This window comes from Lacrimispora sinapis (assembly GCF_043633585.1).
Classification (GTDB): Bacteria; Bacillota; Clostridia; order Lachnospirales; family Lachnospiraceae; genus Lacrimispora; species Lacrimispora sinapis.
In genome coordinates, this window is sequence record NZ_CP141832.1 from 864,288 (window position 1) to 921,314 (window position 57,027).

Annotated in this window: 60 protein-coding genes and 1 tRNA gene (2 of these 61 running past the window's edge); 36 read left to right on the plus strand and 25 right to left on the minus strand. The window is 43.7% G+C overall.

The window, feature by feature from the left end; translation table 11 throughout:
* From VIG27_RS03970 to VIG27_RS04030, 13 genes are all read left to right on the plus strand, one after another.
* Window positions 1-460, plus strand: the 3' portion of a protein-coding gene (locus VIG27_RS03970) for an NAD(+)/NADH kinase (RefSeq protein ID WP_394525385.1). The gene continues 398 nt to the left of window position 1, outside the view; the window shows 460 of its 858 coding nt (coding positions 399-858); its start codon lies off the left edge, out of view; its stop codon occupies window positions 458-460.
* Between the two features lie 12 nt (window positions 461-472).
* Window positions 473-922 carry an arginine repressor gene (argR, locus tag VIG27_RS03975; RefSeq protein WP_394525389.1) on the plus strand — a complete coding sequence of 150 codons (450 nt, stop codon included), beginning with the start codon at window positions 473-475 and terminating at the stop codon, window positions 920-922.
* A 12-nt stretch (window positions 923-934) separates the two neighbouring features.
* Window positions 935-2,593, plus strand: a complete 1,659-nt coding sequence (gene recN / locus VIG27_RS03980; protein ID WP_394525391.1) for a DNA repair protein RecN — start codon at window positions 935-937, stop codon at window positions 2,591-2,593.
* A 116-nt stretch (window positions 2,594-2,709) separates the two neighbouring features.
* Window positions 2,710-3,984, plus strand: a complete 1,275-nt coding sequence (gene spoIVB / locus VIG27_RS03985; protein ID WP_394525392.1) for a SpoIVB peptidase — start codon at window positions 2,710-2,712, stop codon at window positions 3,982-3,984.
* Between the two features lie 424 nt (window positions 3,985-4,408).
* The gene (spo0A, locus tag VIG27_RS03990) at window positions 4,409-5,215 is read left to right on the plus strand and encodes a sporulation transcription factor Spo0A (RefSeq protein ID WP_394525393.1); all 807 of its coding nucleotides are present in this window, start codon (window positions 4,409-4,411) and stop codon (window positions 5,213-5,215) included.
* A gap of 109 nt (window positions 5,216-5,324) precedes the next feature.
* Window positions 5,325-6,770 carry a glycogen synthase GlgA gene (glgA, locus tag VIG27_RS03995; RefSeq protein ID WP_394525394.1) on the plus strand — a complete coding sequence of 482 codons (1,446 nt, stop codon included), beginning with the start codon at window positions 5,325-5,327 and terminating at the stop codon, window positions 6,768-6,770.
* Window positions 6,771-6,807: 37 nt separating this feature from the next.
* The gene (locus VIG27_RS04000) at window positions 6,808-7,350 is read left to right on the plus strand and encodes an HD domain-containing protein (protein WP_394525395.1); all 543 of its coding nucleotides are present in this window, start codon (window positions 6,808-6,810) and stop codon (window positions 7,348-7,350) included.
* 13 nt (window positions 7,351-7,363) lie between these two features.
* On the plus strand, window positions 7,364-7,822 hold the full coding sequence (locus VIG27_RS04005) for a divergent PAP2 family protein (RefSeq protein ID WP_394525396.1): 459 nt from the start codon (window positions 7,364-7,366) through the stop codon (window positions 7,820-7,822).
* 111 nt (window positions 7,823-7,933) lie between these two features.
* Window positions 7,934-8,491, plus strand: a complete 558-nt coding sequence (locus tag VIG27_RS04010) for a putative ABC transporter permease (RefSeq protein WP_394525397.1) — start codon at window positions 7,934-7,936, stop codon at window positions 8,489-8,491.
* 62 nt (window positions 8,492-8,553) lie between these two features.
* Window positions 8,554-9,153, plus strand: coding sequence for a Maf family protein (locus VIG27_RS04015; protein ID WP_394525398.1), 600 nt, complete (start codon window positions 8,554-8,556; stop codon window positions 9,151-9,153).
* Window positions 9,146-9,931, plus strand: a complete 786-nt coding sequence (locus tag VIG27_RS04020; protein ID WP_394525400.1) for a Cof-type HAD-IIB family hydrolase — start codon at window positions 9,146-9,148, stop codon at window positions 9,929-9,931. The genes VIG27_RS04015 and VIG27_RS04020 overlap by 8 nt, the downstream gene beginning before the upstream one ends.
* Window positions 9,932-9,950: 19 nt before the next feature.
* Window positions 9,951-10,922, plus strand: a complete 972-nt coding sequence (locus VIG27_RS04025; RefSeq protein ID WP_394525402.1) for a peptidylprolyl isomerase — start codon at window positions 9,951-9,953, stop codon at window positions 10,920-10,922.
* Between the two features lie 28 nt (window positions 10,923-10,950).
* Window positions 10,951-11,199 (plus strand): hypothetical protein, encoded by a 249-nt coding sequence (locus tag VIG27_RS04030; protein WP_394525405.1) that lies wholly within the window; start codon window positions 10,951-10,953, stop codon window positions 11,197-11,199.
* A 110-nt stretch (window positions 11,200-11,309) separates the two neighbouring features.
* Here the strand turns inward: VIG27_RS04030 and VIG27_RS04035 are convergent, their stop codons facing one another.
* Complete coding sequence (locus VIG27_RS04035) at window positions 11,310-12,596, minus strand: M18 family aminopeptidase (protein ID WP_394525407.1); 1,287 nt, start codon at window positions 12,594-12,596, stop codon at window positions 11,310-11,312.
* A 156-nt stretch (window positions 12,597-12,752) separates the two neighbouring features.
* Between VIG27_RS04035 and VIG27_RS04040 the strand changes: the two genes are divergently transcribed.
* The 4 genes from VIG27_RS04040 (at window position 12,753) to VIG27_RS04055 (ending at window position 18,087) form a co-directional block, all read left to right on the plus strand.
* On the plus strand, window positions 12,753-13,250 hold the full coding sequence (locus tag VIG27_RS04040) for a DUF5721 family protein (RefSeq protein WP_394525409.1): 498 nt from the start codon (window positions 12,753-12,755) through the stop codon (window positions 13,248-13,250).
* A gap of 154 nt (window positions 13,251-13,404) precedes the next feature.
* The gene (htpG, locus tag VIG27_RS04045) at window positions 13,405-15,402 is read left to right on the plus strand and encodes a molecular chaperone HtpG (RefSeq protein WP_394525412.1); all 1,998 of its coding nucleotides are present in this window, start codon (window positions 13,405-13,407) and stop codon (window positions 15,400-15,402) included.
* 153 nt (window positions 15,403-15,555) lie between these two features.
* The gene (locus VIG27_RS04050; RefSeq protein ID WP_394525415.1) at window positions 15,556-16,398 is read left to right on the plus strand and encodes a DegV family protein; all 843 of its coding nucleotides are present in this window, start codon (window positions 15,556-15,558) and stop codon (window positions 16,396-16,398) included.
* A 480-nt stretch (window positions 16,399-16,878) separates the two neighbouring features.
* Window positions 16,879-18,087 (plus strand): CapA family protein, encoded by a 1,209-nt coding sequence (locus VIG27_RS04055; RefSeq protein ID WP_394525417.1) that lies wholly within the window; start codon window positions 16,879-16,881, stop codon window positions 18,085-18,087.
* Between the two features lies 1 nt (window position 18,088).
* Here VIG27_RS04055 and VIG27_RS04060 read toward each other — a convergent pair whose 3' ends face one another.
* Complete coding sequence (locus VIG27_RS04060; protein WP_394525419.1) at window positions 18,089-19,033, minus strand: TIGR01212 family radical SAM protein; 945 nt, start codon at window positions 19,031-19,033, stop codon at window positions 18,089-18,091.
* Window positions 19,034-19,213: 180 nt separating this feature from the next.
* Here VIG27_RS04060 and VIG27_RS04065 point away from each other — a divergent pair, with 180 nt between their 5' ends.
* Complete coding sequence (locus VIG27_RS04065; protein ID WP_394525421.1) at window positions 19,214-20,512, plus strand: galactokinase; 1,299 nt, start codon at window positions 19,214-19,216, stop codon at window positions 20,510-20,512.
* Between the two features lie 83 nt (window positions 20,513-20,595).
* The gene (locus tag VIG27_RS04070; RefSeq protein WP_394525425.1) at window positions 20,596-21,243 is read left to right on the plus strand and encodes an AAA family ATPase; all 648 of its coding nucleotides are present in this window, start codon (window positions 20,596-20,598) and stop codon (window positions 21,241-21,243) included.
* An 82-nt stretch (window positions 21,244-21,325) separates the two neighbouring features.
* Here the strand turns inward: VIG27_RS04070 and VIG27_RS04075 are convergent, their stop codons facing one another.
* The 3 genes from VIG27_RS04075 to VIG27_RS04085 are packed head-to-tail and all read right to left on the minus strand — an operon-like array spanning window position 21,326 to window position 22,608.
* A complete protein-coding gene (locus VIG27_RS04075) occupies window positions 21,326-21,616 on the minus strand; it encodes a putative quinol monooxygenase (protein WP_394525428.1) in 291 nt (96 codons plus the stop codon).
* 20 nt (window positions 21,617-21,636) lie between these two features.
* A complete protein-coding gene (locus VIG27_RS04080; protein ID WP_394525430.1) occupies window positions 21,637-22,146 on the minus strand; it encodes a nitroreductase family protein in 510 nt (169 codons plus the stop codon).
* 12 nt (window positions 22,147-22,158) lie between these two features.
* Window positions 22,159-22,608, minus strand: coding sequence for a MarR family winged helix-turn-helix transcriptional regulator (locus VIG27_RS04085; protein WP_394525432.1), 450 nt, complete (start codon window positions 22,606-22,608; stop codon window positions 22,159-22,161).
* Window positions 22,609-22,805: 197 nt separating this feature from the next.
* Between VIG27_RS04085 and VIG27_RS04090 the strand changes: the two genes are divergently transcribed.
* Both VIG27_RS04090 and VIG27_RS04095 read left to right on the plus strand, forming a co-directional pair.
* The gene (locus VIG27_RS04090) at window positions 22,806-23,351 is read left to right on the plus strand and encodes a glutathione peroxidase (protein WP_394525436.1); all 546 of its coding nucleotides are present in this window, start codon (window positions 22,806-22,808) and stop codon (window positions 23,349-23,351) included.
* A 40-nt stretch (window positions 23,352-23,391) separates the two neighbouring features.
* Window positions 23,392-23,835, plus strand: a complete 444-nt coding sequence (locus VIG27_RS04095) for a MarR family winged helix-turn-helix transcriptional regulator (RefSeq protein WP_394525439.1) — start codon at window positions 23,392-23,394, stop codon at window positions 23,833-23,835.
* Between the two features lie 105 nt (window positions 23,836-23,940).
* Here VIG27_RS04095 and VIG27_RS04100 read toward each other — a convergent pair whose 3' ends face one another.
* Window positions 23,941-25,296, minus strand: a complete 1,356-nt coding sequence (locus VIG27_RS04100) for an FAD-binding oxidoreductase (protein ID WP_394525441.1) — start codon at window positions 25,294-25,296, stop codon at window positions 23,941-23,943.
* Between the two features lie 105 nt (window positions 25,297-25,401).
* The gene (locus VIG27_RS04105; RefSeq protein WP_394525445.1) at window positions 25,402-26,013 is read right to left on the minus strand and encodes a Type 1 glutamine amidotransferase-like domain-containing protein; all 612 of its coding nucleotides are present in this window, start codon (window positions 26,011-26,013) and stop codon (window positions 25,402-25,404) included.
* Window positions 26,014-26,109: 96 nt separating this feature from the next.
* On the opposite strand from VIG27_RS04105, the gene VIG27_RS04110 reads away from it, so the two are divergent.
* Window positions 26,110-27,042 carry a helix-turn-helix transcriptional regulator gene (locus VIG27_RS04110; protein WP_394525447.1) on the plus strand — a complete coding sequence of 311 codons (933 nt, stop codon included), beginning with the start codon at window positions 26,110-26,112 and terminating at the stop codon, window positions 27,040-27,042.
* 90 nt (window positions 27,043-27,132) lie between these two features.
* Here the strand turns inward: VIG27_RS04110 and VIG27_RS04115 are convergent, their stop codons facing one another.
* Complete coding sequence (locus VIG27_RS04115) at window positions 27,133-27,882, minus strand: MBL fold metallo-hydrolase (protein WP_394525452.1); 750 nt, start codon at window positions 27,880-27,882, stop codon at window positions 27,133-27,135.
* A gap of 46 nt (window positions 27,883-27,928) precedes the next feature.
* A complete protein-coding gene (locus VIG27_RS04120) occupies window positions 27,929-28,402 on the minus strand; it encodes a glutathione peroxidase (RefSeq protein ID WP_394525455.1) in 474 nt (157 codons plus the stop codon).
* A 257-nt stretch (window positions 28,403-28,659) separates the two neighbouring features.
* Here VIG27_RS04120 and VIG27_RS04125 point away from each other — a divergent pair, with 257 nt between their 5' ends.
* On the plus strand, window positions 28,660-30,291 hold the full coding sequence (locus VIG27_RS04125; RefSeq protein ID WP_394525459.1) for a LysM peptidoglycan-binding domain-containing protein: 1,632 nt from the start codon (window positions 28,660-28,662) through the stop codon (window positions 30,289-30,291).
* A gap of 101 nt (window positions 30,292-30,392) precedes the next feature.
* Here the strand turns inward: VIG27_RS04125 and VIG27_RS04130 are convergent, their stop codons facing one another.
* The 13 genes from VIG27_RS04130 to VIG27_RS04190 form a co-directional block, all read right to left on the minus strand.
* Window positions 30,393-31,997 carry a recombinase family protein gene (locus VIG27_RS04130; protein ID WP_394525462.1) on the minus strand — a complete coding sequence of 535 codons (1,605 nt, stop codon included), beginning with the start codon at window positions 31,995-31,997 and terminating at the stop codon, window positions 30,393-30,395.
* 91 nt (window positions 31,998-32,088) lie between these two features.
* Window positions 32,089-32,322, minus strand: coding sequence for a transposon-encoded TnpW family protein (locus VIG27_RS04135; RefSeq protein WP_394525465.1), 234 nt, complete (start codon window positions 32,320-32,322; stop codon window positions 32,089-32,091).
* Complete coding sequence (locus tag VIG27_RS04140) at window positions 32,312-33,451, minus strand: relaxase/mobilization nuclease domain-containing protein (RefSeq protein ID WP_394525468.1); 1,140 nt, start codon at window positions 33,449-33,451, stop codon at window positions 32,312-32,314. Before VIG27_RS04140 ends, VIG27_RS04135 begins: the two co-directional genes overlap by 11 nt.
* Entirely contained in the window at window positions 33,423-33,752 is a 330-nt protein-coding gene (locus tag VIG27_RS04145) for a plasmid mobilization protein (RefSeq protein WP_394525471.1), read from the minus strand. The genes VIG27_RS04140 and VIG27_RS04145 overlap by 29 nt, the downstream gene beginning before the upstream one ends.
* Window positions 33,753-34,493: 741 nt before the next feature.
* Complete coding sequence (locus VIG27_RS04150; protein WP_394525473.1) at window positions 34,494-34,715, minus strand: heavy-metal-associated domain-containing protein; 222 nt, start codon at window positions 34,713-34,715, stop codon at window positions 34,494-34,496.
* A 9-nt stretch (window positions 34,716-34,724) separates the two neighbouring features.
* Window positions 34,725-34,958, minus strand: a complete 234-nt coding sequence (locus VIG27_RS04155; RefSeq protein WP_394525475.1) for an acyl carrier protein — start codon at window positions 34,956-34,958, stop codon at window positions 34,725-34,727.
* Window positions 34,955-37,201 carry a HelD family protein gene (locus tag VIG27_RS04160; RefSeq protein ID WP_394525479.1) on the minus strand — a complete coding sequence of 749 codons (2,247 nt, stop codon included), beginning with the start codon at window positions 37,199-37,201 and terminating at the stop codon, window positions 34,955-34,957. The genes VIG27_RS04155 and VIG27_RS04160 overlap by 4 nt, the downstream gene beginning before the upstream one ends.
* 127 nt (window positions 37,202-37,328) lie before the next feature.
* Window positions 37,329-37,931 carry a TetR/AcrR family transcriptional regulator gene (locus VIG27_RS04165; protein ID WP_394525482.1) on the minus strand — a complete coding sequence of 201 codons (603 nt, stop codon included), beginning with the start codon at window positions 37,929-37,931 and terminating at the stop codon, window positions 37,329-37,331.
* A gap of 151 nt (window positions 37,932-38,082) precedes the next feature.
* On the minus strand, window positions 38,083-38,433 hold the full coding sequence (locus VIG27_RS04170; RefSeq protein ID WP_394525485.1) for a TnpV protein: 351 nt from the start codon (window positions 38,431-38,433) through the stop codon (window positions 38,083-38,085).
* Window positions 38,434-38,972: 539 nt separating this feature from the next.
* The gene (locus tag VIG27_RS04175) at window positions 38,973-39,248 is read right to left on the minus strand and encodes a hypothetical protein (RefSeq protein ID WP_394525487.1); all 276 of its coding nucleotides are present in this window, start codon (window positions 39,246-39,248) and stop codon (window positions 38,973-38,975) included.
* Window positions 39,232-40,392 (minus strand): M56 family metallopeptidase, encoded by a 1,161-nt coding sequence (locus VIG27_RS04180; protein WP_394525489.1) that lies wholly within the window; start codon window positions 40,390-40,392, stop codon window positions 39,232-39,234. Before VIG27_RS04180 ends, VIG27_RS04175 begins: the two co-directional genes overlap by 17 nt.
* 1 nt (window position 40,393) lies before the next feature.
* Complete coding sequence (locus VIG27_RS04185) at window positions 40,394-40,825, minus strand: BlaI/MecI/CopY family transcriptional regulator (protein ID WP_394525493.1); 432 nt, start codon at window positions 40,823-40,825, stop codon at window positions 40,394-40,396.
* Between the two features lie 711 nt (window positions 40,826-41,536).
* Window positions 41,537-41,622, minus strand: a tRNA-Ser gene (locus VIG27_RS04190).
* Between the two features lie 252 nt (window positions 41,623-41,874).
* Between VIG27_RS04190 and VIG27_RS04195 the strand changes: the two genes are divergently transcribed.
* The 3 genes from VIG27_RS04195 (at window position 41,875) to VIG27_RS04205 (ending at window position 44,665) form a co-directional block, all read left to right on the plus strand.
* The gene (locus VIG27_RS04195; RefSeq protein WP_394525495.1) at window positions 41,875-42,096 is read left to right on the plus strand and encodes an HPr family phosphocarrier protein; all 222 of its coding nucleotides are present in this window, start codon (window positions 41,875-41,877) and stop codon (window positions 42,094-42,096) included.
* A 173-nt stretch (window positions 42,097-42,269) separates the two neighbouring features.
* Window positions 42,270-43,853, plus strand: coding sequence for a ClC family H(+)/Cl(-) exchange transporter (locus VIG27_RS04200; protein ID WP_394525497.1), 1,584 nt, complete (start codon window positions 42,270-42,272; stop codon window positions 43,851-43,853).
* A gap of 83 nt (window positions 43,854-43,936) precedes the next feature.
* Window positions 43,937-44,665, plus strand: a complete 729-nt coding sequence (locus VIG27_RS04205) for an N-acetylmuramoyl-L-alanine amidase family protein (protein WP_394525499.1) — start codon at window positions 43,937-43,939, stop codon at window positions 44,663-44,665.
* A gap of 116 nt (window positions 44,666-44,781) precedes the next feature.
* Here VIG27_RS04205 and VIG27_RS04210 read toward each other — a convergent pair whose 3' ends face one another.
* Window positions 44,782-45,216, minus strand: a complete 435-nt coding sequence (locus VIG27_RS04210; RefSeq protein WP_394525501.1) for a C-GCAxxG-C-C family protein — start codon at window positions 45,214-45,216, stop codon at window positions 44,782-44,784.
* A gap of 40 nt (window positions 45,217-45,256) precedes the next feature.
* The gene (locus tag VIG27_RS04215; protein ID WP_394527396.1) at window positions 45,257-46,033 is read right to left on the minus strand and encodes a hypothetical protein; all 777 of its coding nucleotides are present in this window, start codon (window positions 46,031-46,033) and stop codon (window positions 45,257-45,259) included.
* A gap of 207 nt (window positions 46,034-46,240) precedes the next feature.
* Here VIG27_RS04215 and VIG27_RS04220 point away from each other — a divergent pair, with 207 nt between their 5' ends.
* The 3 genes from VIG27_RS04220 to VIG27_RS04230 are packed head-to-tail and all read left to right on the plus strand — an operon-like array spanning window position 46,241 to window position 48,493.
* A complete protein-coding gene (locus tag VIG27_RS04220; protein ID WP_394525503.1) occupies window positions 46,241-47,044 on the plus strand; it encodes a basic amino acid ABC transporter substrate-binding protein in 804 nt (267 codons plus the stop codon).
* 17 nt (window positions 47,045-47,061) lie between these two features.
* Window positions 47,062-47,754, plus strand: a complete 693-nt coding sequence (locus VIG27_RS04225) for an amino acid ABC transporter permease (RefSeq protein WP_394525506.1) — start codon at window positions 47,062-47,064, stop codon at window positions 47,752-47,754.
* Window positions 47,744-48,493 (plus strand): amino acid ABC transporter ATP-binding protein, encoded by a 750-nt coding sequence (locus VIG27_RS04230; protein ID WP_394525508.1) that lies wholly within the window; start codon window positions 47,744-47,746, stop codon window positions 48,491-48,493. Before VIG27_RS04225 ends, VIG27_RS04230 begins: the two co-directional genes overlap by 11 nt.
* Before the next feature lie 39 nt (window positions 48,494-48,532).
* Here VIG27_RS04230 and VIG27_RS04235 read toward each other — a convergent pair whose 3' ends face one another.
* Window positions 48,533-49,027, minus strand: a complete 495-nt coding sequence (locus tag VIG27_RS04235) for a GNAT family N-acetyltransferase (protein ID WP_394525512.1) — start codon at window positions 49,025-49,027, stop codon at window positions 48,533-48,535.
* A gap of 165 nt (window positions 49,028-49,192) precedes the next feature.
* Between VIG27_RS04235 and hemA the strand changes: the two genes are divergently transcribed.
* The 7 genes from hemA to ftsH form a co-directional block, all read left to right on the plus strand.
* Window positions 49,193-50,356, plus strand: coding sequence for a glutamyl-tRNA reductase (hemA, locus tag VIG27_RS04240; protein WP_394525516.1), 1,164 nt, complete (start codon window positions 49,193-49,195; stop codon window positions 50,354-50,356).
* Between the two features lie 2 nt (window positions 50,357-50,358).
* On the plus strand, window positions 50,359-51,030 hold the full coding sequence (locus tag VIG27_RS04245) for a precorrin-2 dehydrogenase/sirohydrochlorin ferrochelatase family protein (RefSeq protein WP_394525518.1): 672 nt from the start codon (window positions 50,359-50,361) through the stop codon (window positions 51,028-51,030).
* Window positions 50,990-51,892 carry a hydroxymethylbilane synthase gene (hemC, locus tag VIG27_RS04250; protein WP_394525521.1) on the plus strand — a complete coding sequence of 301 codons (903 nt, stop codon included), beginning with the start codon at window positions 50,990-50,992 and terminating at the stop codon, window positions 51,890-51,892. Before VIG27_RS04245 ends, hemC begins: the two co-directional genes overlap by 41 nt.
* 12 nt (window positions 51,893-51,904) lie before the next feature.
* The gene (cobA, locus tag VIG27_RS04255) at window positions 51,905-53,410 is read left to right on the plus strand and encodes a uroporphyrinogen-III C-methyltransferase (protein ID WP_394525524.1); all 1,506 of its coding nucleotides are present in this window, start codon (window positions 51,905-51,907) and stop codon (window positions 53,408-53,410) included.
* A gap of 12 nt (window positions 53,411-53,422) precedes the next feature.
* On the plus strand, window positions 53,423-54,700 hold the full coding sequence (hemL, locus tag VIG27_RS04260; protein WP_394525527.1) for a glutamate-1-semialdehyde 2,1-aminomutase: 1,278 nt from the start codon (window positions 53,423-53,425) through the stop codon (window positions 54,698-54,700).
* Window positions 54,701-54,885: 185 nt separating this feature from the next.
* A complete protein-coding gene (gene bilS, locus VIG27_RS04265) occupies window positions 54,886-55,410 on the plus strand; it encodes a flavodoxin family protein BilS (protein WP_394525529.1) in 525 nt (174 codons plus the stop codon).
* A 1-nt stretch (window position 55,411) separates the two neighbouring features.
* Window positions 55,412-57,027, plus strand: partial view of an ATP-dependent zinc metalloprotease FtsH gene (gene ftsH / locus VIG27_RS04270; RefSeq protein WP_394525531.1) — the 5' portion only. Its footprint extends 247 nt past the window's final position; 1,616 of the gene's 1,863 nt are visible here — the first part of the coding sequence; the start codon lies at window positions 55,412-55,414; its stop codon lies beyond the right edge, outside the window.

Genomic DNA, 57,027 nt, shown 5'->3' on the forward strand with positions numbered 1-57,027 from the left:
AGAACCTATCTTTTGTGACATTGCTTTAAATGAAATCGTCATCATCCGAAACGAGCATTTAAAAGTACTTAAATTCAAAGTTTATGTAAACGGAGAATACTTTAATGAGTATCGCGCAGACGGACTCATCGCTGCAACACCTACCGGTTCTACCGCATACAATCTCTCTGCCGGAGGTCCTATTCTTGTGCCGGATTCAAAGATGGTGGCACTGACTCCCATCTGCTCCCACGTATTAGGAACCAGAAGCATTGTGCTGTCCTCCGATGACTGCATACAGGTGGAGATGTTGGGGCAGGATGAGATATGCCAGGCAGCGGTGTTTGACGGAGATACACAAATCAGGTTATATCCAGGCGATATCATTGAGATCGGACGGTCCGAGATAAAAACCATTTTGGTGAAGCTGAAAAACATATCATTTTTGGATAACCTGCGCAATAAAATGACCGGTATATAAGGAGGAATCATAATGAAACTGGAACGACACAGCAAAATTGTGGAACTCATCGGAAAATTTGAGATCGAAACCCAGGAAGAGCTGGCAGATTATTTGAATAAGGCCGGTTTTGCAGTCACCCAGGCTACCGTATCCAGAGACATCAGGGAACTGAAATTGACTAAGGTTCCGGCTGAATCGGGAAAACAGCGCTACATGGTGCTTCAAAGCCAAGGCTCTTTCAGTGATAAATACATACGGATTTTAAAGGATGGCTATTTATCAATGGATATGGCTCAAAACATTCTGGTCATTAAGACTGTTTCCGGCATGGCTATGGCGGTGGCTGCAGCTCTGGATGCCCTTCATTTTAATGAGATGGTGGGCTGTATTGCAGGAGATGATACCATTATGTGTGCCATACGGACTACAGATGATACCATACTTATGATGGAAAAACTAAAAAAACTCATTACGGGATAAAGGAGGCGCACCATGCTTTCAGAATTACACGTAAAAAATTTAGCCCTGATCGAAAAAGCCGATGTGGAGTTTAAAGAAGGATTGAATGTCCTGACCGGAGAAACAGGAGCCGGAAAGTCCATAATCATCGGCTCGGTCACCATTGCCCTTGGCGGCAAGGTACCCAAAGATATCATCAGAAAAGGGGCAGATTATGCCTATATTGAGCTGATCTTTACGGTCAGCGACCCGGAGAAGCTCCGTCTGTTAAAGGAATATGATGTCCAGCCGGACGGGGACGGAACGGTAATCATTTCAAAAAAAATCATGCCCTCAAGAAGTCTCAGCAAAATTAACGATGAAACGGTGACTGCAGGAAAGCTGCGGGATATCACCGGCCTTCTCATTGATATCCATGGACAGCATGAACACCAGTCTTTACTCTACAAATCAAAACATCTTGAAATCCTGGACCGCTATCAGGAAAAAAAGTCCCATGACCTAAAAGAGAATATTGCGAGCACTTACCGGGAATATAACCAGTTAAAGGAACGTCTTTCATCCTTCGCTCTTGATGAAGAGACCAGACTCAGGGAAATGGACTTTATCCGCTACGAGATTGAAGAAATCGAGAATGCCCAGTTAAAAGAAGGCGAGGAGGAAGAACTTTCCTCCAGATACCGCCGTTATCTTCATGGAAAAAAAATAACTGAAAGTTTGTCCTCTGCCTACACTGCGGTCAATACGGACCTGATCGGACGAGCGTTAAAGGAAATTGAATCCGTTGCTTCCTATGATGAAAGGATCTCTGTAATAAGAGACCAGCTTTTTGATGCGGATTCTATTTTAAATGATATCAACCATGAGATCGCTTCTTATATGGATGATATGTCATTTGATGAAGAAGAATACAGGCAGCTGGAGGAAAGACTTGATCTGATCCATAACCTGGAAGCCAAGTACGGCAAGAGCTTGGAACAGATTTTTGCAAATCTGGAAGAAAAACGGAACCGGCTCAGTGAACTGGAGGATTATGATACATTAAAACAGAAGACAGAGAAGGAAATCCAGGAAATCGAGGATAAACTGGACGGATTATGCGGACAATTATCTTATATGAGAAAAGAAACCGCAAAAGAGCTGACGAAAAAAATCAAAGACGGTTTAAAAGATTTGAATTTTATTGATGTAGAATTTTCTATGGAATTTAAAAAGCTGGATCATTACACGGCTGCCGGGTATGATGAAGCGGAGTTTGTCATCTCCACCAATCCTGGGGAAGCACCAAAGCCGTTAGGCGCAGTCGCTTCCGGCGGTGAGATGTCCAGGATCATGCTGGCCATCAAAACGGTCCTTGCAGATTCCGACGACATCCCTACTCTGATTTTCGATGAAATTGATACGGGAATCAGCGGACGGACGGCTCAGAAGGTTTCTGAAAAACTTTCCTATATAGCGAAAAACCATCAGGTCATTTTGATCACCCATCTGCCCCAGATCGCAGCCATGGCAGATGCCCATTATGAAATTTTAAAAAAATCAGACGGCGGCAAAACCACCACCACCATACGCACGCTTTCCGATGGGGAGATGGTGGAAGAACTGGCAAGGCTTCTCGGCGGCGCAGAGATCACGGAAGCCGTCAGAGAGAACGCCAGAGAGATGAAACGGCTGGCCGGCACAAAAAAATAATGCCCATAATTAAATGAATTCAACTAAAATATGACAGAGTGTTTTTACCGATTCCTCACATACTATGAAAGGAGCCAAAAAGTTGTCTCCTTTATTCTTCTAAGGAGGTATGTGAGATGGGTAAAAACAAAATTCATAAGCTTATCGTGAGGGTGTTCTGGATCAGCCTGATCTTTTGCATCGGATTTTCCTGGTTCTATATGAAACGGGTGATTCCCGACAAATTAAATATCGTCGCAGAGGAAGAAGAACAGTTTCATTTCTCCATGCCTTTTGATGTGACCCTTCATTCGGACAGTGAGGAAGTGGTGTTAAACAATGGGTCCAACATCCCTTCCGACCAGATCCACCTGCAATTAAACCAGCCCTTCTCTGTTTATTCCAAAAACCAGGGAAGCTATAAGCTGGGCCTAAAACTGTTTGGTTTCATTCAGTTAAAAGATATTCAGGTGAATGTAGTAGATACCAAATATGCCGTTCCCTGCGGTTCACCCATTGGAATCTACTTAAAATCCGACGGCGTGATGGTCATCGGTACCGGTGATGTAACAAAAAAGGACGGCATGACCGCAGAACCGGCATTTGGCATCCTGCAGTCCGGAGATTACATCGAAGCCATCAACGGCACTCCTCTGAAAGATAAGGAGACCCTGATGGATGAGCTGAACAAGATCGGAGGCTCCGAAGCGGTATTGAAAGTCAGAAGAAACGGAGAAACCATTGATGTGAAGATGAACCCCATTGAAACAGAAGATGGTACGTATAAGCTTGGTGTATGGGTACGCGATGATACCCAGGGAATCGGTACCATGACTTATGTGGATATGAATGGCCAGTTTGGTGCTCTGGGCCATGGCATCAGCGACAGTGATACCGGCAACGTGGTACAGATCACAGAGGGTGCTTTGTATGAAACTGCCATTATGGGAATAGAAAAAGGTACCTTTGGCAAACCGGGCGTGATGAGCGGGATCATTTATTACGGACCAGGCTCTACTCTTGGAACCATTACAGCCAATACGGAAGAAGGAATATTCGGAACGGTGAATGACCGTTTTAAACAAGGTGTGAAGCAGGATGCCATACCCATCGGATACCGCCAGGATGTAAAAAAAGGCGTGGCATATATAAGAAGTGATGTATCCGGAAAAATCCGGGATTATGAAATCGAAATACAGCGTGTGGATTATTCCACCACCCACAAAAGCAAGGGTATGGTTATAAAGGTCACAGACCCGGATTTACTGGCACTGACCGGAGGAATCGTACAGGGAATGTCCGGAAGCCCCATTATCCAGGATGGGAAGCTCATCGGAGCAGTAACACATGTATTTATTCAGGATTCAACAAGAGGTTACGGGATCTTCATCGAAAATATGCTGAATCACTAAATGGAATATGGAAAGAAAAGGACAGGATTGTAAGTGAGTTTACAATTCCGTCCTTTTCTTTCTAAGGCTTTTATGGAATGCATGTGATTTTATCCATGATTCTTTTGACGGATACTTTTCTTTGCAAGTGGAATATGGTAGTATAGAAATCAGAGGTTAAAAAAGGATCGAATGTTTTTGCCGACAAGGAACATCAAATTTCAACATGTCAAAAATTGGAGGAATGAAAACGAAGCTATATACAAAAAGGTTTTATCTTAGTTCGACATAGAAAGAAAATAGAAAAATTCAGAAATTCGGTGGCGTTCAGCCTTATTTGTCGAAATATGCGATAGAATAACATTGCGGCAAAAGCTGAGGCAAGATTATAATGGCTATACACTAGTTTTTATTTATATCTAAGAATCAGGAGGAGAGTATCAATATGTCAGAAATCAGTATTGCGATTGCGGATGATAACCTGCAGACATTAAATCTGCTGAATGATATACTGGAAGGAGAGGAGGATTTTCATGTTGTAGGAAGAGCAGATAATGGCGAAGATGCTTATAACATGATTCTCAAAACAAATCCCGATGTTGTCTTATTGGATGTAATTATGCCGAGGATGGACGGAATAACGGTAATGGAACGGGTTCGGGGGAATGGTTCTGTTGCAAAGATTCCGTCGTTTATTATGGTAACTGCGGCAGGAAGCGAGAATATTACCGAAGATGCGTTCCGTATGGGAGCAAATTATTACATAATGAAACCATTCAACAAAGAAATTATCGTCGATAAGGTCCGAAGAGTGGGACAGAGAAAGACAAAGGCCCCTAATCTGCAGGGAATGAAAAAGGTGAAGCCTTATGTCAATAAAACTGAATATATGGAGCAGAACTTAGAAAATGATGTCACCCAGATGCTCCATGAAATTGGTATTCCTGCCCATATCAAAGGATACCAGTACCTTCGGGATGCCATTGTTATATCCGTGCAGGATCAGGAGATGCTCACCTCCGTGACCAAGATACTCTACCCCTCTATTGCGAAAAAACATCAGACCACACCAAGCCGTGTAGAACGTGCCATCCGCCACGCCATAGAAGTAGCATGGAGCAGAGGAAAGATGGATACCATCAATGATTTGTTCGGCTATACGGTTAGCACCGGCAAAGGAAAACCGACAAATTCTGAATTTATAGCTTTGATTGCTGATAAAATAAGACTGGATTACAAAAAACTTTCCTAAACATTCCTAAATATAAAGGAAAGAGTCTTCCTTATTTTCTTAAAATGAAGTATACTATAGAATAACAGATACCGCCTTAAAAGGCGTAAAGGATAAGGGAGGTTTTTGGATGAAGAAGATACTTTTCGTTGCATCAGAGGCAGTCCCCTTTGCCAAAACCGGAGGTCTTGCAGATGTGGTGGGTTCCCTTCCCAAGTACTTCAATAAGGAGTTTATTGATGTAAGAGTCATGATTCCCAAATATTTGTGTATTGATGAACCACTGAGAAACCAGATGACTTATAAAAACCACTTCTATATGGATTATCTGGACCAGAGCAGGTATGTGGGGATTCTTCAGTATGTTTACGAGGGTATCACCTTTTACTTCATTGATAATGAAGGCTATTTTAACGGCTCCAGGCCATATGGAGACGGTTTCTATGATCTGGAAAAGTTCTGCTTTTTTTCCAGAGCAGCTTTATCCTCACTTCCGGTCATCGGATTCCAGCCGGATGTGATACACTGCCATGACTGGCAGACTGCTCTTATTCCTGTTCTGTTAAAGGACCGGTTTCATGAAGGCGAATTTTTTCGCAGCATAAAGTCGGTGCTTACAATCCACAACTTAAAATTTCAGGGCGTATGGGATTTAAAAACCATACAGAGACTGACTTGTCTGCCGGATTATTATTTTACGCCGGACAAATTAGAAGCTTATAAGGACGGAAATTTATTAAAAGGCGGCATTGTCTATGGAGACGCCATTACCACCGTAAGTGATACCTATGCCCAGGAGATCAAGCTGCCGTTTTACGGAGAAGGGCTTGACGGCCTGATGCGTGCCAGAGAAGGCAGCTTACGGGGCATATTGAACGGGATTGATTATGAGGAATTTAACCCGGAGACGGACACATACATCGTACAGAATTATCACGCCGGCAACTTTGCGGATAAAAAAGGTGAGAATAAGCTGGCTCTTCAAAAAGAGCTGGGCTTGTGCCAGGATGAGAAGATGTTTATGGTGGGTGTGGTTTCCCGGCTTACGGATCAAAAGGGACTTGATTTGATCCAGTGCGTGATTGATGAATTATGTCAGGATCATATCCAGTTAGTAATACTGGGCACCGGGGAAGAGCGCTACGAGAACATGTTCCGTCATTATGCATGGAAGTATCCGGATAAGGTTTCAGCGAATATATATTATTCTGAGGCCATGTCCCATAAGGTCTATGCAGCCTGTGATGCGTTCCTTATGCCGTCCTTATTTGAACCATGCGGATTGAGCCAGCTGATGGCACTCCGTTATGGTGCCGTACCCATTGTACGTGAGACCGGTGGTTTAAAAGACACGGTGGAACCGTATAATGAGTATGAGAACAGTGGAACCGGCTTCTCTTTCTCTAATTATAATGCCCATGAGATGCTGGACATGATACGGTATGCACAGCGTGTATACTATGATAAAAAGAAGGAGTGGAATATGCTTACACACCGGGCCATGAAAAAGGACTACTCATGGAAGGCCTCAGCCAGAAAGTATGAGGAGCTTTATGATTGGATCACCGGCTGCTAGACTGCTGACATTACAGAAAAGAGACGAGTGAATAAGAATGAAAAGCATGCATTTCACCCAGGAGAAAGATCTTTCCTGGGCAGAGTGGGAGGATTACAGTGAGGATCAGTTGTATATGGATTGTGTAGCGGGGATCATTGATCACCCCGTATTCCTGTCCATGGATAACTTTATGCAGCATGGAGATACTACCTGCAAGGTCCATTGTATTAAAGTATCTTATATGAGCTACTGCATCTGCAGAAGGCTGGGCTGGGACTATCGTGAAGTTGCCAGAGCCGGTCTTCTTCATGATTTATTTTTGTATGACTGGCATACCCATGCCAAAGAAACCGGGGAGCGTTTCCATGGTTTTACTCATCCGAGAACTGCGCTTAATAACGCAGTAAAACACTTTGAATTAACAGAAAAAGAAAAAGATATGATCCTGCGCCATATGTGGCCGCTGACCCCGGTTCCCCCGAAAAGCAGAGAGGGAATGGTGATTGTTTATTCGGATAAAGTCTGCGGTATGGCTGAAACCGTGGCCAGGTTCAAACGATGGATTTTATTTTGCTTTGGCTGGAAAAGCGCTGCATAAGATGGAGGAAACCATGAAATATTGGGATGATATACTAGGAAATCAGGTTTTAATGAGTGCGGTTGCCGGGTGGATGGTAGCCCAGGTATTAAAAACCCTCATTGACCTGGCCCTTAACAGAAGCTTTAATCCGGAGAGGCTTGTAGGATCGGGAGGAATGCCCAGTTCCCACTCCTCAACGGTTTGTGCACTGACAACCGCCGCCAGTTACCGCTATGGTGCCGGTTCTTTTGAATTTGCGGTATGTTTTGTTCTTTCCATGATCGTTATGTATGATGCCATGGGAGTCCGGAGAGAAACCGGAAGACAGGCAAAATTGTTAAATAGCATCTTGCTGGAAAATCCTTTAAAGCTTAAAGGAGAGTTGATTCAGGAAACGTTAAAAGAATATGTGGGACACACTCCGCTTCAGGTAGCGGCGGGAGCGCTTCTCGGCATATTACTTGCAATTTTCATGGGACAATTTTATTAATGAAACAAAAATATTTCCACGAATCGTAAGAAATTAATCCTTGATTTCTTAAGATATCCATATTATACTTTAACAAGTTCAAAAATTGTCAAATTTGGAGGTAAAATGGATATGTCGATTTATCAAAGGATCATATGCTTTTTCCTGTTCAGCTTTCTTGGATACCTTCTTGAATGTGTTGTACTTAGTTATGAGAATAAGAAGCTTGTGATCAATCGAGGATTCGGACACGGACCATTCTGTATTATATATGGATTTGGAGCTATGGGAGCCATGTTTTTGTTGAAACCTCTTTCGGATAATCTGGTTTTCCTTTATTTTGCATCAGCCGCCATGGCTACTCTTATGGAACTGGTTACTGCGCGTATGATGATCAAGCTGTTTGGTTCGTTCTGGTGGGATTACAGCCGGAAGGCATTTAACTATCAAGGGATTATCTGTCTGGAAAGCACTGTTGCATGGGGGTTTTTAGGAATTTTTTATTTCCGGTTCCTCAATGGGTTTGTGGAACAGCTTGCAGGAATTGTTCCGGAGCAGCTGGTGCGTACCGTAGCATTAAGCCTTTTGGGATTTTATATAGCTGATTTTGTCTATACCATGAGGCTGCAGCTTAAGTCTGCTTGTGAAGAGGACGATACTACATTAGTAGGACGTCTGAAAGTATATTGATGAATGGCGGGATTCGATTCGGGTCCCGCTTATTTGTTCGTTTAAAAACAGGAAGGATGCATATGGACAAAAGGATAAAACTTGTACTGGCTTCGGCTTCTCCAAGAAGAAAAGAACTTTTATCTCAGATCGGGATCGTTCCAGAGATCGTTCCCAGCACCATAGAAGAAGTCATAACCTCAAGTGTTCCGGAGGAGGTTGTAAGAGAACTTTCCCTTCAGAAGGCCCGGGACGTGGCTGGCAGGCAGGGATGCAAAACCTGCGTCATCGGTGCAGATACCGTAGTCGCTGCAGATGGGAAGATTCTTGGAAAACCGGCCAGCCATGAAGATGCTTACCGGATGATTTCCATGCTGGAGGGCAGGACACATCAGGTATATACAGGAGTTACCCTGATTTATTGTGGACAAAATGGCAGTACGGTCAGGACTTTTGTGGAAAAGACGGATGTTTCCGTTTATCCCATGTCGGAACAAGAGATCAAACGCTATGCCGACGATGAGGAGCCAATGGACAAAGCAGGAGCATACGGAATCCAGGGAAAATTCGCGGCTTTTATCAAAGGGATTGACGGCGATTATAATAATGTAGTAGGATTGCCGGTAGGAAGAGTATACCAGGAGCTGAAGCAGATGTTTGAACAGGAGGAGAACAATGATTAAACTGATTGCATCGGATATTGACGGAACTCTGGTACCGGATGGAAGCAATAAAGTGAATCCGGAGCTTTTTGATGTGATTTTAAAGCTTCGGGCCAAGGGGATCCAGTTTGCAGCAGCAAGCGGACGCCAGTGGGCCAGCATTGAATCCATATTCGACCCGATCAAAGAAAAGATATTTTATCTGTCTGACAATGGGGCTTATGTTGGCTGTCACGGAAGAAATCTGTTTATCAATCCCATTGAACGTCATATCGTCATGGATATGGTTGAGAAAGTGCGCAAAACAGAAGGACTTGACGTTATGGTCAGCGGTCCGGATGTTGTATATCTGGAGACCAAAAATGAGAAGTTTTTGGACTGGCTCATCAACGGCTACAAGTTCCGGGTCCAGTGTGTGGAGGATTTAACTAAGGTAGAATCGGAATTTATAAAAGTTTCCGTGTACCGCAAATCAGAGGTAGAGTCCCATACCAGAAATCTTCGTGAGGAATTTTCCGATCGTTTGAAGATAACTATCGCAGGCGACATGTGGATGGACTGTATGAAGCCGGGAATCAATAAGGGCCAGGCGGTAAAACTTCTCCAGGACAGTCTGGGAATGAAACCGGAGGAGACCATGGTCTTTGGAGATCAGCTCAATGACATTGAAATGCTCCATCAGGCTTATTACAGCTATGCGGTGGGAAATGCCAGAAAAGAAGTGAAGGATGCGGCAAGATTCCAGGCAGATTTAAATGTCAATGACGGAGTTTTAAAAATACTGAAGCTGCTTTTGTAGCATGGAAAGAGGGGAGTTCGTGAAAGTTCAAATAAGACATGGGAGAAATCTCTTATTGGTGGCTGCAGCTGTAATGGCGCTGCTGACCGGCTGTAAGTCTGAAATCCCCATTGTTTCTGAGATTACGGAAACCAAAGCATATACCCTGCCTCAGTCCATGATTATCGTTGCTACGGAACGGAACCGGTATCAGAAGATATATACCAACCAGATCTGGGGCGTGGAGCTGCCGGGAGGCCGGAATTTTGAAAGCTATCTGCTGGATCAGGTGAAAGAATTTCTCAAGGAAATGAAAATGATGAATCTTTTGGCGAAAGAAAAGGGTGTGACTTTGACCAGCGGCGAAAAGGAAAAAGTACGGAAAGCATCGGATGAATACTTCGCCTCTTTGACAAAAGATGATATTGCTTATATGGGGGTGACAAAGGAGGATGTCAAAACCATGTATGAAGAATATTTTCTGTCTAATAAGGTAGTAACGGAGCTGACAAAGGATATGAATCTGGAGATCAGCGACAGTGAAGCAAAGGTGATCACCGTGGACCAGATCGTTCTGGCAGATCCGGCAGAGGCAGAAGAGGTACGTTTAAAGGCAACCGAAGAGGGAGCCGATTTTAAAGCCCTGGCAAGAGAGTATTCAAAAGAGACTGTGATAGAACGCCATATCGGCAGGGGAGAGGCACCAGGCCCCTATGAAGATGCGGCTTTTGCCCTTCTGGCAGAAGAGATCAGCCCGGTTGTGGAAGAAAATGGAACGTATTACATTATCAAATGTGTCAATGATTATGATGAAAAAGCCACCCAGGAAAGAAAGGCCGGATTATATAAAAAACGGAAAAAGGAAGCCTTTGACCAGATCTATTCCAAGTTTAAGCAAGAAAATCCGGTTACGTTCAGCAATGAAATCTGGAAGAATGTGAAATTCTCAAAAGAGGATAAAACCACCACCACCAACTTTTTTGAAATTTATAAAAAGTATTTTAATGAATGATAAAAGGAAAGGACAGGGCAGAATGCAAATGAGACAGAGAGATACGAGCCGGATCAAAACCCGAAGCCGGAGCCGAAGGCGCAGAGAAAGCCGTGGACATGAAAGGTTCATGGGATTTTTGACGTTTGTATTTATACTGATTCTGTTTGTTTCTGTGACCACCGGGGGAGTGTACGGATACCGGTACTGGGAAGGGAGTAAACCTTCCGGCCAGCCTCTGGAATCCAGCCGGGAAGTGGTGCCGGAAACCATGCAGGAACAGAATCAGGATTCATAAAAAGGTGCCGCAAAGTGATTTCGTAAAATCACGCTGCGGCATCTTTTATAATTCTTATCAATAGTATAGGGGCAGACTTATAATTATAAAACCTTACGTTTGTAAAATGCTTACGCCTGGAAAAATGCTTCTGCCAGTTTTACAAGGGCTTCCTGATCGGCTGCTCCCATTACCTCTCTTGCGGAGTGCATGGCAAGAATAGGCACGCCTACGTCAACGGTGCGCATGGTCAAAAAGGCAGAGGAAATACTACCAAGGGTGGAACCGCCTCTTACATCGGAACGGTTTGAAAACTTTCTGTAAGGAATCCTGCTGTCCCTGCAGATGCCTTCAATGACTGCGGTACTGGCGGCATCGGTGGCATAAGCCTGACTGGAGGCAAGCTTTATGGCGACGCCGTCTCCCATAAGGATCTGATTTTTAATGTCGCATTTTTCCCCATGGTTTGGGTGAATGGCATGAGCCACGTCCATGGACAGGAGGAAACCGCTTAAAAGGCCGTTTAAAAATGCTTCTCTGGTATAACCGAGAGATAGAAAGGCTTTTTCAAAAATATGCTCTGTCAGCGCGGACGCTGCTCCCTGCTTGGTATGGCTTCCGATTTCTTCGTTGTCGTAAAGGGCTATGGCATGAATGCCTGTTTGGCAGGTACTGTTTATAATACCGCTCAAACAAGCCTGTACAGAGGTAATGTTATCCAGCCTGGGCGCGGAATAAAATTCCTCCTGCAAGCCCAGCAGACTGCCGGATTCACAGTTGTAAATATAGATTTCATAGTCCAGGATGTCTTCTTTTTTTACACCCGCTTCCCTGGCAAGTGCATCTAAGAAAAAGTCTTCGCGGCTTAATTTTTCTGTGATTCTGGTAATGAGAGGAAGCATATCCACCTGGGCATTGATGGCGAACCCGTCATTGGCAGTCCGGTTCATGTGAATGGCCAGGTTTGGAATGGTAAGGAGCGGACGGGCAAAATCAACGAATACGGTCTTTGGTTCCATCAGAGAGGGACCCAAAACAGATACTTTTCCAGCCATGGACAGAGGGCGGTCAAACCATGTGCCAAGGAGCGGCCCTCCGTAAACCTCCACGTTTAGCTTTCCATAGTCAAGGGAGGTGACTTCCGGGTAAGGCTTTACCTTTAAGCATGGCCAGTCGGTGTGGGAGGCGGCCAGACGAAGGGCTGGTGCGTCGCCCAGTTCTTCTCCGACGCGGAACGCGATCAGGGTGGAATCAAATACGTTTATATAATAGGATTCTCCTTTTTGCAGCTTCCAGGGGGCTGCCAGCGGCAGTTTTTGAAAACCGGCGGATGACAGCTGTTTAGAGGCTGCCATGATGCAGTGGTAAGGAGAAACGGATGCTGCGATCAGTGAATCTAACTGCTTGATGTAATTCATATGTTTTCCTCTTTTCTTAACTTCCATTTTGCTTCCATAGGGAAACCAGTCCTTTTATTATACCATAGAAAAAAGCCTCTGGGAATCCTTCGTTGACAGCAGAGAACAAATCGTTGTATAGTAAACGGAGAACAATGACGGATGGGAGAAGTTGCAATGATTTCAGTAAAAATTGAGGATATGAAATCCTTTACCTCCAAATTATTTGTAGGGGAAGTATTTGACCAGTTTCTTGTAAAGGAAGCTTCCATTTCTACGTATAATACATTTACCATAGATGGGACCATAAAAGACGGCTATTACTCCCGCAATGAGCGGGAAGAACGAAATATAGGAGCATTATCTGCCTGGTCCGCCATAAAACCTTTTTGCTTTTCTCTGATTAAGGGGAAACGGCTTCCTGTGAGCTTCCGCATTATATTACTGATGCCAAAGGAAGGGACCGAGCGGTTTCTTGCCTCCAGGAACATAGGTCTTTCAAAAGAACAGGTAAAGGGATTGTACGTAAATATCCGTTATGAAGAGGAAAAACTCACCTGCGTGACAGGAACCTCGGTTTCTGTATTTACTCTGGACAAGACGCTGGAGGAAGAGTGGGACCAGGGGTTTAAAGGCTTTTTAAAACACAATCAAATTTCTTTTATGGAAGAATGATATTATTAGCACTCGATGAAAATGAGTGCTGATTTTCTATTGACATTTTTAGAGCTGCGTATTAAAATACTGATTGCAGGTGAATTGTGAGAATTCCATGGGAAACATGGAACCGATATAGAGAAATAATAGAATGAGTGAGGAGTGTTCTGATATGGCAAAAAGAGGAAGTTTGACAATCAACAGCGAAAATATTTTCCCGATCATTAAAAAGTGGTTGTATTCGGATCATGACATTTTCTACCGTGAGCTGATTTCCAATGGCTGTGATGCCATCACCAAGCTTAAAAAGCTGGAGATCATGGGAGAATGGGAGAAGCCGGAGGATTTAAAATTCAAGATCGAGGTCACCATTGATTCCAATGAAAAGACCATCACATTCCAGGATAATGGAATCGGTATGACCATGGAAGAGGTTGACGAATACATCAATCAGATCGCGTTTTCGGGTGCCCGGGATTTCCTGGAAAAGTATAAGGACAAGGCCAACGAAGAGCAGATCATCGGTCACTTCGGACTTGGTTTTTATTCTGCTTTCATGGTAGCGGATAAAGTTACCATTGACACTTTATCCTATAAGGAAGGTGCAGAACCGGTACACTGGGAATCAGAAGGCGGTACAGAATTTGAGATGGAACCGGGAGATAAGAAAGAATCCGGAACCACCATCAAGCTCTATTTAAATGAGGACAGTCTGGAATTCTGCAACGAATACCGTGCGAAAGAGGTTCTTGCCAAATACTGTTCCTTCATGCCCGTAGAAATTTATTTAACCAATGCCTCTGCAGAGCCTCAATATGAGACCATTGAAAAGGACGAACTGAAGGAAACAGATACTATTATTGAAACCATCGTAGAGGAAGCAAAGACCGAGGAAAAAGAAAATGAAAAGGGCGAAAAGGAAGTTGTGGAGATTTCTCCGGCGAAAGAAAAATATAAGATCGCTAAGCGTCCGGTTCCGGTCAATGATGTAAATCCCCTTTGGAATAAGCATCCAAATGAATGTACCGAGGAAGAATATAAGGCCTTCTACCGCAAGGTATTTAATGATTATAAAGAACCATTGTTCTGGATTCATTTGAACATGGATTATCCGTTTAACTTAAAGGGAATTCTCTATTTCCCGAAACTGAATTTAAACTATGACAGTTTGGAAGGAACCATCAAGCTTTACAACAGCCAGGTATTTATTGCAGATAACATCAAGGAAGTGATTCCGGAATTCTTAATGCTGTTAAAAGGCGTCATCGACTGCCCGGATCTTCCTTTGAATGTATCCCGAAGCGCGTTGCAAAACGATGGCTTTGTGAAGAAGATTTCTGATTATATTTCTAAGAAGGTTGCTGATAAGTTAAACGGGATGTTTAAAACAGACCGCGAAAATTATGAAAAATACTGGGATGACATCAATCCATTTATTAAGTTCGGCTGCCTGAAAGACGAAAAATTTGCTGAAAAGATCAACGACTCCATTCTCTTTAAGAACCTGAAAGGAAAGTATTTGACGATTTCCGATTGTCTGGAGGAGAACAAGGAAAAACACGAAAACAGGATTTTCTACATCACAGATGAGAAGGAACAGAGTCAGTATATCAACATGTTTAAAGAGGCTGGCCTTGATGCGATCTACATGACTGAGAATATCGACAATCCGTTTATGAACTATTTGGAGCAGAAGAATGAGAACGTGAAGTTCCTGTGCATCAATTCTGACTTATCCGATATTTTCAAGGAGGAAGTGAGTGAAGAGGATAAAGAAGCCATAAAAGCCGATGCAGAGGCTCTGACCGAGCTGTTCCGCAAGGCTTTGGGAAAAGAAAATCTGGATGTAAAGGTTGAGAAATTAAAGAATGAAAATGTTTCCTCCATGATCACTGTTTCCGAGGAATCACGCCGTATGCAGGAGATGATGAAGATGTATACCATGCCTGGTATGGATAACTCCATGTTTGGCGGCAATGAGACATTGGTTCTCAACTACAATAACAAACTGGTTCAGTATGTTCTGGGACATAAAGAAGGAACTCATACCAATGCCATCTGTGAACAGCTTTATGATCTGGCGGCATTAAGCCATGGTTCCTTAACACCGGAACGAATGACAAAATTTATTGCCAGAAGCAATGATTTGATGCTTGCAATGGCGGAATAATACTGGTAGAATATACAAAGGATCTGTACGCAGGAAAACACTTGGTACAGGTCCTTTTCTTGATTCTCCTATTGACATCAATGGCGGGTTTCTCTATAATATATGGTAATGAATACTACATGATAAGTTTCGTGTTAGGAGGAAGATAGAATTATGAGCTATAAAATTATTGGGGACAGCTGCACGGATTTAACTGCAGATTTAAAGAAAGATCCCCACTTTCAAATAATTCCCCTGGTATTGCAGGTGGGAAACACTCAAATTGTTGATGATGACACCTTTGATCAGAAAAAGTTTCTGGAATTGGTGAAGAACAGCAGTGAATGTCCTAAGACGGCCTGTCCTTCTCCGGAACTTTACAAAGAAGCATTTGAATGCGAAGAGGATCAGATTTTTGTAATTACGTTATCGGAACATTTGAGCGGCAGCTATAACAGTGCGGTTCTGGGCAAAAAGCTGTACGAAGAAGAGCATGGGGAAGATGGAAAAAAGATCGCAGTATTAGGTTCGGATTCTGCTTCTTCCGGGCAGTTAAACATTGCTTTATTGGTTCAGTCTCTCTGTCAGGCGTCTCTGCCCTTTGAAGAAATTGAGCAAAGAGCAAGGAATTTTATAAAGAATATGAAAACCTACTTTGTTTTGGAAAGCCTTGATACCCTGAGAAAAAACGGGCGGCTCACAGGACTTCAGGCATTCTTTGCAACGGCTCTTAACATCAAACCGGTTATGGGTTCCACCTCCGGTGTTATTATAAAGCTGGACCAGGCAAGAGGGATTAATAAGGCCCTCATACGCATGGTGGAGATTGCGGTCAAGGAAGCCGGTGATACCAGGGATAAGGTCCTTGCCATCGCTCACTGCAATAACCCGGAACGGGCCGAGTTTGTAAAGCAGGAGATGAGAAAGCGGGCAGACTTTAAAGATGTGATTATTACCGAGACAGCAGGTGTTGCGACGGTATATGCCAGTGATGGCGGAATCGTCATGTCTTTATAAGCATATATTTGTATGAAAATATGCAGGATAAGAATATAGCAGGATAAGAGAACAGAAGAATAAGAATCTTGCAGAATAGGAAACGGGCAATATAAGAATTTTACAGGATAGGAATTTTGAATTAAAAAAAAGAAATAAGAATTCAGTTTATGAACATTTGTATGTCAGGAAATTACAGAAAGAATCATAAATTAAGGAGCCGGTTGCAGCAAAGAGAAAAGATTTTTTTCCTTTTTGACGAACCCTGGCTCCTTTTTCAGCCATTTGACAAACCCTTGAAATTTGTGTAAGATAAAAAAATGGGAATTAATTCCAAACTATTATAAAAGAAAAGTTATGGAAAATAAATGTTATAATCTTATGAACCATGTGGATAACTTGTATTTTGGGGCGAAAATAAGCTTTTTTAATTGAAAAATGTGGAAAACGTAATGAAAAAAGTAAAATCATGTGGAAATTATTAACAATCAGGAGGCGTCGATGAAGAAAACAGGTGGATGGATGAAAATTCTGGTTTTCCTTCCCGTATTGCTGTTTGTATTGCTGGCCGGCTGGATCGGGTTAAACGAATGGAAAGAAATAAAGGGGGGAACCGGCTCCTCCGTGGGCACTGGCAGCGATCAGAGTCTGGCATCTCAGAGCTTAGAACCATCAACAGAGAGTAAAGAAGAAACACAGGCCCTGACTCTGATTTCTTCTGATGGGGAAACGGAATCTCAAGCTCAGGAAGAAACACCGGAAAGTCCGTTGGTTCGCCTGCTATTTGGGGGTGACATATTACTTTCTAATCATGTAACTACAGCTTATGATAATGCAAAAGGCATTACTGGAGTCCTGGATGAAGGATTTCGGACTGAAATCAACCAGTCGGATATTTTTATGGCCAATGAAGAGTTCCCGTTCAGTGACCGTGGAACTGCGGCACCGGACAAGCAGTTTACCTTCCGGCTGACACCTTCCAGAGTCTCCATGATGAAAGAGATCGGAGTGGACATTGTAGCACTTGCCAATAACCACACGCTGGATTATGGAACCGAAGCGCTCCTTGACACCTGCACCACACTGGAAGGAGCCGGCATTAAATATGTAGGGGCAGGTCCCGACATGAACCGGGCAAAACAGTTGGAGACCATTAAGGTGCAGGGGAAAACTGTGGGATTTTTAGCGGCATCCAGAGTCTACCCTGATCCTGGCTGGGTGGCAAACAGCAAGAAACCCGGTATGGTGAGCGGTTACGATCCTGCCATACTTTTAAAAGAAATCAAAAAAGCGGATGCGGTTTGTGATTATCTGGTGGTTTATATCCATTGGGGAATCGAAAGAGATGAAACGCCTCAGGAATATCAGAGGACACTGGGAAAGAAGATTGTGGATGCCGGTGCAGATATCGTGATCGGAAGCCATCCCCATGTGCTGCAGGGGGTAGAATATTATAATGGAAAGCCGATCTGTTACAGCCTTGGTAATTTTATATTCGGAAGTTCCATTCCTAAAACAGCTCTTTTGCGGGTAAATGTGAATTTCGATCAGGGAACCACGGAAATTTCTCTGGTACCGGGAACTTCAAAAGCCGGATACACCAGGTCATTGACAGACGAAGGAGAAAAACAGAAATTTTACCAGTATTATCAGGGGATCTCCTTTGGAGTGACGGTGGATGAACATGGAGGGATTCATAACAATCAATAAATCATTGGAGGTATCTGTCACCCTGGCAGATGCCTTTTTCTTTCAGCCGTTTTGCCAGTGTATTGAGTACCAGCCGTTTGTTGCCGCTCCAGAGAGGGGCCAGCAGCAGTTTTTTCGGTCCATCACCGCTGATCCGGTGGATAATAACCTCCGGCGGAAGAAGAGCCAGGCAGTCAATGACTAAATCTGTATATTCCTCCAGAGTATAGACGGGAACAAGACCTTTCTCATACTCTTTGGCCAAATCCGTTCCTTTTAGTATGTGAAGCAGCTGAAGCTTGATGCCGTCTATGCCTCGTTCACCCAGATGAGCCAGATAATGAATGGTCTCAAAGATCATTTCCCTGCTTTCTCCCGGAAGTCCTAAGATCACATGGGCAATGACCGTAATTCCGGCTTTCTTTAACCGCTTGTAAGCGTCTGAAAAAATGGGGAGAGAATACCCTCTCCGAATGTAGGCAGCGGTGGATTCATGTATGGTCTGAAGTCCCAGCTCCACCCATACGGGTTTAATCTGATTCAGCTCTTTTAATAAAAGAAGGACTTCCGGAGAAAGACAGTCAGGTCTGGTGGCAATGGAAAGAATGACCACATCCGGATGAAGGATGGCCTGGGTAAACAGCTCTTTTAAATAAGAAACAGGGGCATAAGTATTGGTATAGGATTGAAAATAGGCAATATAACGGCCGGAACCTGCTTTTATCTTATTACTCACAGTTTGCTTGGCAGCCTCGATCTGTTGGGGGATGGAAGCGTGGGCCGAGAAAGATTCTGCAAATTCACCGGAACCGCCGCCGCTGCAAAAGATACAGCCTCTTTGGTCTAAGGTACCATCCCGGTTTGGACAGGTCATGCCTCCGTCAAGGGCCAGCTTATAAATCTTTTGTCCGTATTGCTGTTTCATTTCATAATCAAGGGAATGGTATGGTTTTTCGTTCCAGTACATGGGTGCCTCCAATGTATTTTTTCTGTTATTTCTTTATTATAGAGGGGGACAGAAAGGACTGTCAAATTATTTTATAGGTTTTTGTAGAATATTGTATTGAAGAAAATTTGAATGGTATGTTATACTTCTAACAAAAAGTATTTTTTTCTGAAACTGAATGGGGAAAAGGAGAGTAAAAACATGAAAATAACCGATACCTTAAAGCTTCTTGAGTCTGATAAATCCAGAAAACTTATGGCAGCTTTATACGGAGAGAATGGAATTGATGAGAATATTGAACGTTACCAGAATCTGCTGTTGAGTTTTGAAAAGAAGTTTCCGGAAGATGATGAGGTACTTTTGTTTTCGGCTCCGGGGCGGACGGAAATCAGCGGAAACCATACGGATCATAACCATGGAAAGGTTTTGGCCGGCAGCATCAATTTAGACTGTGTGGGAGCGGCGGCCAAGAATAACAGCAGAATCGTAAACATTGTCAGTGAAACTTATAATCAGAACTTTACCATAGATCTGGATGATCTTTCTCCAAGCGATATAAAATCCGGAACCATTGATTTAACGAAAGGAATTTTAAAAGGTTTTCTGGAAGAAGGCTATGAGATCGGCGGATTCGATGCCTACATAACCACCAATGTGATCAGTGCGGCAGGTGTCAGTTCGTCTGCTTCCTATGAGATGCTTCTGTGTTCCATGATCAACACATTCTTTCATGAGGGCCGTTTGGATGTGGTAAAGTATGCTCATATCGGAAAATTTGCGGAGAATGTTTACTGGAACAAATCCTCAGGACTTCTGGACCAGATGGCGTGTGCCGTAGGCGGCCTGATTGCTATTGATTTTAAGAATCCTGCCGCCCCGTCAGTGGAGAAAATCGAATTTGATTTTGCATCCAGAGACCACAGCCTAATCATCGTCAACACCGGCAAGGGACATGCGGATTTAAGTGAAGAATATTCCTCTGTTCCGGCAGAGATGAAAAAAGTAGCTGAATTTTTCGGCAAAGAAGTGTGTGCGGAGATTACAGAAGAACAGGTCATTGAAAACTTGAGTGAAGTCCGGGCTTTTGCCGGAGACCGTTCTGTATTGCGTGCCCTTCATTTCTTTGAGGAGAATCAGAGGGTCGATAAAGAGATAGCGGCTTTAAAGGAAGGCAGGTTTGAAGATTTCTTACAAAATATCACTGCTTCCGGCAATTCCTCCTGGAAATGGCTTCAGAACTGCTTTACCAACACCAGCTATCAGGAGCAGGGAATCACCATTGCGCTGGCCCTGACAGAGCTTTATCTTGCAGAGAAACACGCCGGTGCATGCCGGGTCCATGGCGGCGGATTTGCCGGTGTCATCATGACCTTGCTGCCCAATGATTTGGCCGAAGATTATTGTGCCTATATGGAAAAAGCTATGGGAGAGGGCAGTGCATACCGGATGAGCATCAGACCTTACGGCGCCATTTGTTTTCATGAGATCATAGCCCAATAATAATTGTAAATCCTGCCATAATAGAGTACAATAAGAATAAACAACACAAAGAAAAGAACGTGTAACCAAAGGAGGCAGGCATTATGAAAGAAAAGCATAATCTGGTCATTACAATAGGAAGACAGTACGGAAGCGGCGGACGTATTGTAGGCAAAGCACTGGCGAAAGAATTTGGAATTAATTTTTATGATGAAGAGATCCTGACCCTTACATCCGAACAGAGTGCGGTGGGAGAAGTGTTTTTCCGTCTGGCGGATGAAAAAGCAGGGAACAATCTCCTTTACCGCATCGTAAGCGGATTAAAGCCGCAGTTAGGGAAGCCTTCTACGGATTCGGATATTGTAAAACCCGAGAATCTGTTCCGTTTCCAGTCTCAGGTTATCAGAGAGCTTGCAGAGGAAGAGTCCTGCATCATAGCCGGAAGATGTGCAGATTACATTTTGAGCCGGGAAGATGTGAATGTGCCTGGACTGGTGAAGATATTTGTTTATGCGGATAATCCTACCTTAATCAAAAGAACCATGGATGTGGATAAGGTAGATGAAAAAGAAGCTGCAAAGCGAGTCAAAAGAATCAATAAGGAACGGAAGGAGTATTACCGTTATTATACCGGTGAAAACTGGGAAGACTGGGACAATTATGACCTGATCATTAACACCAGCTGCATCGACTTAGAGCAGACAGCAGCTCTGATTAAAGATTACATTAAGTTAAGAGGCATTGAGGTCTAAGAGCTTAATGGAGCCATAACAGAAAAAACACCTTGAATCCGGTTTTGCCGGAATGTCAAGGTGTTTTTTCTGTTAAGGTTTCTTATAGGATGGTTCTGCAGATATGGAGTTCTGCGGGCTTTTCCGAAAAGTCGGCGGTAGCAGCCATAACCTCTTTAAAATGACTGGAGTTTGCGTGTCCGTTTAAAGATTCCTGATCTTCCCATTCCTCTACCATGGTTAAAATCTGGGGATTTTTGATATCCTGAAGGAGTTCATAACGGATGCAGCCCGCATCTTTGGCTCTTGTATTTTCCACAAGACCCTTTGCAAGCCTGATAAATTCTTCTACTTTGTCAGCTTTGATGTAGTTGTTCGCAATTATTTTAATCATCGTCTTTTCTCCCTGGTTTATTACCATTTTTCGTAATGGACTTTTTCCTCTTTGTAACGGTCTACAAATTTATTCTCCTGACCATCCGGATAGCCGATGGATATCATGGCAAAAGGCATGATGTGGCCGGGAAGATCAAAAAGACGGCTTATTTCCTGTGGAATGGTTTCTGTAGTGGCTACACCGAGCCATACGCCGCCAAGCCCTAAGTGAACGGCCTCCAGAAGAATATTCTGGGCAGCTGCTCCCATATCTTCCTCCCAGCCAAGAGCGCCAGGAACTTTAATATCATCTTTATTGGCCAGTAACACAATGGTTAATGGAGAACCAGCCACCAATTTGGCATAAGGGGATGTGAGAGAAAGTTTCTCAAGACATTCCTTATCCTGCACAACGATGAATTCCCATGGCTGTTGGTTCATGGCTGATGGTGCCTGCATGGCTGCACGCAATAGTCTGTCGATTTTCTCCGGTTCCACCGTTTGATTGGTAAATTTACGAATGCTCCTTCGGTTAAAAATTTCCTGCATGTTGGGTACCTCCTAATTATTTTCTAAATGCTTTAAAAGTTTTCCGCTTATTTCAATAAAATGGGCGGTTTCCTCTTCGGTTAGAACACCTTCGTATTCCTTATGAAGCAGATCCCATGATTCCATGATTTTATCCTGCAAGTAAAGTCCCTCCGAGGTAGTGTTCAAATACACCTGTTTCCCTTCTGATTGCTTTGAAACCAGCCCTTTATGCTCCAGCTTCTCAATCAGACGGGTAATGGTAGAGGGAGTTAAATGCAGCGTTTCTCCCAGCTCTTTCTGCATCATACCGCCGTTTAAGTTTACGAGATAAAGCAGCAGCGCATGGCTTGGAGAAAGCCCTGTTTTTGAAAAGGCCTCATCAGCGATTTTCCCAAAAGCCCTGGAAAGTTTTGCATTGGAAAAAAATAAACAGCTGTTTAGAGTACAGACATGTTCTTTCGTATTGGTTTTCCCGTTCAATTCATCACCTCTTTTGTTTGTACATACAAATGTTAGCATAGATTTTTTTAGCTGTCAATACTTGCAGACAATTTTTGGTAACTGAATTTTGTAAAATTTAATTACATAATTTCATTGACAAAGAGCCATAATAGAAATATAATAAAGATGATTTTAATAAATTTAATTTTGTATAATAGATTAAGGAGGTATATGATATGTCTGTTTATGATTTTACGGTAAAGACAATGGAAGGTGCAGAAAAGAAATTATCTGATTATGCAGGGAAGGTTTTGTTGATCGTTAATACAGCTACCGCTTGCGGTTTCACTCCTCAGTATGGCGATCTTCAGAAAATTTATGAAAAGTATGCGGATCAGGGCTTAGAAATCCTTGATTTTCCATGCAACCAGTTCGGCAATCAGGCACCTGGTGCGGATGAGGAAATTCATTCCTTTTGTACCGGAAGGTTTGGAATCACCTATCCTCAGTTTTCAAAGATTGAGGTAAATGGTGATCATGCGATCCCGCTTTATCAGTATCTTGTAAAGGAAAAAGGGTTTGAAGGCTTTGATGCCGGACATGAACTGACCTCTGTTTTGGAGAAGATGTTTGAAGAAAAGAATCCTGATTATAAGAACGAGCCTGATATCAAATGGAATTTTACAAAGTTTCTTGTGGACCGCAAGGGAAATGTAGTAAAAAGGTTTGAACCGACTGCGGATATGAAGCTTTTAGAAGAGAGTATAAAAGAATTATTGTAATTATATTTTATATGATACAGTGGGAGAACGGAGACCAGTTATGAATTACGACAAATTGAAAATAGAAAACCAGCTATGCTTTCCACTCTATGCATGTTCCCGTGAGATTGTACGAATGTATAAGCCATTTCTCGATGAGATCGGTTTGACTTACACCCAGTACATCGCCATGATGGTATTATGGGAGAGGAAGCGGCTTACCGTAAAGCAGTTAGGAGAAATCCTTTATCTGGACAGCGGTACCCTCACTCCCCTGTTGAAAAAGATGGAAAGTGCCGGGCTTCTTAAACGCAGCCGGGACAAAGCAGACGAACGAAGTGTCATTGCAGAACTGACGGAACAAGGTGAGAAACTGAAAGAAAAAGCGGTGGTCATTCCGGAACGGATTGCTCAGTGTGTTCCTCTTGATGGGAATGAAGCAAAGCAGTTATATGAACTGCTCTATAAGATATTAGGAAGTTCTAACCGGAACCAGGACCGGTAATTTATAAAATGCGTCTTGAAACAGCTTTTAAAGCTCACTCAAGACGCATTTTTATTGATTTCTTTAAGTAGGTACATGTAATGGAAGATATGGTTTGCAAAGAGATTAACAGCATATATTGCAGCCGATTCCCTGGGGAAATGAAAAAACATGGAGAGGATCGTATTGTTCCTTCACCATTTTTAATCTGCGGACGTTACAGCCGTAGTACTCCTCTAAATACAGGGGAAGTCCATCGTAGGGAAAATTAACGTAAGCGCCTTCGGTAATGGATTTTAGATAGCAGAAACGTTCTGAGATCCAGGCGGCATTGTTGCATTTGCAGCCGTCATAAACCGTATTGAGCCAGATTATATACTTTGCATTGCGATAGGTAAAGGCAGTTGCGGACGGATCCTCTTCAGCCACTTTGCCGCCCAGGGCATAAAAGGATAGGGCGGCATAACTGGAGCCCTGGGGACGATCTGCGATCATATCTGCCAGACGGCAGCTTTCGCAATCGGTAAAATCACGGAGAACGAAACGGCTTGTGGACTGGAAGGCTTCAAATGGCGGATAAAAACTGCCGATGCGATTGACTGCTTCTAAAAATGGCAGGTATTTGAGCGTGTACTTTACTCCGCCCAGCCTTAAAAGGGGCGTTATGATTCCAAGAGCGGCTTCCGGCGGGCCGTAGAAGAACCCGCGCGCGAGGATGCCCAGGCCATCTTCTATAGAATTGAAAATCCTTGAGACCAGAGTGATTCTGGGATCTGCGGCTGCAAGCCAATCCTGCCAGGTCCGTATAAAGGAGGCTTGTTTTTCCTGATCGGAATCCGGGTATCGGATGTCGATCAATGTGATTTTGTCGATTTTTTCTGGAAGACGGAAGGTCATGGATACAATGATGCCAAAATTTCCGCCGCCGCATCCCCGAAGCGCCCAGAACAAATCGGGGTTTTCTTGGGGACTGGCAGTCAGAGCCGTTCCTTCATAATTGATCATCCGGAGTTTGGTAAGATTGTCGCACCCAAGACCCAGGTACCGGCAGGAGAGTCCCCAGCCGCCTCCCAGTGCATAGCCGCTCACCCCCACACTGGGGCAGGTGCCTCCGGGGAAAGGATATCCAAGGGAGGAGACAAATTCGTATACCTGTCTGTTGTTCACCCCTCCTTCCACCGTAAGCAAATGGGCAGTTTCATCTATGGTGATCTGATTCATTTCACTTAAATCAATCTCCAGGATATCATTTCCTGTGGAATAGCCTTCATAATTATGGCCGCCGCTTCGGATACGCAGGGAGACATGATGGGATATGGACCACAGCACAGCATTGCTGACATCCCCCTCATTGAGACAGTAAACGATGGCCAGAGGAAATTTATTTACGGCTCTGTTATAAACTTGTCTCAGCGCTTGGTAAGAAGGGTCCTCTGGAGTTATTACACGGCCGGTAAGACCATCAAAGTCACAAAGGTTCATAGGATTGCCTCCTTTCTTACTATCATGTTATTATAAGAAAGGGGATTTGGTGCGGTGTGTATTTTCCAGTCAGGATATGTCGGTTAAAACCAAATTGTGAAATAATTAACTAATTTGAACATCGCCGTCATGAACCAGGATTACTTCAGAATTTGTGATGGGTTTTAAATCCATGGAACCCTTATATAGGGAAATGATTTTTTCCACTGCATCTTTAAAAGGAAAACAGTTATAATGAGGCAATGGGAAAAAATCAATGATCTGCAGCCCGTCAAAGTTTTCTAAATCGGCTGCTATGCTGCAGTCATCCATTTCTTTTACATATTCGATGTTGGGAGAGAGAATGATGGAGCCGGCGGATTCTCCGATATAGGGCTTTCCTGACCGGATCTGTTCCTTTATGATTTGATCTGCTCCGGTTCTTTTCATTTCCTGCAGTAAAAAGAATGTGTTGCCGCCGGTAACATATATAAAGTCATTATTTTCCAATTTGCTTCTGATTTCGGTCTGCGCTGCGGTGGATATTTCCAGTTCCTCTACGTGAAGCCCCAGCTGTTTTAATGCCTTCTTGCCTGATTCTACAAAAAAATCCACCTTTTCATGCAATGCGGCTGTTGGAATAAAGGTGACGGTTTTTCCTGCCAAATCACCGGATATAAAGTCTGGGAGCAGGTTTGCAGCATCCTGAAAGGATGAAGATAAAAAAAGTTTGATCATAATACATTTCCTCCTATAGTTTATTTGCTTTTATTATAACCAGTAATTGTTGACATCAGTATGTCAGTCACCTAAAATAAAGTTGGAGGTATTAGAATGAAGTTTGAACGGATGCTTGCGATCGTAATGCTGCTTTTGCAGCGAAAGCAGATAACGGCAAAAGAACTGGCGGAGACGTTTGAGGTATCGGTACGGACCATTTACCGGGATATTGATGCCATCAGCGCTGCCGGTATACCGGTTGTTACCGTTTCAGGAACCGGCGGGGGAATCGGTATTATGGAGCAGTATAAAATGGAAAAGGGGATCTTTACAGCGGATGATATCAGTACGATGCTGATGGGCCTTGGGATCGTTCATAATGCGTTGTCAGGAAAGGATATTACAAAGGTTCGTGCGAAAGTCAAAAGTTTTGTTTCGGAGGAGTTTGCCGATGAGGTAGCTTCCAAAACAGATCAGGTCATGTTTGATCTTTCTTCCTGGATGAGAGGAAAAGATTCAAACAAAGTTCTTGATGCGGTTAAAGAGGCGATGGAACAAAACCGTTGCATATCCTTTTCTTATCTGGGCAGAAGAGGGAAGGAGAGAGTAAGCGGCATGGAACCTCACCGCCTGGTATTTAAAAACAGCCATTGGTATCTCCAGGGGTACGTGAGAAAAAAAGAGGATTTCCGATTATTTAAACTTGGAAGAATGTGCCAGGTGCAGAAGGAACTGAATTCTTTCCCACGAAAGACCCTGCCGCATCCATTTTCTGATTTTACCCATGAGATGAGCAGAAAAACATTTCAAATAAAACTGCTGGTGGATCAGTCGGCGGTTGATCGAATGCTTGATTACTGCACTTTTGATGATATGACAGACCTTGAAAATGGGAAATACCTTGTGAAGTTTCATTTTATTGATGATGATTACGGATATGGCATATTACTGAGTTTTGGAAATAAACTGACCTGTGTGGAGCCGGACTTTGTACGCAGGGAATTACAAAGGCGTCTGGAAGAGATGCTGGAACAATATTCCAGGTAATGTTGATCTTTCGCTGTCTGGTTTAGAGAAAGTTAAATATTCAGATAATAAAAGAAGGTGCAGCTTCAAACTGCACCTTTTTTGGTGGTTTTATAATTCCATGATCTTTTTCTCTTCCAAATGGGCAAGGCTTTCCGGAGTGTGGGTAGAAAGATAGACCGTTTTATGATCCTTAATAAAAGCGCGTGCTTTTGAAAGCGTCTCTTTTGCGGCTTCCAGATCTTCAAAAACGACAGACAAGCGGTTTTCTTTCAGTGCGGCATCGGTATACGTGATATCTCCATGAATCAGGTAGAAGAGTCCGTCAATCTCTGCGATTACGATGCTGTTGCCTTTTGTATGTCCCGGAGCAGGAAGAAAATACACCCCATCCGTGATCTTTTCACTGGATTCAAAGTTATAATAAGGGCCATCCTTAAACGTAACACGGACGATGTTGTCCCCCTCCAGCTTTAAGGCGTCGGCTTCAGCCTCGGAAAGATAGATTTTTGCATTGGGGAAGCTTCTCAGTTCTCCGGAATGATCCGGATGCTTATGCGTTAAAAGAATCCTGGTTACCTGCTCCGGAGTGTATCCAAGCTCTGCCAAAGCGGTTAAATAATCATTGATTCGTTTTCCCTGATAAATTTTCTGTCCTTCTCTTGGGGGAGTGTCAGGCGTTTCTTTTGGGATTCCGGTATCAACTAAAATCACTTCTTTTCCTGTGTCGATTACATGATTTTGCAGGCTGGATGGGTAAGTTTTACCTTCATCAAAGATTGGTTCGCTTACTCCGCCTCCCATTGCAAATGGCTGTGTCATAAATCCGTCTTCGTATAACTTAACTGCTTTGATCTCCATGTGAATTTTTCCTTTCTGCTAACCCTTTTTATTTATATATGGCTCTTTATAAAAGAGCAAGAATCTCTTTTTCTAATTTTTCCGGTTTATCCGTGGGAGCATAGCGCTTCAGAACCGTTCCGTTCCGATCCACCAGGAATTTTGTGAAATTCCACTTGATCCCTGAACCAAACATTCCCTTCTGACTGGATTTTAAATAGGTAAAAAGGGGGGATTCATTGGCTCCGTTTACCTCAATTTTAGCAAACTGGGGAAATGAAACCTGGTAAGTCAACTGACAGAATTCGTGAATTTCCTCTTCATTACCGGGTGCCTGATGGCCAAACTGGTTGCAGGGGAAATCGAGAATCTCAAAGCCCCGGTCCTTATACTTTTTGTATAACGCCTCAAGTCCCTCATATTGTGGGGTAAATCCGCAGCCAGTGGCTGTATTTACAATGAGCAGGACCTTTCCCTTATAATCTGAAAGGGAAACCGGGTTTTGTTTCATGTCCATGACTGTAATATCGTATAAATTCATTTTTGGCACCTCTCCATAAGATTTGTTATTTGATACAATTGTATTGTACTCAATTTAATTTCAAATGTCAATAGTTTTTTGATATTTATTTTTATAAAACAATCTGCCAAAAGAAAAAGGGGTATGGTTTCCCGGCAAACAGAATTTTATGAAGAATTATTTCCATAAAATGAAGTTTGCGGCGGGTTGACAGGTACTATTCCGATTTTTTTATCATAACATAAGACAAATTGTTTTATTTGAAAGGCAGTAATATTATGGCTTCTTGTCCTAATGGAATGTTTTCCTACACCGTTCAGGCCGGTGATACACTGTGGCTGATTTCAAGACGATTTAATACGACCGTTGATGCGATCATGAATGCAAACCGTGGCCTTGTTCCCAACAATTTAAGGGTTGGGCAGATGATCTGCATCCCTGGTGGAGCATGGCCTCAGCCACAGCCGCCGAGAAACTGTCCGGTAGGGCTGCGCGCCTATACCATTCAAAACGGGGATACCCTTTGGAAACTCTCTCAGACTTATTGTACAACAGTTGAAACTATTATGGCTTTAAATCCGGGAATTAATCCCAATAATCTAATGACCGGTCAGGTAATCTGGATACCAGCCGGATACCGGTTCCGCAGTTTTCCAATATGGCCCCGCATGCAGCAGGAGGATTCTGATGATATAGAGGAAAATGGTGAGCTGCCTGCTTGTCCGGAAGGTTATCGTTCTTACATTATTCAAGCGGGAGATACTCTGTGGCTGCTTTCTCAGCGTCTTAATACGACCGTTGAAGCGCTTATGATGGCAAACCCGGGAATCAATCCGACCAATCTGTTTGTCGGGCAGGTGATCTGCGTTCCAATGACCGGAAGTAACAATATGGGTTCCATGCCACAGCCCATGCCACAGCCGATGCCGCAGCCCATGCCACAGCCGATGCCGCAGCCAAGCCAGCAGCCGATGCCACAGCCGACGTTGCAGCCGATGCCACAGCCGACGTTGCAGCCGATGCCGCAGCCAAGTCAGCAGCCGATGCCTCAGCCAATGCCGCAGCCAAGTCAGCAGCCGATGCCGCAGCCGATGCCGCAGCCAATGCCTGAGACAATGCCGCGGTCCGGCCAACAGCCGGCAACTCAGCCGACAATGCCGCGTGCGGGCCAACAGCCGGCAACTCAGCCGACAATGCCGAGGGCGGGCCAACAGCCTGCAACCCGGCCGACAATGCCGCGTGCGGGTCAACAGCCGGCAACCCAGCCGGCAACGCCGAGGGCGGGCCAACAGCCGGCAACCCAACCGGCAACGCCGCGGTCTGGTCAACAGCCCATGCCTCAACAGGATCCTCCATTGGAATTGTGGGTTACAAGAGCAGAGCAGAATTTAAATAATTATCTCCGGTTTCTGTGGATTCAGAATGCTTATTGGCTGAGAATAGCCATTCAGAGCAGGCTGTTCAATCTACCGGATGCAGAGATAATTGGAGCTCGGCTAATGCAGAACCCAAGAGATTTTGAGGCGGCGCTCCGTACCTTCTATGGAAATGACAATGCCTCTGCCCTTGCTGATCTGATGTTGGATCAATTAAACATCGCCACTGATCTGGTAAATGCTATGATAAATGCCGATGCAGAAGCACAGGCAGATGCGGAAAGACGCTGGAATGAAAATGCGGATGAAATAGCATCATTTTTACACAGCATCAATTCCTACTGGTCGGAAGCTGATTTGCGGACCATATTCCGCAGTAATCTGGATTTATTAAAGCAGCTGGTATCAGACATGATGGCACGTAATTTTGAAGCAAGCAACGATACATTTACCAATCTTGAACGTCAGGCAATGGAACTGGCAGATGTCATGACACAGGGAATCGTAAGACAGTTTCCGCAGTTTTTCAGATAAGTAAATAAAAAAGCAGTCCGGGAATGACCCGTGTCAATAAGGATGTTTTCAATTTTTAAGAGTTGCCGTAGGATATCAAGTCCTACGGCTTTTCTCTTGCCTTAAACCTTGCCCACAAAGTTGAAATAGACATCAACCTGCTGGGTATAGTTTTTCTTCTTCCAGCGTTCGGAACGTTCATGCACCACGATCTTCTCAATAAACTCCCGCACGATTTCAGGTGTCAGCTTCTGAATATCGGTGTACCTGTCTACAATGGTCAGGAAGCGTTCGGCATTCAGCATGGTGTCTTTTCCAAAATGGATTTCCTGTTCCAGTTTCTCAAAGCGCTGGGTAAGTTCCTGGCGTTCCGTTTCATAGTTTCCAGTCAATGCCTTGAACTGTGTTTCGGACAGGTTTTCCAGTGCCAACTGTTCAAATGCTTTTTGCAACAGCTTATCCAAATCCGCAAGACGTTTCTGTACCTTTTCCCGTTCCCTTGTTTTAGAAGAAAGTTCCTGCTTTAACTGGCTTTGGTGCTTATCCATTGCCCGCCTAAGAAATTGTTCGGTATGTTCCTTGGCTTCAGCTGTTACCCGCTGGATTTCTGCAAGCACAATCTGGTGCAGTGCCATGACTTTAATGGTGTGTGGAGTACACTCGTCCTTGTGCGTATGGTATTTTCCGCAGGTATAAGTATACTGTTCCTCGTTCCAGCTTCCACAACGACATAAGTAGTGTTTTGTTCCGCAAGTCTCGCATTCAACCAAGCCTGAAAGCATATCCTGTTCACCTATCTTATTAGGTCTGCGCTTGCCCTGCCGTACCCTCTGCACAATGTCCCATGTTTCCCGATCAATCAAAGGTTCATGAGTGTTCTCAAACCGAAGCCATTTATCAGGTGGGTTATCCTTGGATTTTTTACTTTTGAAAGAGGGAATATAGGAACGGCAATTTACCGTAGTGCCGATATATTCCTCGTGCTCCAAGATGTGTGAAACGGAAGTGGAACTCCATGCATACGGCTGATTCAGCTTAAGACCGGCATTATTTGTACCATAAGTGCGGTAATCATAGACCGTGGGTGAAATAACTTCTTCCTCCCGCAAAATCCGTGCAATCTTGCTGGGGCCTAATCCACTGGCACATAAGGAAAAAATACGCCGAACAATCGGAGCAGTGTCCTCATTGGGAACAATCCGTTTCGGGTCATTGGGGTCTTTCTGGTAGCCGTAGGGCGCTTTAGAGCCGATCCGTTCCCCACGTTTTGCCGCTGCCATTTTTACTGCTTTGATCTTCTTGCTGGTGTCACGGGCGTGCCACTCGTTGAATAAATCACGGATTGCAAGGCTTTCGTCCACCCCCTTGTCCGTGTCCACGGAATCATTGATGGCAATGTACCGTACACCATAGTCAGGGAATTTCTCCTCAATGAGATACCCCATCACAAGGCGATTTCTGCCAAGTCGGGAATGGTCTTTGACAATGATGGTGGACACATTCCCGGCTTCCACCTCCGCCATCATTTCGTTATAGGCAGGGCGGTCAAAGGTCACACCGCTAAATCCATCGTCTGCCCATAGTTTCGGGTTAGGAAAGCCGTTTTTCTCGGCATATTCAGCCAGTATCTGCTTTTGATGCTGGATACTGCCCGATTCGCCCGCAAGCTCGTCCTCTTGGCTTAAGCGGCAATAGAGTGCCGTAATCTTTTCGTTTGACTGTAACATCAAATACTCCTTTCCTCTGTACAGCCAAAACGATTCCGAATAAATTGTATGAATCTATTTTACTCAGAATCGTTCTGCGCGTCCAGACATTTTATTCTTTGTTTTGGTTATTCTCTATGTCACGTTCAATCAGGCGGTTAATTTTATCCTCTGCGGACAGCGTGGCATCTTCCTTAAAATAAGAATTTACAAGGTATTTGATACCCCCAATGATATAGCAAAGAGCCGGACGCTTGCCCGACTCTTCCTGCTCCCATGTACCTTTTTTGCTCTTAAATAAGCGGCATATTTTTTCAAAAAATAGCTTCATGCGGTTACAGTTCATATTCAATTTCCTCCTCATATCCGTTATAATGGTCGTGGTATGGCGCATTCTGCCGTTGCTCCTCCTGCCAGCGCAGCACCTCGGCAAGGGTATCCGCTATGGTAGCCAGAAGAAGCCCAGCTTGTTGGCTTTCTGCCTGTGCCTTTTCGTGTGCCTGACGTGCTTTTTCCAGCATGGAATCCAGTGCCTTGCGAGAGAGAGCAATTTCGATTTCCTGCTTCGTCATGCCATCGAAGGGAATGTCCCGAAAATACATATCCTGATAACGGTCGGGAGTATCCGGGCAATGCAGCTGCCCCAGTTCCAATAAAACCTCCTGCAACAACTGCATATCACTGCGCCCGATATTCGCCAATCTGGTGTTACAGTTCCATGTGTTCTTAAAGTTTTCTATGCTGAAATCGCCGTAGGACATAAGCTTGCGGTTGGAGCATTTGCGTTCTTTCTTCAAGCCATATATACCAGCAGGAATGGTAAACAAAATGCTTTTTTCGCCCACATCAGCATCTATGCCGAGGCTTGCCATGCGGTGCATGAAGTCAGCGGTGTTGTGGCTAAGGGTAAGGCTATTTGCAATGTCCTGTGCCAGCTGCCGTTTCCAGCTTGCTGTTTGAGAATACTCCCCATAGGAACGGTATCCCTTTTTGCCATGCTCAATAACGGACAAACCATGTTCCAGACAAAGTTTATCGGAAAGGGAACGCATCTGTTTCAAATCCTCTGGACTGGACTGCCATTTACAGCCGTTCTCATGGCTGACAGAATTGATGATATAGTGAACGTGCATATGCGCTTCATTGGTATGCACCGCCATCACGACCTGAAAGCCTTGAAAATGCTTATACCGCTTGATAAACTCCTGACCGATTTTGTATGCCAGTTCGGGGCTTACATTATCTCTTGGGTCAAAGCTCTGCACAAAGTGTGCATACTGCCGCCCTGTGTCCTTGTGAAAGGCACGTTTGGTAATAATCAACTGCTGATATTCCTTGCCCTTTAGCAAGTCTTTACAATAAACCAATGCCCCGTTTTGGGTCTTGCCATCATCCTTGATATAGTCCAGCACCGCCCGCAGTCCCGCAAGGTTTCCGACACGCACCTTAATCGGCTTGACTATTGCCATCATCATCACCTCCCAAGGCTGTGTAAATGCGTTCCAACACATCGGAAAGCTGTATCTGCATTGATTCAAGGTTTGGATTCTGCACCGCTCTCTGGTGGCAAAGCACAGTGAGCTGGTTGAGGTTATTGCCGATTTTATTCAGCTCATAGCTGAATTTATCCAGTCCTTTGACGGTGCGGACTTCCTTTCCCAGCACGGCATGACGGCAGAAATCGGACATTCGGATACCTGACTTTTTAACCTTAGACTGAACGAGCTTATGTTCATAGTCCGATACACGAAATGAAATTTTGTGGGTTCTGTTCATGGGAGCACTCCTTTCTGAATGGAGTTCCAAGGGGGCAAAAGCATTTACTCTTTTTTACCTCTGCGGAGCAGGAAAACTATCTGCGCACCGCAAGGGGAGAGGACGGATGTCCGACAGATAGGACGCTTGCCACACCCTTCGGGTGTGAATCCGTCCCTGTTGTCTGACGCTCTTCGCAAAAAGAAAAGAGGGCAAAAGTGCAAAATACCCTTAGGCAATTTTGCACTCTTACCCTCAAATGGACGCAAAAATAGCTCTGTGCGAAAAATCGCACAGAGCTATTCGGTCACAATTCTATTTTGCAAATGAACATAATATCTCCTTGGAACCGGCTGTTTCTTTTAAAAAATCAGACATTCATAAAATAATAAAAGCGTAATAAAAAGGATTTCCAGCCCACAATGCCGATTTGCCGGTTACGCAAATCCCATAACAGCCGCCCCCGATTCTTTCTCAAATCAGGGTGATGCGTGTTACCGTCTTTCAGGCCTGCCGCCACGGCAGAAGTATCATGATTACGCACCGGGGTCGTTGCAATCCTGCTGTACCACACAGCAGTAACAGCCGCAAGGTTTATCGCCGGAAATTAACTTCCGTCAGCGCCCTTCGGCTCGTCGCTCGTCCAATGCTCACGTTGCATTGTGGGATACTATGTTCATTTGTCAAGGTTCATAGGTATAGATTTATAGTAGCATAGTTGCAATTAGGTGTAAAGGCTTCTTTAAAAGTCCGATTATAATATTAGCCCTCATCAAATATCTCTACGACCTCAAACCCCTCCTCGTTAATAGCATCACACAATTCATCTTCAGTTAATGCACCACGGCCATACTCCACAAGAATGGATTCTTCTTCTAAATTTAACGTAACCTTATCCACACCGCTCATCCCCTCTAAAATTCGGGATACGGCACTGCCCATTGGCATATTGTCCATGCCCTCAACAACGATAACCTTTTTCATAATTTCCTCCTATTCTGCAATCAGTGCATCCACATATTTGACCACATCATTCACTGTCTGGAATGTATGGACATCTTCATCATGGATTGTCACCTCAAAACGCTTTTCAATTTCAATCATCAGTTTTGCAATATCTATTGACTCAATATCATATTCCGGTGTTAGTGGCGTTCTGCCACTTAAGTCATTTTCAGAAGCACTTATGACCTCACACAGCAAAGAAATAATAATATCCAACGTCATATCCCCATACCTCCCCCAATAAATGCACTTTTCTCACCAGTATAAAATAGATTAAGGCGATGCAAAGCTCGGGTACTGGCAATGTACAGCAGCTTTTTATCATCAGTGGAATGATAGCTCTCTTTATTTACACCGTAAATTAGCACAGAATCAAACTCTAATCCTTTTGACATAGTGATAGGGATAATAAATACTCCTGCTGTATTCAGGTTTTCACCTGAGTGAACTAAATGAAGACTCAATCTATCTTTTAATCGACTATAAAGGGATTCAGATTCCTGTGCATCCTTACATATAATTCCGATGGATTGGTAGCCTTGGTTTTTACTATAAACAGCTTCTTCGATTATTTTTCCATCGAGCAGATCTATGCTATCCGCTTTGATAACCTGTGGTATGTCGCCACCTCGATTAAAACTTTCAAAGAGCGTGCCATCGTCCAAAAACTGCATACTGAATGAAAGTATTTCTTTGGTGCATCGAAAGCTTTTATTCATGACCATTAAGCAAGAGCTGTTAGGCTGCAAGATATCAGTAATTCTCTCATACAGGCTCATATTTTCCTGCTTTTCAATCGTTTGATTGATATCACCCAATATGGTATATCGTGCATTTGGAAACAATTGCTTTAATATCTCAAAATGAAGATCGTAGTAGTCTTGGGCTTCATCCACTACAACCTGCCGGATGTTTCTGTAGGTATCATTTGTACCAATCAATAGCTGCAAATAGGTTACAGCCAAAGCATCCTCGTTTTGAAGAGTAGAATCTGCGAGTTGTTTTCTTGAGTAGGACAGTATTTCCCCAATGTTATTTGGCAACTCAGTTTCTGCCGAAAGAGAAAGCAATAAATCATCTGTGTCTATCAATTTTTTGTAAAGTGAAACCGGATCCAATTTTATAAATTCATCAACTTTTTGAGCGAGAAGAGTGCTTTCTTCGATAGACAGTTCTCTTGCATGTTCTTCCCAATCAAAAGGATGCTCAGAATCTTCCCTTGCTTGCCGCAATAGTTTAGGCATCCGATCTTTACGCATCTCATGTATTTCGTTAAAAATATGCTGGCGCAGATGGCTCAGCTTTACCGCTAAGCTAATACTGCCATTCATTTGAAGCACACGATCTTTTAAATACTGTCCTGTAAAAACGGTTTTTCCATCATACTCAATATCGGGAAAGACGATATGAGATGTTGGAAGGCTGTCTGCATAACTGTTTAGTATTCTGCTAAATGCTTTGGACATTTTGAATTCCATTGATTGCTTTTTCAGAGCTTTGGTAGTAGATGATGTGCAGGAGATCAGCATTTCAGTTTGGTTGTAACGAGACTGAAATGCTGGTTTGTCTGGCAAACTATCCGTTACCAAATCATCAAACACAACAGATTTCACTTCATCTTCGCCCAGTTCTGGCAGAACATTGGAAATATATTGTTCAAATAGCGTATTAGGCGATAGAATAATAATATCAGATGATTTCAGTCGACTTGAAAGCCCCTGATATTTGAGGTAGGCCACACGATGCAAAGCAATAGAGGTTTTGCCGCTTCCGGCAATTCCCTGAACCATAAGCAGGTCGTGGGTTACATCTCGAATAGCGATATCCTGATCTTTTTGAATGGTTTCTACAATGGTTTTCATTTTGCTGGAGGTATTTCCGGACAGCATTTTGCGTAAAAACTCATCGGCAATCTGAACATCGGCATCAAAAAAGTACTCGAAGACTCCTTTTTTTATCTCATATTGCCGTTTCAACCCAATATCTCCGGCAATGCGGCCACCCGGTGCATCATAATGTGCATTTCCAGTTTCAAAACGGTAAAATAGGCTGGCGATAGGAGAACGCCAATCGTAGATAATAATTCCTTTCTCCTGATCATTAAATAATGTTCCTCTGCCAATATAGACTTTTTCGTATTGTTCTTTAGCTGCCGAACAAAAATCAATTCGGGCGAAATAGGCTGACTGCAATAATCGTTCCAGCAACTGGATCTTTTTAGCACTGGATTCTATTGCAAAAGTATTGCTGGCAAGCGGTTGATAAAATTGGCTTAACTGTGCCGCTCCGTCAAAATCATCTGCGGAATGGGAGGCATTCTCCCACATATCCCGATTAGTTTCTCTTAAATCTTCTATGCTTTTGGAGTTGTCTTTTTTAGCATCCTCCAATTGCAAGTGAATAACTTCAAGAATCTCATTGTAATGAGCAAGTTCTGCATTTAATTCCTGTTCATAGTTTTCCAAGTAAACACCTCATTTCGAATGGTGAAATCTAACGGTAGGCATCATGACCATCGTTACTATTGCCCGATGCTCACATTGGTTAGCGGGATTCACCCTATACAGCATATTTGTTTTTAAATGATTGCACCTAATCATTACTCATAAGACATAATCGAAACATACGGACAGCCTCACGGGTAATATAAGCCTTTAACTCGGCTTCATTTTGAATTAAACCTCTACCTAAAAGATAATTTGATATTTCACCCACAACGTAGCAGTGAGTGTTATGAAGCACCCGTTTGGTCGTATCTGCATTTGGATATTGCCCATAAAGTTCTTTCCATATTTCGGCTATATGTTGATTCAACATTTTGTTTGTCGCTTCTGTAGCTTCAATATCTCCCTGCGGACGGTCGCCATCAATATATTCATGCCATGCCAGCCGAAACCAGCCTTTGTTATCCAGATACATTTCAACAAAGGCTTCAAAAAAATAGGCAAGGCGCATTTCTGCGGTATTTGCTATGTCCAGCTTTTTTGTGAGCATTTTCATAAATATCTCCTGTATGGTAGCGTGTGTTTCCCATAACAAATCATTATACGAGGGGAAATAATTGTATAAATTTGTATGAGCGCATCCTAATGTGCGAGCTATTTCTCGAAGATTAAGACCCCGCAGATCACTCTTATTCCGCATAAGTTCAAGAGCTGTTTCAACAATTTGCTCTTTTGTTATATTTTTTTTCACATTGCACCTCCAGCTTACATTACCAACGGTAATTACCGATGGTAATGTAAGCATACTCCTATCAATTCTTTTTGTCAACAACAATGCATGAAAAAGCGGGGGATAGTAACCGAATATCGGCTTCTATCCCCCGCTTGATATGTGGATTATTCTACCTGTATATTAAATCGTATAGGACACACTCGTCTGCAATCCCCTGTGCCATCTCAAATAAGCGAATACGTTCCATCGTATCTTCCTCTGGCAGGGGGTGTTCTTTCAGATACTCCGCACGAATGAACTCCGCCATCTCGAAAGCAGTTTTGTCAATGGTAATACAATGCTCTGCCAACTTGCCGGTTAGAAGTAGTTCTCTGTACATTTCCGGCTTTTGTTCATGAAGGTAATTCAGGCGAAGCCGTCCATATTTCCCCAAGTTGTCAAGCTCCGATTTTCCGTCAATTTCTATGTTGGGATACAATAACCCATCAATCTCTGTGTATTCAAATTCAAACTTTGCCATAAAGCAAATCCTCCAATAAAGATTATTTACAATTCATCGTAATCGTTCGGCTGTGTGCTAAACAACTATGATTTTCGTAAACATCCTTATTGGAGGACTGCTAAAGCCGCCGGACTGCTTTTTTCAACTCTACGAAGCGTCCCCTTTTCTGCAAATTGATAAAGTCAATTCTGATTGGTATAGGAGCTAAAAACGATCATTTTGATCCGGAGGTTTCCCTCTGTGGGGCAGGCTGACTAAGGAAAACAATGTTTAAAAAGGAGGACGTTCTATGAGAAAAACTATATTGAAAAACAGGCAGTCTGCGATTGTAATATAATTACAGCCAATGGTTCGGCAGCATTGGAATTTGCGATGGAAATACTGATGCTTCTAAAAGCAAAACCCAAAGATATCATATTGGAAAATTACAAGCTTCATAAGATGGGATATTATTAAAAAAATGAAAGAAAAACGCTGCAAAGCCAGATCGCCTGCAGCGTTTTTTTGTATCCTTAGAAACGAGAAATTGAACGGGTATGATAAAGCATGATTTTAATCTAACATAATTCCCATTCCCCTACCCATTTTTGCTTTGAATAATTATACTGTCTGCGATACATTTTTCCATCAACGGCTTTATAACGCCATCCCAGGATATCCCTAAATGGATATGCGATATATTCATCTGATTCGGAACTGGTAGCACTCTGTGCCGTGGTAGGTGGAGTGTATGGAATATCTGCCGGTTTCGTTTGAGCATACGCCTCTGTTGAAAAAGTGAGAGCGAGTAATGTGGATACGCATAATAGTAATTTCTTATTTCTTTTCCTCATATTTTTTTGCCTCCTCTAAATTATGATAAACATTTAAATTGGAATAGGAATCTTTAATCTCCTGAACAGCTGCAAAAAAACGATTGTTTATATATACATCATACCCGCCGTCAGAATTTAATACTAAATAACTGGAATCTTTTGTTAATTCAACAGTATTTGCGGCATGGTCAGGAGATATTGCATACGGTTCAAAAACAGCAATAAAAGAGAAATACAATAATAGCAGCAATGGGATGATCAAAATTGCGGATAAACGTTTGTAGTTTAAACGCTCATAAGTTCCTAGTATTAAGTGGAACCTTTGAGAGAGTACGGAGGTTTTTCCGCTTTCAAAAGCCACGGAATAATAATTGCGTCTTTCAGTCGAAAGACTCTTAGCGACTTTTAGCAAGCAATCTAAATATTTCGCCTTTTCATATTCATTCAATGATTTCGTGACTTTTGAATCAGCTCTGAATTCAAGCATTTTGTCGATCTCAGCATTAAGAAGATACACAAACGGATTCCACCAGTAGATGATTCTTAATAGCTGAACAAATAGTTTGATCTGTAAATCTCCATTATAATAGTGGGATATCTCATGTTTTAGTATAAAGTACCATTCCTCATAGGTTAAATCCATGGAAGGAACGATGATTTTAGGACAACGATAGCCGTAAAGCATAGGTGTGGAAAATAAGTCGGAATAAATTACTTGGAAAGCCACAGGTTTTTTATGTTTTTTTGCTAATGTATGTAATAGATTATTTATCTTTGCATTGTGGATTATAGGCTGTTGTTTCACTACCTGTCCAAAGCGCATGCGGGTTATTATTGTGGAAGCAGTGGTAATTGCGATTCCAACTACCCATACAATGAAGCCGATATGAAATATTGTAAAGGTTTTGTTAAATGCAGTCATAACAGGAGTCTGTAAAACACCTAGGATGTTTGGCATAAAATATCTGCTGGCAAAGGAATCAGAAAAAGGAAATTCAAAGGGGAGTACTAGCCGCATGGCGATAAAACCAATAACAATAAAAATACTTTTTATCCCTACCTGAACCATTCTGCCTACGTCACGAAGATAAAACCAAATAAAAATAATGAGTAAGCTGCATAAAAACACAACTGATAGCAGGGAAGAGGGTGAAAAGAACATTTTATTCCTCCTCTTCTTTTTGATCTTCCTGACTAAGCTGCTTTTTTCTCTCCTCAAGCAGCTTTTCCAGTTCTTTGATTGTATCTGCTTCATTTTTTTCATGTTTAAGAAGGGTTGTTACAATATTTTTTGTAGTAATGGACCGGTCCAGACTTTTAAAGTTGTTTATAACTTCGTAACTAATAAAATCTTCCCGGCTGATTAAAGGGCGATAACTCCGGGACAAAACGGTACCGCTGTGTATGATATCCGCCACCTCAATGACGTTCTTTGCTAAAAGATTTCTTAAGCCCAGTTGAACCGAGCTGATACTCAAGTTCGGATTTATTTTGATGATATCAGAAGCTAATAAAGGAGTATTACTGTTCCATAGCACTTCAAGGATATCTTTTTCTCTATTTGTTACTTTTAAGTTGATTTTTTTATTTGACATTTTCATCTGCCTTTCTTGGAATAATTACAATATACTTTTATTAGTATAATAATACCGTTCAGCTATGTTGTCAATGGCTGATTAAGTATATAATATTATACATATATAGTAATTGACAATCATTACAATAAGTAATACAATGACATTACAATTAATTGTAATATAAAGAAAAGGTGATTTCTTAATTTACTGATTGAACAGATTCATAATTTATTTTTTAAATTTAAAAGGAGGAATATTTATTGAAAAACTAAGTTTATAAAAAGGGTTGGAAGTTGTGCACTGTCTCTTGTGATGGTATTTTCTCTTGGAGTACCTGCATTTGCAGCAGAAGGTCACGATTCTAAACAAAGAAACAGGCGAAAAAAGTTACTTAATATATGATAAGTTATCCAATACAATTTATTCTTCTATTACTATAAGTGGGAAATAAGCCGTTATCAAATGTTAGCTATCTACGCTATAATTGTATCGAGTTTAATTTGTTTGATATGGCTGCAAAACATAAAAAAGACTTATAAATATGTTCTCTCTATACTATTGATTGGTTCAGCAATTATGGTTTGTTTCTTTGGGAACTTGCCATAAGCCAGGTTTCGTTTTACTCAGTGAGCACATCGTCATTGGATGATTTGAAGGAAATACTTCCAGTTACTACAAACGGGCATAAAAAAACACGTAAATCTTTGATTTACGTGGGAGTATTGTAAACGGAAGCGGTGGGATTCGAACCCACGTGCCCTTGCGGACAACCGCATTTCGAGTGCGGCTCGTTATGACCACTTCGATACGCTTCCAATGATTTCTTATTCCCTCATTACAAAATGCCAATATCCATTTTATAAAAAGAGCGAACGATACGATTATACACGATAATGACAGTTTTGGGTAGTGGTTTTTATGAAATTTTTGCTTTTTCCCCGAATAAGCTTCGATACTATGGAAATAATAGGGATGAATATAAAATGATACATAATATATATAGATGATCCATTTCTTGTTGTTTCATTATTTTAAAACATACCATGTTCATGAGAAGAGGTGCAAAAATGCAGAATATGAAGTACACATTTTCTACGGTTGAAGAGTTGGTCGCATTTGTGGGAAGAGCGGAGAAATGTAATTTTGAAATAGATGTCATCTATAATCAGCTGGTCATTGATGGGAAATCCCTTATGGGGGTCATGCTCATTGGGATCGGAAGGCAGGTGGAGATCGTCTGTCATAATAAAGATGCTTGCCCTGAGGAGTTGGTGGGGCACGCTGCATAGCAGGCAATTGATGATTTGAAAACAGGTCAGCCTTGTTCTATTTATAAAAACAGGGCTGATTTTTTGTGCGTTTTGGGGCTTTTTCTTGCAAACTGTAAAAATTAGGAATATAATTTTAAGTTGTTTGCAGACAATGCAAAAAAAGCAATGAGTAAAAAGTAGGAGGATTAGAAATGCAGACGGAAGAACATTCGATCAAAAACACCATAAATCGTTTCCGCAGTTTTCGTTACGCATTGATACTGGAAGGAATTGTCACGGGAGCTGTTTCTGGCGCAGTCGTCGTTTTCTTTCGGTATTTATTGACTTATGCGGACCAAATACTGCAGTCGGTGTTGGCGTATGGAAAAAATCATAGTTGGGTGATTCCCGTATGGTTTGCCTTTTTGGCAGCGGCCGCAATGCTTGTGGCTGTACTTTTAAAATGGGAATCCTTGATATCAGGAAGCGGAATCCCCCAGGTAGAAGGTGAAATGATCGGAGAACTAGATCCCTGTTGGTGGAAAATAATGATTGCAAAGCTGAGTGGAGGACTTTTGGCAATTGGGTCCGGTTTGTCTCTTGGAAGGGAAGGTCCCAGCATTCAGCTTGGGGCGATGGCAGCCAAGGGCTTTTCCCGGCTGACCAAAAGGGCAAGAACAGAAGAAAAGCTTCTCATCACCTGCGGAGCCAGTGCAGGTCTGTCTGCCGCCTTTAATGCACCTATTGCCGGAGTTTTGTTTTCCCTGGAAGAAATTCATAAACATTTTTCCCCGGAGATACTTTTGTCAACCATGGCTTCCTCCATTACTGCGGATTTTGTATCCAGGAATGTATTTGGATTAACCCCTGTTTTCAACTTTCAGATCACCCAAATGATGCCTTTAAATTCTTACGGTCATGTGATCTTGTTTGGTGTAATCCTTGGAGGAATGGGCATCATTTACAACACCTGTCTTTCAAAAACCCAGGATATGTTTCAGAAGATCCCCTATCCGGCGGGACGCATTATAATTCCTTTTTTGTTGGCTGGTGTCTTTGGCTTTACCTATCCATATGTGCTTGGAGGCGGTCATCCGTTGGTGGAAAGTCTGACCTCTCAACATATGCTGGCAGGTACCTTATGCCTGCTTTTTGTTTTGAAGTTCAGTTTTTCCATGGTAAGCTTCAGCTCCGGGGTACCAGGGGGAATATTTTTGCCGCTGCTGGTCCTGGGGGCCGTGATAGGAAATATTTATTTCCAGATTATAAATCAAACCACCGGTTCCCTCCATGGACTTTTGGATAATTTTATCATACTTGGCATGGCCGGTTATTTTTCCGCCATTGTCCGTGCTCCCATTACAGGGATTATTCTGATCAGTGAGATGACAGGCAGCTTCTCACATTTGCTGACGCTTTCTATGGTATCGCTGGTTGCATATGTGATTCCTGACATGGTTCACTGTGCTCCGGTGTATGACCAGCTTCTTCATCGCCTTCTTTCAAAATTAGATCCGGAGAGAAGAAATATCCGGTCGGGACAGAAGGTTTTGGTGGAAGGTATGATTTTTCACGGAAGCGAAGCGGAAGGACGGAGAGTTTCTGAAATTTGCTGGCCCGGAACCTGCCTTCTGGTGTCGCTCATACGGGGGGAAGCAGAATTTGTTCCAAGAGGAGACACAATTTTGGCAGCGGGGGATAAGATCGTGATTCTCTGCGACGAAACCGTTCAGAAAAAGCTTCATGACGTTTTGCAGGATGTGTGTGAAACAGTGAAAATGGAAGCTAAAGTCTGAATGCAGCAATTATCCGGTTTTTTGGTTGACTTTCTCCTGTAAATAGACTTAAACTTAAAAAAAGCAAATCAGGAGTTTCAAATATGAAAAATCAAACGAAGGAAGGCCGCGATGAACTGGAAAGGCGCCGCCGTGCCAGAGAGCGCCGCAGGAAGCAGAAGAAAAAACAAAAGCGGAAACAATTTCAATACATAGGGGGGAAGGTCCTGGTTCTGACCATGGTACTGACCGCATTGCTGATTGGACTTAGCGTGGTATTTCGCAATAATTATGTGGATTTAAGGACCGTTGACATGCCGGAATGGGTCAGTCAGGAATTTATAACCCCCAATCCATATTCAAGACCGGGAACAGAATTAAAGCAGATCCATCAAATCGTGATTCATTATGTAGCAAATCCGGGAACCACTGCCAGACAGAACATGGCTTATTTTGACAGCTTAAAGGATCAGACGGGAGAGAAGAAGATATCGGCAAGCAGCCATTTTATCATCGGGCTTGAGGGAGAGATTATTCAGGGAATTCCTCTCTATGAGATGGCCTATGCAACTTCAAGGGAAAAAAATGTGGATACCATTTCCATAGAATGCTGCCATCCGGACGAAACCGGGAAGTTCAATGAGAACACCTATGATTCTCTGGTAAATTTCACCGCCTGGCTGTGCCGGAATTTAAAGCTGACGGAAAAAGATGTAATCAGGCACTACGATGCCACCGGTAAGGATTGCCCCCGGTATTTTGTCGCTCATGAAGAGGAATGGAAAAAGTTTCTGCAGGATGTAAAAGAGGCAAGAAAACAGATCATTCCATAAATTGTGGAATTTTTAAATCCTCCATAAGAATGTTTCCCTAACCAAACCGGTTTTTTTAAAGGATTACCGGAGGTGGAAACAGGCTTATGAGAGGATTTTTTGCTTGCTGTACCTATTTATTGAGTTAGTTCATCTCCATAAAGCCTTGATTCGATGATTCTTACTGCATCGGCGATGCAGTCGTTGCAGGAGCGGAGCACGGTCCCCGTTTCGGTTCCTTTTAAATCCTTGCAGATCACACTGCCGTTTTGCTCTTTAAAATCCTGTAAGCATTGTTTGGACATCTGGTAGGAGATTTTCTTGGAATCCGGTTTTTGCAGATGTGCCGAGCTGTTTTTTAAGCCGGAGAGTATGGCGGCGGCTCCGATGGCCCCGCAGGTTCCCTCCATACCGCCCATTCCAAGGCCCATTCCTTCGGTAATGCGGAACATGGTTTCTTCATCAAGGCCGGTTTCATCACAGAATACACAGGAGACCGCCTGTGCACAGTTGTAGCCTTGTTGGTGTTTTTTCAGAGCCGCTTCCACTCTTTTTGATGTTGTACTTTTCATATGAAGATTCCTCCTATCTGATACAAATGATAATACCGGATCACAATACCGTCGGGACAGACCGAATGTGGACCCGGTTGAAGATGAGGTGAAACAGAAAGCCTCCCAGGCAGGTGGCAAGTAAGTAGACCGCATTGCCTGCCGGTATGCCAAAGAGTAATGAAATGTCATGAAAAACGACCTGCGCAGAAGGATAATAAGGGGAAATATAGAACATATCCGCCTGACCCAAAGGCTTGGCTGTCCGGTTTATTATAGAAGCAATGATGCAGCAAACCATAAATACAGGGAGCGTCCGCCAAAACCCCATAAGAGAAACGTCCGAATAACGGGAAAAGGCGATGACCAGCCCGATGTAAACCAGCAGCAGGTGCCAGATCAACCCATGGAGTGTTAAAAACCAGTAGGACTGGAACAGCCCGGAAGGCTCTGCCAGCGCCATGATACCGCCCAAAAGATTAAAGTCCTGCATAAAGGTACACAGTATGGTTTTATGCTTTTTGCCTGGTACAAAGGGAAGAATCAGGCAGAAATACATGGGAAGGCTGCATAACTGAAATGGAAAATACCACCAGTTATAGGTCTGTTCATTAACAACATAATATAGAAACAGCTGCTTCCATAATTCCGTTGCGGCAAGCACCACCCCGCAGAAAAACAGCAAACGCGGGAGCTTCTGGTTATTTATTCTCCTGTTTGTATAATAAGCCAGTAAAACTACGGTTATCAGTCCAATGGCAACAAACAGGATATGAAACAGGGAATAAGGAGCCGGCGGAATCATGGGCCATGCGGTTTTCTCAAGAATTTCCTTCATCATTATTACCTTCATTTCTGGGTTGTTTCTGATTTATGCTATATTATATAGGATTGCCCTAAAACATGCAAGGTAAATGAAAAACTGTGCAAAATTAAGCGTTTTCTTCCGACGAAGTACTTGATTAATTCCCAAAATGCTATATAATGTATAACTGATACTTGATTTTATAATTATGCAACTTTGTGCATATAAGGAGGAATCATTATGAAAAAGAACGTAATTACGATTGCCGCAGCAGTATGTATGGCTGCCGTTTTGACCGCATGTGGATCAGCACCAAAGACAGAATCAACAGCAGCAGCAGATAGCTCTGCAGCAGAAACAAAGACATCGGAAAGTGAAGCAGCAGGCGGAAAGCTGGTTATGGTAACCAATGCAGAATTTCCCCCATATGAATTCCGTGAGGGCAATGAAATCGTGGGTATTGATGCAGACATTGCAAGAGCCATCGCTGATAAATTAGGCATGGAACTGGAAATTGAGGATATGGCATTTGATTCTCTGATTCCTGCAATACAGTCCGGCAAGGCAGATTTTACGGCTGCTGGAATGACTGTGAATGAGGAACGTAAAAAGAATGTGGATTTTACAGATACTTACGCTGAGGCAGCTCAGGTAATCATTGTAAAAGAAGGCAGTGATATTAAATCTCCGGATGACCTGGAAGGAAAGAAAATTGGCGTACAGACAGGTACGACCGGTGATATTTACGCAGATGATATCAAGGATGCAGACATTCAGCGTTTCCCTAAGGGAATGGACGGAGTTATGGCCCTTACTCAGGGCAAAGTAGATGCAGTAATCATTGACCGTGAACCTGCTAAAGTATTTGTTAAAGAAAATGCAGGATTACAGGTATTAGATGAAGCGTTTACCGAAGAAGAATATGCCATTGCTGTGAAAAAAGGCAATACAGAATTAGTAGAGAAAATGAACGGAGCCATTAAGGAATTAAAGGAATCCGGTGAACTGCAGAAGATCGTAGATAAGTACATTACTGCAGAATAAGAAAAAGGAAGAGAGCCATGTGGGAAAAGCTAAGAGATGATTTTTATCTGAATTTTATCACGGATGACCGTTGGAAATACATTACCGACGGCTTGCAGAATACGTTAAAGATCACGTTTTTTGCAGTATTGATCGGTATTGTGCTGGGATTTCTGGTTGCAATTATTCGTTCGACTTATGAAAACACCCGTAAGTTAAAGCTTTTGAATGGGATCTGCACCGTTTATCTGACGGTAATCCGGGGAACGCCGGTTGTAGTACAGCTTATGATCATGTATTTCATTATTTTTGCGATCCATGATCCTGGGCAGGTGTTTACAGCAATTCTGGCATTTGGAATCAACTCCGGCGCCTATGTGGCAGAAATTTTCCGAAGCGGAATCAGTTCCATTGAACGGGGCCAGTTTGAGGCAGGCCGAAGCCTGGGATTTACTTATGCCCAGACCATGTGGTTCATCATTATGCCCCAGGCTTTTAAAAACGTGGTTCCCACTCTGGCAAACGAGTTCATTGTGCTTTTGAAGGAAACGTCCGTAGCAGGATACATAGGGCTGCAGGATTTAACCAAAGGCGGTGACATCATCAAGAGCCGTACTTATTCCGCATTTATGCCTCTGATTTCCGTGGCCCTTATTTATCTGGTCATGGTCATGGTATTTTCGTATCTTGTAAAATTACTGGAGAGGAGGCTGAAGAGAAGTGAGCATTGATGATTTTGGAAAACCTCTGATTCAGGTACAGAATCTTGGGAAAAAGTTTGGTGATCTGGAAGTGTTAAAAGACATTTCCGTAGATATCTATAAGGGAGACGTGGTCTGTGTCATTGGTCCTTCCGGTTCCGGTAAGAGTACGTTTCTCCGGTGCCTGAACCGTCTGGAGGAACCCACCAGCGGACATATCCTGTTTGAAGGCGTGGACATTGTGGATAAGAAAACCAACATCGACAAACACCGTCAGAAGATGGGAATGGTATTCCAGCAGTTTAACTTGTTCCCTCATATGACGATATTAAAAAATTTGACCCTGGCTCCCATAAAGCTTCAGGGCCGCAGTACCAAAGATGCCGAAGATCAGGCTTTGAAGCTGCTTGAAAAGGTTGGGTTAAAGGACCGGGCAGATTCCTATCCAAACCAGCTCTCAGGCGGTCAGAAACAGCGTATCGCCATTGTCCGGGCCTTGTGCATGAACCCGGATGTGATGCTTTTTGACGAGCCTACCTCTGCCCTTGACCCGGAGATGGTGGGCGAGGTATTATCGGTTATGAGAGAGCTTGCCCAAGAGAGGATGACCATGGTGGTGGTTACCCATGAAATGGGATTTGCAAAAGAAGTAGCCACCCGCGTCATGTTTATGGACGGCGGATATTTTCTGGAAGAAAACAAGCCGGAAGAATTCTTTGAAAATCCCCAAAATGAAAGATTGAAACTGTTTTTAAGTAAAGTACTGTAAAAAAAGCGTTCCCGGTGTTGACTGCCGGGAACGCTTTTTTTACAGGATTTTAGCCATACAGAACTGGTCAACATACGCGCCGTTTACGATCATGGAACGGATTAAAGTTCCCTCTTTCTTAAATCCCATTTTTTCATATAGGTGTAAGGCCCTTTTATTATGAGTCATGACGGTAAGTTCAAGTCTTGTGATACCGTTATTTGCCGCCCACGAATCAAGCTCTTTGAAAAGAGCCTGCCCATACCCTTTTCCTCTGTATTCCTTTCGGATTCCAGTCACAACATAGGCAGAGTGCTTCGTCCGGTTGGCAGAGCCTCTTAACGCAGACAAAAACCCGGCTGCCTGTTTCCCGTCGTCCAGGAGCAGAAGCAGGGAATTGGATTTTACAAGATTTTTAATGTGGTTTTCCATATCCTGTGGAGTTGATGTACGTTCTCCCGGTTCCAGCAACATAAATTCTGTCTCTTGATCTAATTGTTTCATTAGTTCTAAAAATTGTGCCGAATCTTCTGGCAATCCCTCTCTGATTTTCATAGAAATTCTCCTGTCTGATAAAATATTAATCATTATACCACAGATAGCTGCAAACGTAATTTTTTCTTCCTATGATTATTCATTGCCCTTTCCGGCAAAATTGTGTTAAAATAGGGTAGAGTTTACATATTAATTGAGAATAAAAATTAAGAAGGCTGAATAAAAATGATGTACTGTATGAGTGTGAGCCATAAAAAGGCTCCTGTTACCATCCGGGAACGGTTTGCGTTTCGGGAGGAAGAAAAAAAGGAATTCATGGAGCTGCTTGCCGGAAAAGAATCGGTGAATGGAATTGTAGTTCTCTGTACCTGCAACCGGAGTGAGATCTATGTATCCGGAACAAAACAGGCAATCGGAGAACTGCAGCGGGCCATCGCGGATTATAAAAACATCAGGCTGGAGGAACTGTTAAAATACTTAAACATTTACAGCGGAGAAAGTGCGATCGGACATTTGTTTAAAGTGGCCTGCGGATTTGAGTCCATGGTACTGGGAGAGGATGAGATCCTGGGGCAGGTAAAGGAGGCTTACCAGTTATCCAAAGATCAGGGAACTGTGGATTATGAGATGAATGTTCTCTTTCACAAAGCGGTAACGTGTGCCAAACGGATCAAAACCGATACCAATTTATCCAAAACCCCTCTCTCCATTGCCACTCTGGTGGCCAATGAGGTCTTTCATTTTCAAAACGGAAGTGACATTAAAAATGTCATGGTGATCGGAATGACAGGAAAGATGGGAGGGACCATAACAAAAAACATTTTATCCAAACCCGGCATTGTAGTGACCGGAACGGTTCGGAAGCATAATTCCTGCTTAACGGTCGATGTAAAGAGTGACAGGGTGAAGGTCGTGGATTACGGGGACCGGTATCACTATATGAAGGATATGGATATTGTCATAAGTGCCACACTGGGTCCTCATTATACCGTAACCTGCGAGGAACTGTCTAAGGCCCTGGAAGATGGGAAAAAGCGGCTGTTTATTGATGTAGCGGTACCTGTTGATATGGACCCTGCCATCGGAGCGATGGAGGGTCTGACGCTTTTTGATATTGATTATTTTGATACCTTGTCAAAAAACAATACTAAGATCAAATTAAAGGAGCTGGACCGGGCAAAAGCGATTATGGAGGAGGATCTGGACGGAGCCATCAAGGAAATGGTATTTCATCCCTATATTCAACGTATGGATGAGTTAAAGAACGCATTTTCAGGAAAACGTCTGGAAACGCTTCTCTATCAGATCCGGGATCATGTAAACAGCGAGGATTTAAAAGTGGTGCTTCGGACGTTAGATGGGCTTCAGGACTGGATCAAGGAGGGCTGACCATGGGGTATTTTCCGTTTTTTGTGGATATAGAAGGAAAAAAATGTCTGATAGCAGGCGGAGGGTCAGTCTCTTACCGGAAGGTCTGTGTGCTGATGGATTATGGTCCGGAGATGAAGGTGGTGGCACCAAGGATGGTGCCGGAGCTTTCTTGCCTTGAACAGGAGCTTGGCGGCAGGCTTATTCTGGAATGCCGGGATTTTGTTGAATCAGACCTGGATTATGCAGATTTTGTGGTGGCAGGGACCTCGGATGAAGCGCTGAACCGACGGATCTCCCAACTTTGTAAGGAAAGAAAGATTCCGGTAAATGTGGTGGATGTGCAGGAGGAATGCAGTTTTATTTTTCCGGCCCTCATCAAAGAAAAACATATTACCGTTGGAATCTCCACAGGCGGAGATTCGCCTACCATAGCAAAGTATTTAAAGCATCAGTTTCAGAAAGCCATTCCGTCCGGATTTGGTGAACTGGCAGAGCAGCTTGGCTCCTACCGGGATATGGTGAAGGAAAAGGTGGATCTTATTTCCATACGGACAGAGATATTTCAAACCATGGTGGAAGAAGGAATCCGGCAGGGCGGAACTTACACCAGAGAGCAGGCAAAAGAACTGATAGAGAGGAAACTTAGGGAACATGAAGGAAAAAACCATACGCATCGGAACCAGGAGAAGTAAGCTGGCGGTTGTCCAGACCAATCTGGTGGAACAGGCACTTTTACATACCGGTATGGGGATAAAGACAGAACTGGTGTTAAAGCAGACGGAAGGAGACCGGATTCTTGACAAACCGCTTTTGGAATTCGGCGGAAAGGGTGTGTTCGTGACAGAGTTTGAACAGGCTCTTTTGCGCGGGGAGATCGACCTTGCGGTCCACAGTGCGAAGGATATGCCCATGGAGCTGGAGGAAGGTCTTGGGATCGTGGCGGTATTAAAAAGAGAGGACCCCAGGGATGTGCTGGTGACTTTGGCAGGAAGTGATCTTTCCCGAATAAAGGAAGTTCGGATAGGTACCTCCAGTTTAAGAAGAAAAATGCAGATACAGGAGATCGGTAAAAGACTTTGGCCGGATCAAACCGTCCGCTGTGAGGATTTAAGAGGCAATGTGCAGACCCGTCTGGGGAAACTGGCAGAAGGCAGGTTTGACGCCATTATTCTGGCGGCGGCAGGATTAAAGCGGCTGGGGTTATGGGAAGACAGCCGGTATCAGTATCACTGCTTTGACTGCGAGATATTTATTCCGGCAGGCGGTCAGGGGATTTTAGCTGTGGAAGGACGGATCAACTCGGATCTGGAGCCTGTCCTTAAGCGTTTGGACGATGAGGAGTCCAGACGGTGTCTTTTCCTGGAACGAAAGATTTTAAGGCTTTTAGATGCCGGCTGTCATGAACCGGTGGGCGTATACTCCAGACAAAGAGACGGCAGGATGGAGGTTTTTGGTATGAGCCATCGAGGGGAAGAAACCAAAAAAATCCATCTTTGGGGAGAAATCACGGAACTGGACAGTCTGGCGGAGCTGGCGGCCAGAGGCCTTTCATAAAAGGAGGAAGCGATGAAAGAAAATGGAGTTGTCTATCTGGTAGGAGCAGGTCCCGGAGATCCGGAGCTGATTACGGAAAAGGGATTGTCAAGGCTGAAACACTGTGACGCAGTGGTCTATGATTCCCTGGCTTCAGACCTTCTCTTAAGAGAGGTTTCCGCTGATTGTGAAAAAATCTATGTTGGAAAACGGGCCGGGTCCCATTCCATGAAACAGGAAGAGATCAACCGCCTTTTGGTGGAACTGGCAAAAAAGGGGCTTTCGGTCGTCCGGTTAAAAGGGGGAGACCCCTTTGTATTTGGACGGGGAGGAGAGGAGGTCCTGGCTCTTAATAAGGCGGGAATTCCTTATGAAGTGGTTTCCGGCGTTACTTCTGCTGTAGCAGCCCTTGCCAGCGCAGGAATTCCCATAACACACCGGGGATTGAGCCGCAGCTTTCACGTTATGACCGGACATACCCTTTCTGAGGAGGGAACTCTTCCGCCTGATTTTGATGCATTTGCCAAACTTTCCGGTACTTTGGTGTTCCTCATGGGCCTGGGGAACCTTTCTCTGATTGTAAATGGACTGATAAAGGAGGGGAAGTCCGGCGGCACACCGGCTGCGGTGATTGAGAGCGGGACGCTTCCCGGCCAGAGGATTGTGCGGGGAACCTTATCTGATATTGAAGAAAGGGTCCGGGAGTCCGGCATAAAAAGTCCGGCCATTATTGTTGCCGGAGAGGTGGCGGCTCTTGACTTTTCTTCTACCGCAAAAGCACCGTTAAAAGGGTGCCGGATCGGAATTACAGGAACGCCTTCCTTTGCCGGGAAGCTTCATAAAGAACTCACCTCACTTGGAGGGACCGTAAAACACCTTTTGAGCCTTTCTCTGGTGTCCTATAAAACAGGGGACCGCATGAAAGAAGCCTATAAGGAGCTTTCCGGTTATACCTGGATCACATTTACCAGTGCCAATGCAGTCCGGGAATTCTTTTCGGGCCTTGTGGAGTGCGGATACGATTACCGTGCCGTGGGTCATGTGAAATTTGCTTCCGTAGGAAATGGTACGGCCAAAGAACTTTTAAAGTATGGTTTCCGCTCCGATTATACACCGGAAAACTATCAGGTAAGGGACTTGGCGGAAGGGCTTAGAAAACTCATATCGGGAAAGGACCGCATCCTGATACCCAGGTCATCCCGCGGCTCCAGAGAATTGAACCAGATTCTTCAGGAGACAGAAGCTGCCTTTGATGATGTGGTGCTTTATGATGTGGTGAGCCAAACGCCGGATGCAGGGAAAGAGGACATGGCTATCGAAGGACTGGATTATGTGACCTTTGCCAGTGCATCTGGAGTGGAGGCATTTTTTGAAACCGGAGGCCAGCAGGAAAAAGAATGGTTTAACAACGTTAAAGTGGTATGCATTGGAGATATTACGGCAGAGGCTCTGGAAAGATATGGAAGAAACGCAGATTTGGTTGCAGAGGTATACAGTGTCTCAGGCATTGCACAAGCCATATGCAGCGATTGGGAATAGGAGAGGAACAGAATGAAGTTTGATGAATCTATGGCATTGTTTGAAGAATCAAAAGATTATTTCCCCGGAGGAGTAAACAGTCCGGTCCGCGCCTTTGGTTCCGTGGGCGGTGCTCCGGTTTTTGTGAAACGGGCCTCCGGCTGCCATATCTATGATGAGGATGGCAACGAATACATTGATTATGTAAATTCCTGGGGACCATGCATTCTGGGCCATGGGTATGGACCGGTGGTTGATGCGGTGCGGGAGGCTTGTCTTGATGGGTTATCCTTTGGAGCACCTACCAGAAAAGAGCTTACGCTTGGGCGTCTGATCCGGGAATGCATCCCCTCCATGGAGATGATGCGCATGGTAAGCTCGGGAACGGAAGCGGTTATGAGCGCCATTCGCGCGGCAAGAGGGTTTACAGGAAGAGATAAGATTGTGAAATTTAAAGGATGCTATCACGGCCATTCGGACGGACTTCTGGTTAAAGCCGGTTCCGGTGCCTTGACAGGCTCGGCGCCGGACAGTGCCGGAGTGCCTGCTTCCTATACGATGCATACGCTTCTCGCCCAGTACAATGGAGAGGATTCCGTAAAAACGTTGTTTGAACAATTTCCTGATGAGATAGCGGCCATTGTGGTTGAACCGGTAGCAGCCAATATGGGACTGGTTCCTCCAAAGCCTGGTTTTCTGGAATTTTTAAGGGAGATCGCCACACAGTACGGGGCACTTTTGATCTTTGATGAAGTCATAACCGGATTCCGTATGGGAATCGGCGGCGCCCAGGGATACTACGGCGTTATTCCTGATATGACAACCCTTGGAAAGATCGCCGGAGGCGGTATGCCTATGGGGGTTTATGGGGGCAGAAAAGAAATCATGGAAACCGTTTCTCCGGTAGGAACCGTTTATCAGGCGGGAACCCTTTCGGGAAACCCCATAGCCACAGCGGCAGGAATTGCCACGGTTAAGACCTTGATGGAACACAGAGAGCTGTATTTTGCTCTGGAGAAGAAAGCAAACAGACTGATCAGTGCACTTAGTCAGGCCCTTCCCCATACCCAGATCAATCAGGCGGGTTCTTTGTTCAGTGTTTTCTTTTCCAACACCCCGGTGGTGGATTTTGATACTGCGCTCACTTCGGATACCGGAAAATACGCAAAGTATTTCCATTACCTGTTAGAACACGGCATCTATACGGCACCGTCACAGTTTGAGATTCTGTTTTTATGTGCGGCCCATACCGATGAGGACATAGAAAAAACCTGCAGGATCATAAAAGAAGCAGCTGGAACTCTTTTCTAAAATCCACAAAACCAGGCCGGAGAAGGATGGATCCATGCCCCCTCCGGCTTGTTTCTCCTCTAATTCATAATCATAAAAAAATCCATCAAAATTCTAAAAATTACATAAATTGTATTAACATTCGGATTATCTATTGATAAATTCTCGGATTTGGTATATTTTATTCATTAGAGGAGGCTCAATATATGGACTATTTGGTTGTATATACTAGCAAAACCGGAAATACTCAAAAGGTAGCCATGAAAATATTCGAGACGCTTCCAGGAAAATCCAAAGACATTATCAGTCTGGAGGAATTGCATGGAGAGGAAGCGGATACGTATTTTGTTGGATTCTGGAATAACCGCGGAACCTGCAAGACAGAGATGATGGACTTTCTTTCCAGTCTGCATGGAAAACGGGTCGCATTGTTTGGTACCTGCGGACTTATGGGGAATAAAGAATATTTAAAACAGGTAGAACGGCAGGTCTCTGTTTTCCTTCCGGATGACAATGAGTATCTCGGCTGTTTTTTATGCGGAGGAAAGCTGGGACCTTCCATACTTGAAAAATACAGGCAGATGCAGGCGGTCAACAATACCCCTCAGATCAGGGCGTTGATTTCTTCATATGAAGCTGCCATGCTTCATCCCAATGAGGAAGATTTAGAGAATGCGTGCAAATTCACCGAGTTTGTGCTTGGGTTAGTGACAAAAGAAAAGGAGGAGTAAGATGGGGTTAAAAGATGATAATGATTCCGGCAAAAAGCCGAACAAATCATTTTTTTACTATTATACGGTAGTTTTAATACTTATGATTATATTCAATGCCCTGGCGGTCCCGTGGATCCAGTCAAAGTCCATGACAGAGGTGCCATACAGCACCTTTCTTGAGATGGTGGATCAGGGCAAGGTCCAGGCCGTTGCAAGGACGGAGACAGAGCTCCAGTTTAAGTCTGATACGGGAAAAAAGGACTGGGAGGGCAAGCCTGTTTATCAGATATACAAGACCGGCCTGTGGCCCGATGAAACACTGACACAAAGACTGGCCTCCCACAACGTCCAGTTTGAAAAGGTCATTGTGGCCCAGATGTCTCCGCTGCTTTCGTTTCTTCTTACCTGGATCATCCCTATTTTGATTTTTGTATTTTTGGGCAATTTTTTATCAAAGCAGCTGCAGCGGCGGATGGGCGGCGCTAATGCCATGTCCTTTGGAAAGTCCAATCCTAAAATCTATGCGGAATCGGAAACAGGAAAGACGTTTCGGGATGTCGCCGGACAGGAAGAAGCCAAGGATGCGTTGAAGGAGATCGTGGATTTCCTTCATAATCCACAGAAATATGCGGATATCGGAGCGTCTCTCCCAAAGGGAGCTCTTTTGGTAGGACCGCCAGGTACCGGTAAGACACTTCTTGCAAAAGCGGTGGCAGGAGAGGCCCATGTACCGTTCTTCTCCATATCCGGTTCGGAATTTGTAGAAATGTTTGTAGGTATGGGTGCGGCAAAGGTCAGAGATTTATTCAAGCAGGCCAATGAGAAGGCACCGTGTATCGTGTTTATTGATGAGATTGATACCATAGGTAAGAAGCGTGACGGCAATGGTTTTTCCGGAAATGATGAAAGAGAACAGACGTTGAACCAGCTGCTGGCTGAGATGGATGGATTTGACGGAAAAAAAGGAGTCGTAATACTGGCGGCTACCAACCGTCCCGATTCTTTAGATAAGGCACTTTTGAGGCCGGGCCGTTTTGACCGGAGAATCCCTGTGGAGCTTCCCGATTTAAACGGACGGGAAGCCATTTTAAAGGTTCACGGCAAAAGCGTCAAACTGTCTGATGACGTGGATTTCCACGGAATCGCACTTGCTACGTCAGGTGCCAGCGGCGCCGAGCTTGCCAATATTATCAATGAGGCGGCTTTAAGGGCCGTTCGTATGGGAAGAAAAACAGTGACCCAGAGGGATCTGGAAGAAAGTGTTGAGGTGGTTATCGCCGGATACCAGAAAAAGGACGCATCGGTCAATGTGGAAGAAAAGAAGATCATTGCTTACCACGAGGTGGGGCATGCTCTGGTGGCAGCTTCCCAGAATCATTCGGCACCGGTTCATAAGATCACCATCATTCCAAGAACCTCCGGTGCACTTGGCTATACCATGCAGGTGGATGAGGAGGAACGTCATCTTCTGACAAAGGAGGCGGCCCTTAATAAGATTGCCACTTTTACCGGTGGACGGGCGGCAGAGGAGCTGATTTTTGAGACCGTCACCAGCGGTGCCTCCAATGACATTGAACAGGCCACCAGGATTGCCAGAGCTATGGTGACCCGCTACGGTATGACTGAAGAATTCGA

Coding starts and splice junctions, on each gene's coding strand:
- argR (WP_394525389.1), top strand. CDS start 473: ATGAAACTGGAACGACACAGCAAAATTGTGGAACTCATCGGAAAATTT.
- recN (WP_394525391.1), top strand. CDS start 935: ATGCTTTCAGAATTACACGTAAAAAATTTAGCCCTGATCGAAAAAGCC.
- spoIVB (WP_394525392.1), top strand. CDS start 2,710: ATGGGTAAAAACAAAATTCATAAGCTTATCGTGAGGGTGTTCTGGATC.
- spo0A (WP_394525393.1), top strand. CDS start 4,409: ATGTCAGAAATCAGTATTGCGATTGCGGATGATAACCTGCAGACATTA.
- glgA (WP_394525394.1), top strand. CDS start 5,325: ATGAAGAAGATACTTTTCGTTGCATCAGAGGCAGTCCCCTTTGCCAAA.
- VIG27_RS04000 (WP_394525395.1), top strand. CDS start 6,808: ATGAAAAGCATGCATTTCACCCAGGAGAAAGATCTTTCCTGGGCAGAG.
- VIG27_RS04005 (WP_394525396.1), top strand. CDS start 7,364: ATGAAATATTGGGATGATATACTAGGAAATCAGGTTTTAATGAGTGCG.
- VIG27_RS04010 (WP_394525397.1), top strand. CDS start 7,934: ATGTCGATTTATCAAAGGATCATATGCTTTTTCCTGTTCAGCTTTCTT.
- VIG27_RS04015 (WP_394525398.1), top strand. CDS start 8,554: ATGGACAAAAGGATAAAACTTGTACTGGCTTCGGCTTCTCCAAGAAGA.
- VIG27_RS04020 (WP_394525400.1), top strand. CDS start 9,146: ATGATTAAACTGATTGCATCGGATATTGACGGAACTCTGGTACCGGAT.
- VIG27_RS04030 (WP_394525405.1), top strand. CDS start 10,951: ATGAGACAGAGAGATACGAGCCGGATCAAAACCCGAAGCCGGAGCCGA.
- VIG27_RS04035 (WP_394525407.1), bottom strand. CDS start 12,596: ATGAATTACATCAAGCAGTTAGATTCACTGATCGCAGCATCCGTTTCT.
- VIG27_RS04040 (WP_394525409.1), top strand. CDS start 12,753: ATGATTTCAGTAAAAATTGAGGATATGAAATCCTTTACCTCCAAATTA.
- htpG (WP_394525412.1), top strand. CDS start 13,405: ATGGCAAAAAGAGGAAGTTTGACAATCAACAGCGAAAATATTTTCCCG.
- VIG27_RS04050 (WP_394525415.1), top strand. CDS start 15,556: ATGAGCTATAAAATTATTGGGGACAGCTGCACGGATTTAACTGCAGAT.
- VIG27_RS04055 (WP_394525417.1), top strand. CDS start 16,879: ATGAAGAAAACAGGTGGATGGATGAAAATTCTGGTTTTCCTTCCCGTA.
- VIG27_RS04060 (WP_394525419.1), bottom strand. CDS start 19,033: ATGTACTGGAACGAAAAACCATACCATTCCCTTGATTATGAAATGAAA.
- VIG27_RS04065 (WP_394525421.1), top strand. CDS start 19,214: ATGAAAATAACCGATACCTTAAAGCTTCTTGAGTCTGATAAATCCAGA.
- VIG27_RS04070 (WP_394525425.1), top strand. CDS start 20,596: ATGAAAGAAAAGCATAATCTGGTCATTACAATAGGAAGACAGTACGGA.
- VIG27_RS04075 (WP_394525428.1), bottom strand. CDS start 21,616: ATGATTAAAATAATTGCGAACAACTACATCAAAGCTGACAAAGTAGAA.
- VIG27_RS04080 (WP_394525430.1), bottom strand. CDS start 22,146: ATGCAGGAAATTTTTAACCGAAGGAGCATTCGTAAATTTACCAATCAA.
- VIG27_RS04090 (WP_394525436.1), top strand. CDS start 22,806: ATGTCTGTTTATGATTTTACGGTAAAGACAATGGAAGGTGCAGAAAAG.
- VIG27_RS04095 (WP_394525439.1), top strand. CDS start 23,392: ATGAATTACGACAAATTGAAAATAGAAAACCAGCTATGCTTTCCACTC.
- VIG27_RS04100 (WP_394525441.1), bottom strand. CDS start 25,296: ATGAACCTTTGTGACTTTGATGGTCTTACCGGCCGTGTAATAACTCCA.
- VIG27_RS04105 (WP_394525445.1), bottom strand. CDS start 26,013: ATGATCAAACTTTTTTTATCTTCATCCTTTCAGGATGCTGCAAACCTG.
- VIG27_RS04110 (WP_394525447.1), top strand. CDS start 26,110: ATGAAGTTTGAACGGATGCTTGCGATCGTAATGCTGCTTTTGCAGCGA.
- VIG27_RS04115 (WP_394525452.1), bottom strand. CDS start 27,882: ATGGAGATCAAAGCAGTTAAGTTATACGAAGACGGATTTATGACACAG.
- VIG27_RS04120 (WP_394525455.1), bottom strand. CDS start 28,402: ATGAATTTATACGATATTACAGTCATGGACATGAAACAAAACCCGGTT.
- VIG27_RS04125 (WP_394525459.1), top strand. CDS start 28,660: ATGGCTTCTTGTCCTAATGGAATGTTTTCCTACACCGTTCAGGCCGGT.
- VIG27_RS04130 (WP_394525462.1), bottom strand. CDS start 31,997: ATGTTACAGTCAAACGAAAAGATTACGGCACTCTATTGCCGCTTAAGC.
- VIG27_RS04135 (WP_394525465.1), bottom strand. CDS start 32,322: ATGAACTGTAACCGCATGAAGCTATTTTTTGAAAAAATATGCCGCTTA.
- VIG27_RS04140 (WP_394525468.1), bottom strand. CDS start 33,451: ATGATGATGGCAATAGTCAAGCCGATTAAGGTGCGTGTCGGAAACCTT.
- VIG27_RS04145 (WP_394525471.1), bottom strand. CDS start 33,752: ATGAACAGAACCCACAAAATTTCATTTCGTGTATCGGACTATGAACAT.
- VIG27_RS04150 (WP_394525473.1), bottom strand. CDS start 34,715: ATGAAAAAGGTTATCGTTGTTGAGGGCATGGACAATATGCCAATGGGC.
- VIG27_RS04155 (WP_394525475.1), bottom strand. CDS start 34,958: ATGACGTTGGATATTATTATTTCTTTGCTGTGTGAGGTCATAAGTGCT.
- VIG27_RS04170 (WP_394525485.1), bottom strand. CDS start 38,433: ATGGCAAAGTTTGAATTTGAATACACAGAGATTGATGGGTTATTGTAT.
- VIG27_RS04175 (WP_394525487.1), bottom strand. CDS start 39,248: ATGAGGAAAAGAAATAAGAAATTACTATTATGCGTATCCACATTACTC.
- VIG27_RS04180 (WP_394525489.1), bottom strand. CDS start 40,392: ATGTTCTTTTCACCCTCTTCCCTGCTATCAGTTGTGTTTTTATGCAGC.
- VIG27_RS04185 (WP_394525493.1), bottom strand. CDS start 40,825: ATGTCAAATAAAAAAATCAACTTAAAAGTAACAAATAGAGAAAAAGAT.
- VIG27_RS04195 (WP_394525495.1), top strand. CDS start 41,875: ATGCAGAATATGAAGTACACATTTTCTACGGTTGAAGAGTTGGTCGCA.
- VIG27_RS04200 (WP_394525497.1), top strand. CDS start 42,270: ATGCAGACGGAAGAACATTCGATCAAAAACACCATAAATCGTTTCCGC.
- VIG27_RS04205 (WP_394525499.1), top strand. CDS start 43,937: ATGAAAAATCAAACGAAGGAAGGCCGCGATGAACTGGAAAGGCGCCGC.
- VIG27_RS04210 (WP_394525501.1), bottom strand. CDS start 45,216: ATGAAAAGTACAACATCAAAAAGAGTGGAAGCGGCTCTGAAAAAACAC.
- VIG27_RS04215 (WP_394527396.1), bottom strand. CDS start 46,033: ATGAAGGAAATTCTTGAGAAAACCGCATGGCCCATGATTCCGCCGGCT.
- VIG27_RS04220 (WP_394525503.1), top strand. CDS start 46,241: ATGAAAAAGAACGTAATTACGATTGCCGCAGCAGTATGTATGGCTGCC.
- VIG27_RS04225 (WP_394525506.1), top strand. CDS start 47,062: ATGTGGGAAAAGCTAAGAGATGATTTTTATCTGAATTTTATCACGGAT.
- VIG27_RS04235 (WP_394525512.1), bottom strand. CDS start 49,027: ATGAAAATCAGAGAGGGATTGCCAGAAGATTCGGCACAATTTTTAGAA.
- hemA (WP_394525516.1), top strand. CDS start 49,193: ATGATGTACTGTATGAGTGTGAGCCATAAAAAGGCTCCTGTTACCATC.
- VIG27_RS04245 (WP_394525518.1), top strand. CDS start 50,359: ATGGGGTATTTTCCGTTTTTTGTGGATATAGAAGGAAAAAAATGTCTG.
- hemC (WP_394525521.1), top strand. CDS start 50,990: ATGAAGGAAAAAACCATACGCATCGGAACCAGGAGAAGTAAGCTGGCG.
- cobA (WP_394525524.1), top strand. CDS start 51,905: ATGAAAGAAAATGGAGTTGTCTATCTGGTAGGAGCAGGTCCCGGAGAT.
- hemL (WP_394525527.1), top strand. CDS start 53,423: ATGAAGTTTGATGAATCTATGGCATTGTTTGAAGAATCAAAAGATTAT.
- bilS (WP_394525529.1), top strand. CDS start 54,886: ATGGACTATTTGGTTGTATATACTAGCAAAACCGGAAATACTCAAAAG.